The sequence below is a fragment of the Mycobacterium saskatchewanense genome (genome assembly GCF_010729105.1).
Taxonomy (GTDB): Bacteria; Actinomycetota; Actinomycetes; order Mycobacteriales; family Mycobacteriaceae; genus Mycobacterium; species Mycobacterium saskatchewanense.
In genome coordinates this window covers 4,392,157-4,448,745 of record NZ_AP022573.1, presented here as the reverse complement: position 1 = coordinate 4,448,745, position 56,589 = coordinate 4,392,157, and the positions used below count along the sequence as shown (strand labels likewise).

Sequence of the window (56,589 nt, the reverse complement as noted above, 5' to 3'; positions counted from 1 at the left end):
CGACGAAGGTCGCGTTGTCCACCGCGTCCGCGACCGGGGCGACCAACACCGAATAGGTGTCCGCCAGATACTTGGCGCGCTCGGGCACCCGCTCGGCCACGACCAGATCCTTGACCTGCCGGCCCGCGCGCAGCAGCCCCGACAGCAGTGCCTCCCCGATGCTGCCGCCACCGATGATCGCGATTCTTGCCATGCCGGACAGCATCGCAGACGACGACGGTCAGCGAGCCGCAGGGACTAGGGCCAGTTGACGCGCCTGCACGACGAGCCGACCCAGGCTGTCGACCACGATGTGGTCTTCGTCGAACCAGTCGTGGCCGATCTCCATGCAGGTGGCGAGGATCCGCAGCCAGCCGTCGGCCGGAACGGCACGCAGATAGGCGGTGAGCTGGACGGTGGGCGCCCAGCCGGTGCGGTCGACGGCGAAGGTCACCGGCGCCGACAGGTCGCCGCACATCAGCGCGAACAGCGGGTCCGGGGCCACGCCGCGGGGGCGTGCCCACATCTGGATCATCGGCGGGCGGCCGTCCGCGCTGGGCTGCATCGTCGACAGCAGCGGCCGCACGTCGCAGCCCTCCCCCAGGTGGACCAGGCCCGACAGCGGATGGCCGGGCCCGATCGGCTCGATGTCGTCGGGCGGTTCCGGCGCCATCAGGTCCACCACCGGGTTCGCCGACAGCAGGGGCCTGGCGCCCTCTCCGGAGTCGTCGGGCGGGAAATGCTCGGGCTCCCCCAGGTTCACCACGGCGTGCACCGCGGTGCGCCCGCCCTGGGTGAGCTCGACGTCGGCCACGCTGATGCGGCGCCCGCGTTTGCGGATCGACGTCACCACCCGCATCGGTCCGGGATCCGGCGCCCACAGGAAGTTCGCCGACAGGGCGACGGGTTCTACTCCGAGGGCCTGCCCGTCACCCGCGGCGCGGGCGGCGTTGGCACACAGCGCCAGCATGGCGCCGCCGTGAACCTTGGGCCCGATGGTCCAGTGCTCGTTCAGTTCCGCCTCGAACACGCCCGGCTCGGCCTCCCGCAATGCCATCGCGGTGGTGAATAACGCGTTCATGGTCTCCCGGTGGTGTCACCGCAGCAGGTGCGTGCGGGCGAACTGCAACGATTCGGTGAGCATGCTTTCACGCTCACTGGCCGACCGCGCGCTGGAGGTGGACACCTCGAGGATGACGTGCCCGGCGAACTGGCCGGCCGCCAGCAGCTGGCACACCTCGGCGGTCGGCTGGGTGCCGCGCCCCGGGATCAGGTGCTCGTCGGCGGGCAGGCCGCTCCCATCACACAGGTGCAGGTGGACCAGCCCGTCGCCCATCCGGCGGGCCATGTCCAGCGAGTCGCTGCCGGCCGTCGCGGTGTGTGACAGGTCCAGCGTGTAGTGCGCGTGGTTGCCGTCCAGCGGGTCGTAGGACGGCGCGAACGCGGAGATGGCCGGCCCGGGGCCGCCGCCGCGCCGGCGCATCCGTTCGCGCGACTGACCGGGAAAGAACCGGTCCGCGCGGAACGGGAACATGTTCTCCACCGCCACCAGCACCTCGCTCGATGCTTCGAGGTCTCGGACCTGTTCGCTGAACCCCTCCGCGTAGCGGCGCTGCCAGCGAAACGGAGGATGCACGACGACGGTCTGCGCGCCCAACTGTTCGGCGGCCCGCACGCTGCGCTCCAGCTTCGGAATCGGGTTGGCGCCCCACACCCGCTGCGAGATCAGCAGGCAGGGCGCGTGCACGGACAGCACCGGCACCCGGTAGCGCCGGGACAGCTTCTGCACGGCGTCGATGTCCTGGCTGACCGACTCGCTCCACACCATCAGCTCGACCCCGTCGTAGCCGAGCCGGGCCGCGTACTCGAACGCGGCCTCGGCCCGCAGGGGATACACCGAGGCCGTCGACAGTCCGACTTTGATCGCGGGGCGCAACGGTCTGGGAGGGTCGCCTAGCCCGACTGCAACGAGAGCGCCAGCGGGCCCAGGGTGATCAGCGCCCCCACCGCAACCGCGATCAGTGTGCTGGCGATGTCCTCGGTCTTGCGCACCACCCGGACCCCGACCACCAGGCCGAGGATCACCAGCACCGACAGCACCAGCGCGACGATGCTGTTCCAGCGCCACAGCTGGTCGAAGGCCACGAACAACCCGGCCCCGAACACGACGGCCAGCACCGACTGGAACACCACCACGCTGCCGCGCCACAGCGCCTCCAGCCGGCCCCCGACGCCCAGGGCGCGGTCATGGTCACCGTCGACGTCACGGCCCTCCTCGGCCGCCTCGTCGGTCACCGACCGCGCGCCGCCCCGCCGGGCCACCTCGTCCGCCAGGGTCTGGCCGCCGAACAGCGTGGAGTCCGAGTCGCGCAGATAGGAGCGCACGTACGCCGAATCGTCGTCGGTGCCGGGTTCCGCCTCGCGGATCTCGGCGTCCATGATGTCCACCGGGATGTCCGCGTAGTGGTCCACCGGGTCCGGGCTCATGTCCTCAGCGCCGGCCGGGCCGCCCTGCTCGGCGGGCACGGCATCGGCGCGGCGCGGGGGACGCGGGTACTCGCTGCGCTCGGGCCCGGAGGCGCGGTCGGGCTGCGGCGCCGACTTGGGCCAGCGGGGCTCGGGTTCCGACCAGTAGGCGGGCTTCGGGCGGTCCCTGGTGTCGAGAGTCTCGGGAGCGGGCGCGGGGGGTGGGGCCACCTCGGGAGCCGGCTCGGCGACCTGGACCGTCGCGGGGGACTCGATGTCGTCGTGTTGGTCGTCGCGAACGACCGGGATTTCGCCGGTGAGCTCGGCGACCGTGACCGCGTCGCTGTCGCCGCGGCGACGGCGGCGCCGCCGGGTGACCGCCGGGGCGCCGATGGTGCCGTTCCTGGCCAGCAACTCGGCCACCGAGATGGGCCGAGTGCTCGGGCTCTCGGTCTCGGAGTGTGGTCCGGTCATTTGTCGCCTTTCGATCGGTTCCCATCCCGATCCACTGCCTGTCCTCCAGCATCCCGCACAGAGGTTTCCATGAGGGCGGTTCCGTCGGCTTCGCTGTCGAGTTTGCGCAAGATGAGACCTTCCCGTAATGCCCACGGGCAGATGTCCACCATCTCGATCGACAGGGCTCGCATGCTCGCCTCGGCCACCAGGGCGCCCGCCACGATCTGGGGGGCCCGCTCGGCGCTCACTCCCTCCAGTTCCGCGCGGTCAGCGGTGGTCATCCTAGAGATGAAAGATATGAGTTGCCTGAGGCCGTTTGCCGTCAGCGTCCGCTTCACCCTTGGCCCGGCCGCGGACGGCGCCGCCCCGGTGAGCCGCGCCAGCGAGCGGAAGGTCTTCGACGTCGCGACCGCCAGGTCGGGCTGCCCGGCGTCGAGCACCTGCTCGCTGGCCTCGGCCAGCTCGGCATCCAGCCAGTCCCGCAGCATCGCCACCCGGCGCCGGCCCGGCGGGTCGTCGGGCAGCCATTCGCGGGTCAGCCGCCCGGCGCCCAGCGGCAGCGACAGCGCCACCTCGGGGTCCTCGTCGACGCCGCTGGACATCTCCAGGGAGCCACCACCGATGTCGAGATTGATGATGCGGCCCGCGCTCCAGCCGTACCAGCGGCGCACCGCCAGGAAGGTCAGCCGCGACTCGTCGACCCCGCTCAGCGCCTTAAGCTCGACACCGGTCTCCTTTCGGACGCGGCCCAGCACGTCGTCGGAGTTCACGGCGTCGCGCAGCGCGGAGGTCGCGAAGGCCATGAGCTCGGCGCAACCGGAGCTGTCCGCGATCTTGGCGAACTCGTCGATCGTGGAAATCAGCTTCTCGGCGCCGCGCTTGGTGATCTTTCCCGAGCTGTCGATCGACTCGGCCAGCCGCAGCGTGGCCTTCGTCGAACTCATAGGCGTGGGATGCCCGCCACGGTGCGCATCAACCACCAGGAGATGAACCGTGTTGCTGCCCACGTCGAGCACGCCCAATCGCACGGTAATCAAACTAGCTGGACGCCGGGATCGGCGTATCGCTGCCCGGCGCGGTTAGGCCGGGTGTCGACGTGCCGAGCAGCGGGAATCGTGGTCTAACGTTGACTCCGTGGCGGATTCGCAGGCTGGGCCGGGACACGAGGTCGAGCTCGACTTCGCCCGTGAGTGGGTGGAGTTCTACGACCCGGACAATCCCGAGCACCTGATCGCGGCCGACTTCACCTGGTTGCTGTCGCGGTGGACGTGCGTGTTCGGCACGCCCGCGTGCCACGGCACGGTGGCGGGCCGCCCGGATGACGGCTGCTGCTCGCACGGGGCGTTCCTGTCCGACGACGACGACCGCGCCCGCCTCGATGCCGCGGTGGAGCAGCTGACCGACGACGACTGGCAGTTCCGCGAGAAGGGATTGGGCCGCAAGGGGTACCTCGAACTCGACGAGCACGACGGCCAGCCCCAATACCGCACCCGCAAGCACAAGGAAGCGTGCATCTTCCTGAACCGGCCGGGGTTTGCCGCGGGCGCCGGATGCGCACTGCACATCAAGGCGCTCCAGCTGGGCGTGCCGCCCCTGACCATGAAGCCCGACGTGTGCTGGCAGCTGCCGATCCGGCGCAGCCAGGAGTGGGTGACCCGGCCGGACGGCACCGAGATCCTCAAGACGTGGGTCACCGAATACGACCGGCGCGGCTGGGGTTCCGGCGGCGCCGACCTGCACTGGTACTGCACCGGTGATCCGGGCGCCCACGTCGGCGCCAAGCAGGTGTGGGAGAGCATGGCCGACGAGCTCACCGAGCTGCTGGGCGCCAAGGCCTACGCGGAGCTGGCGGCAATGTGCAAGCGCCGCAGCAAGTTAGGCCTCGTCGCGGTGCACCCGGCGACGCGGATCGCCGACTAGCCGCGGCCCGGCTCAGCCCGGCTGAATGTTGGTGTACGCCAACACCATTCGTTGCGCGCTGGCGAGCAGGTACGCCTCGACGGCCGCGCCGGCCGCCGCCGCGTCGCCCGCCAGCACCGCCTCGGTGATCGCCGCCAGGTCGGCCACCACCGGGCCCGCGTCGTCGTAGGCAGCGGTGAGCTCGTGCTCGCGGCCGCCGAAGGCCTGCTCGACCCAGCGATACAGCAATCCCAACGCGCGGTTCCGGCTGCAGTGGATGAGCACCCGGAAGTAGTCGAGGTCGGCGGCCTGGCGCGCCGCGGCGCCGTCGGCGTCCTGCACCGCGGCCAACGCGGCGCGCAACGCATCGGCGTCTTCGGGACCGCCGCGCTGCGCGGCGAGCCGGCCGATCAGCGGGCCCAGCGCGGCGCGGATCTCCAGCAGCTCGACGAGGAACTCGGGGCCCAGTTTGCGGACCAGCGCCTCGACCACCGCGGGGTGGGTCAGCCCCTGCGGGTCGCGCACCACGTTCCCGCTGCCATGCCGGGCCTCGATCAGGCCCATCTGCTGCAGCCGGGCCAGCCCCTGCCGCAGCGACGTGCGGTTGACCTCCAGCCTTTCGGCCAGCTCCCGCTCCGGCGGCAGGGCCGAGCCGGGCGGGAAGACGCCGTCGAGGATGGCGTCGGCGATCGACGCGGCGATCTGTTCGTCGACGCGCTGCCGGTCGGGCGGTTGAAGGGGAGTTGACTGGTTCATTGGTTCAACCAATATAGTGGACCCGATCGACCGGAGGTGAGCAATGGACGACGAACTGCGATCGGCCGCGTCCCCGCGCTGGCGGGGCAAGCCCGGGCGGCTGGAGGTCTGGTACGCCACCCTGTCCGACCCGGTCACCCGTGCCGGCCTGTGGGTGCACTGCGAGACGGTGGCACCGCTGCAGGGCGACGCCTACGCCCACGGCTGGGCGACCTGGTTTCCGGCCGACGGGCCGCCGCGCACCGAGCGGTTCGGCCCGGAGCCCGTCCGCCCCGCCGCCGGGGCCCTGTGGTTCGACGCCGCGGGCGCGCGAGTCGCCCCCGAACACCTCGGCGGACGCGCCCGGTCGATCGCCTGGGACCTGTCCTGGAAGGACTCCGGCGCGCCGCTGTGGACCTTTCCCCGGGCCGCGTGGGAGCGCGAGTTGCTGCCCGGCGCCCAGGTCGTGCTCGCCCCCACCGCCGACTTCGCCGGCTCGGTGACCGTCGCCGGCGAGCCTCTCCGGCTCGACGGCTGGCGCGGCGCGGTCGCCCACATCTACGGGCACGGCAACGCCAAGCGCTGGGGATGGATCCACGCCGACCTCGGCGGCGGCGACATCGTGGAGGCCGTCACGGCCGTGTCACACAAGCCCGGGCTGCGGCGGCTGGCGCCGATAACATTCGTCCGTTTCCGCATCGACGGAAAGGATTGGCCCGCAAGCAATTTGCCCTCCCTGCGGATGCGGACCACGCTCGGCCTCCGGCACTGGCAGCTGGAGGGACGCATCGGCGGGCGCAGGGTGCTGATTCGGGTCGACCAGCGCCCGGAACGGTGCGTGAGTCTCGGTTACACCGATCCCGACGGCGGCAGGGCGGTGTGCACCAACACCGAACAGGCCGACATCCACCTCGACATCGACGACCGGCACTGGTCGGTGCTGGGCACCGGGCACGCCGAGGTGGGCCTGCGCGGTGCCGGGGCACCCGCCCTCAACGAAAGGATCCCGACATGAGCTTTCTCTTCGACCCGCCGTTGCTGCTCGCGGCCGGAGTGCTGATCGAGCGCCGTCTACCGGCCGAGCGCCGCGACGTAGCCGAGGCCGCCACCCTGGGGGTGTTCTTCGGCGGGTCGTTCGGGCTGTACAACAACGTGCCCGGGCTGGGTGCGCTGTGGCGCCCCTTCCGCGCCCGCAACGGCCGCGACTTCATGTGGAACAGCGGCGTTTTCGCCGTGCAGACCGAGCAGCTCGACTGGCCCATGCACGCCGCCGCGGGGGGTATCTTCGCGACCTATCCAATGTTCATCAAGCTGGGGCGCCGGCTCGGGCGCCGGGCATGAGCCGGCTCGCCGCCTCGTTCGGCGGCGCCCTGCTGCCCGAGGAACACGGCGGCCCCGCCCCGGACGAGCTCCAAGACCGCGTCGACCGCTACCTCACGCAGCTGCCGGCAAGCTCGCGAATGGCCTTGCGGGCCGGTCTTTTCGGCGTGTCCGCGGCCAGCTATCTCACCACCGGGCGGTCCTTGTCGCGGCTCGGCCCCGGCGAGCGCGACCGGGTGCTGCGCCGGGTCGCCGGCCTGAACCCCGACGTCGGCGCGGCCCTGGAAGCGATGAAGGCGATCGTGCTGCTCGCCAACGGCGCCGCCACCCACGCGCCGGAACTGCTGGCCCGCGCCCAGGAGCACGAGGTGGCGCGCCCCGACGCGGCCCTGACCGTCATCGAATCCGACGACAGCCCGTCGGTCGTCACTGCCGACGCGGTGATCGTCGGGTCGGGCGCCGGCGCCGCGATGGCGGCCCGCACCCTGGCGCGGCGCGGCCTCGACACCGTCCTGATCGAGGAGGGGCGGCGCTGGACGGTCGAGGAGTTCCGCACCACCCACCCGATGGATCGCTACGCCGGCTTGTACCGCGGGGCGGGGGCCACCGTCGCGCTCGGACGCCCGTCGGTGGTGCTGCCGATCGGCCGCGCCGTCGGGGGCACCACCGTGGTGAACTCCGGCACCTGTTACCGGCCTCCGGCGACCGTGCAGCGGCGCTGGCGCGACGAGTTCGGGCTCGGCCTGGCCGACCCGGACCGGCTGGCCGGCCACCTGGACGACGTCGAGGGGACCCTGCGGGTCGCGCCGGTGCCGCTGCAGATCATGGGGCGCAACGGGCGGCTGCTGCTCGACGCCGCCGAAACGCTCGGATGGCAGGCGGCACCCATCCCGCGCAACGCGCCGGGCTGTGAGGGCTGCTGCCAGTGCGCCATCGGCTGCCCGCGCAACGCCAAGTTCGGCGTGCACCTCAACGCCCTCCCCCAGGCCTGCGCGGCGGGCGCCCGGATCATCGCGCGGGCCCGCGCCGAACGGGTGCTGCACGGGAACGGGCGCGCCCGCGGCGTGCGCGCCCGGCGACCCGACGGCACGGCGCTCGACGTCCTGGCCGACACGGTGATCGTGGCCGCCGGCGCCACCGAGACGCCCGGGCTGTTGCGGCGCAGCGGACTTGGTGCGCACCCGCGGCTGGGTCGTAACCTCGCCGTGCATCCGGCGACGATGCTTGCCGGCCGCTTCGACGACGACGTCGTCGCCTGGCGCGGCGTCCTGCAGAGCGCCGCCGTGCACGAGTTCCACGAGTCGCACGGCGTGCTCATCGAAGCGACCTCGACGCCGCCGGGCATGGGGTCGATGGTCTTTCCCGGCTACGGCGCCGACCTGCTCGGCTGGTTGGACCGGGCGGCGCACGTCGCGACGTTCGGCGCCATGGTGGCCGACAAGGGCGTCGGCTCGGTGTCCTCAGTGCGGGGCGAGACGCTGCTGCGCTACAACATCGACCGGTCCGGCGTCGAGAAGCTGATGGTGGCGATCGAAGCCATGGGACGGTTGCTGTTCGCCGCCGGCGCGGTGGAGGTCCTCACCGGTCTGCCGGATGCGCCGACGGTGACGTCGCTGCCCGCGCTCCAGGATGCGCTGCGGCGCAGCGACCCCCGAGGCCTGCACCTGGCCGCCTTTCACCCCACGGGCACCGCGGCCGCGGGTGCCGACGGGCAGCGGTGCCCCGTCGACGAAACCGGCCGGCTGCGCGGCACGGACGGCGTGTGGGTGGCCGACGCGTCGATCCTGCCCAGCTGCCCCGAGGTGAACCCGCAGGTGTCGATCATGGCCTTGGCGCTGGCCGTCGCCGACGAGGTGGTCGCCGCCCGCTCCGGTTGAGTGTGCACGCAGGGTTTTAGTGTGCGTCACGGGTTTTCGGTGTGCGCCCAGCGTTTTCAGTGTGCGCCCAGCGTTTTCAGTGTGCGCCCGGGTCGGCCTCACGGCCGAAACCCCGCTCTCAGTTCACAATCGACGCCGTCGACGCACACTGAATCTGGTGGCAGTACTCTCGCATGGCCTACGGGACGCCATACATCGCCACTGCGACATGGCCTCGCGTGTGCCGCCCGTCTTCGAGGTCTCCGCGCGGCAACCGCGTGCGCGCGGCGCTACGTCTGCGTGTCGGCCGGGACCGCATGCCGCGGCTGGTACAGCAATGCGCGGACCAGCGGCCGCGGCCCGACGGACCGAAGCATCTGGCTCGCCGGGCGGACCCGTACCCGCTTCGGCCACCAGAACCACCGTCCCATCACCGTCATGATCGACGGCGTGATGAGCGATCGGACGACGAAGGTGTCGAACAGGAGGCCGAGTCCGATCGTCGTGCCGAATTGACCGATCGCCCGAAGGTCGCTGGTGATCATCGCGCCCATGGTGACGGCGAACACCACACCGGCGGCGGTCACCACCGGGCCGGTGACACCCATGCCGCGGATGAGTCCCGTTTTCAGGCCGGCTCCGATCTCTTCCTCGATCCGGGACACCAGCATCAGGTTGTAGTCAGACCCCACCGCCAAGAGCACGATCAGCGCGAATTCCGTTGCCACCCAATGCAGCTGGAAATTAAGCAGATGCTGCCAGATCAGCGTCGAGAACCCGAAGGCGGCCCCCAGCGACATCACGATCGTGCCGACGATGACCGCGGCCGCGACCAACGCCCGGGTGACGATCACCATGATGATGAAGATGAGCACGATCGAGGCGATCCCGGCGATCATAAGGTCGTACTTCGCGCCGTTGGCGATGTCGTAGAACGTCGCGGCCGTGCCGCCGAGGTAGATGTCGGCATTCTGCAGCGAGGTGAGTTTCAGCGCCTCCTTGGCCGCCTGGCGCTCCTGATCGACCGACGCGATTCCCTGCGTCGTCGCGGGGTCCACCGCGTGCGTGATGATGAAGCGAGCGGCCTTACCGTCCGGCGACACCATCAGGCTCAACCCCAGCAGGAAGTCGGGGTTCTGGAAGATTTCCGGCGGCAGGTAGAAGAGGCTCTCCACCTGAGAGTCGTTGAAGGACTTGCCCATCACGGCGTTCGTGTCGGTCAGCCGGTCGAACTGAATTATCAGGTTGTCGAACGTGCTGTAGATGGTCGACGTCGTATTCCGGATCGCCGTCGACGTGCCGATGATCTGGGGAATGATCTCCAGCAGCTGGTGTGTGGCCGCGGCCGTGTGGTTGAGGTCGTTGGTGAGACTGTGGAACTGCTCGGCGAGCTGATCGAACCCGTCCAGGGCGTCGAACAGGCTTCGCAGCGACCAGCAGATCGGGATGTCGTAGCAGTGCCTCTCCCAATAGAAGTAACTGCGAATGGGTCTCCAGAAGTCGTCGAAATCCGCGAAGTGGTCCCGGATTTCGTCCGTGATGGCCGCGGTGTTCCCCGCGGTTTTCGCGCTGTCGTCCGCGGCGTTCGCGAGCTCCTGGGTCACCGTGTACGTGCGCTGCAAGAGGGAGATGAGCGTGTCGAGATCACCGATGATCTTCTTGATGTCGGCGACCCGGTCCTTCAGGTAGCTCAGGTTGTCCCGGATCGGCGCGCTTTGGACGCTGAGCTGGAACGGGACGGATCCGTCTTGGATAGGTGGCCCAAGGGGTCTGGTGATGCTCTGCACCCGTTCGATGCCGGGCACCCGGAAGATGGCGCCCGCGATCTTGTCCAGGACCAGCATGTCGGTGGGATTGCGCAGATCGTGGTCCGATTCGATCATCAGGATGTCCGGGTTCAGACGGGCCTGGGTGAAGTGTTGATCGGCCGCGTCGTACGCCTGGACCGAGGAAGCGCTGTGCGGCAGGTAGTACAGGTCGTTGTAGCGCGGGTTGAAGCCCATCAATCCGATGGCGCCGACGATCGCCAGGATGACCGAGGTGGCGAGGATGGGTGCCGGCCACCGCACGATGGCCGTCGCCAGGCGTCGCCACCGGGTGTAGTTGAACTTTCGCTTCGGGTCGAACAAACCGAAGCGGCTTGCGACCACGATCAGCGCCGGCGTCAGGGTCACTCCCGCGGCCACCACCACCAACAGACCGACGGCGCACGGAAACGCCAGCGAACTGAAATAGGGCAGCCGCGTGAAATGCAGACAGGCCAGCGCCCCGACAATCGTCAAACCCGAGCCCAGCACCACCTTGGTGACACCGGCGAAGGTGTCGTAGTAGGCGGCTTCGCGGTCCAGCCTCCGTTCACGAGCCTCCTGGTAGCGGCCCACCATGAATATCGCGTAGTCGGTACCAGCCGCGATGGCCAGCGCCGTCAGCAAGTTGACGGCGAAGGTCGACAGCCCCATGATGCCGGTGTCGCCCAGCAGCGCCACGACGCCTCGCCCGGTGGCCAGCCCGACGAACAAGATCAGCATCGTCAACAGCACGGTGCCGATGGACCGATAGACGAACGTCAGCATGATCGCGATGATCACGATGGTGATGATCGTCATCTTGAACAGGCTCTCGTTGCCGACCACGATCGTGTCGGCGGTCAGGGCCCCCTGACCCGCGACGTAAGCCTTCACCCCCGGCGGCGGCTTCGACTCCGCAACGATCTTGCGAACCGAGGCAACCGACTTGTCGCCGACGGCTCCGCCCTGGTCCCCGCGCAGGTTGACCTGGACGTAGGCGGCCTTGTGGTCATAGCTCTCGACACCCGAGGACGTGAATCGCTGCCCCCAGAAATTGAGCGCATGCTCGACGTGGTCGGTGTCCTGCTGCAGCTTCTTGACCAGGTCGTCGTAAAACCGGTGCGCGTCCTCGCCGAGAGGCTTGTCACCGACCAGGGTGACCAGGACGAGGTTGTCGGAGTCGTATTCCTTGAATTTCTCCCCGATCCTCTTCATCCCGGTGACCGACGGCGCGTCGGCGGGCGACAGCGGCACCGAGACGTCCTCGGCAACCTGCTCCAACTGTGGGACGAACACGTTGACGCCGACCGCGATCAGCACCCAGAACACGACGATCGGCAGCGCCAGGATGCGGATGGTGCGGGCCACACGGGGTTTTCGCTCAGCGTCGGCGGGTTGTGCGACGGGGATTTCGTCCGTGTCGCCGGTGTCGCCGGTCACGCGGACTTGTCCAAGCAGGAAACCTGTGCATCGCGCGCGTCGACCTGTTGTTGATCGACCAATTTGCCGTCGACGGTGATCCGGCAGCCGATATAGGGGCTGTCACCTTGGGCGACAACGTAGGCGAAGATGCCGGGCATTTCGGCGACTATCGTCTGCGACCACGGCAACGTGGTGAAGTTGGCTTTCTGCGGTTGCGCGTCCGCATCCATCCAGTTGACGACGCCGGTCGTCCCGGGCGGCCCCAGGATTTCGTAAACGGCGGTCTTGGCCGCGTACGGGGGCGTGGCATCCCGCGGATCGGGCTTGGGTACGCCGGGTCCGGGGAAGACACTGCTGAGGCGGTCCACTGCAACGCCGCCGACGATCACCGCCACGATCACGACCAGCGGAACCCATGCCCGCTTGATTAGCGTCAACATGGCTCCCCCCGATCACGACTGCCCGACGGGCCGATGTTAAGAGATTTCATCTGTCGACACATTTCGTCGCGTGCGCCACGGCTAGGCGAACGCCATGGTCCCCGAGTTAATTCCTACGGTGCGCCGTCGGGTCGGAGCCACGTCGCCCGTGGGGGCCGTAACGGCGCGGCTTGTCGTGCCCGATCCCGATCCGTTTGCCCGGTGACAGCCCCGGTGACGACTTAACGCCGGGATGGGCTACTCGCATGCCGAGAGCACCAGCGACGCTCGGCAGCGGATACGCGCGTCCGGGTGATAGGCGAACGGCCTCGGGGACGGTTGTTTGAGTCTGCGACATACAGACGTCATGCGCTGCAGGGCAATTCCCTGCCGGCCGCCGAATTGCTACTTGGCCGAGTTGCTCCCGCCGGTCTCGATGAGATGCCGCGAGTGCTCTCACAAAGGCGGTAGTGAGAAGCGATGACAGCTGAGTTAGTTTCAAAAAGTAATTCGCTGATACAGAAGAAGTCACTTCCACTCACACGACATTCGTTTCGCGTGGAGTCAATTGTCGGCGTCGATCTGAAACCAGCACCGATCTGGGTCCACGGCGCGTACCCTGACCTGCATGGCGACCAAGACCAAGGTCAAGACCTGTCTGCATTGTGGCCACACGTTCGATCCGAACGACCGATGGCATGACCTGTCCGATCCGGAGTGGCTTCCGGCTGCCGCGAACTATTGTTCGCCGGAATGCGGTGACCGGTTCCATTGCGATATGACGCATTGTTGCTCGACCCACGTGAAAGATAAAGCTCGCAGCGAGGCCGCGAAGGCAGCGCGCTGATCCGCGTTATTGCAGACCAACGCCTCGCCACTTTCTGCTGCGAAATCGACTTCCTCGATGAAGTCGAGCCCTCGCGACAAATACCCGGGGGGCTAGCCCTCGAGCTTGTAGCCCAACCCCCGCACCGTGACCAGATGCACCGGGTTGGCCGGGTCCGCTTCGATCTTGGACCGCAGGCGCTTGACGTGGACGTCGAGCGTCTTGGTGTCGCCGACGTAGTCCGCGCCCCACACCCGATCGATCAGCTGACCCCGGGTGAGCACCCGGCCGCTGTTGCGCATCAGGTACTCGAGCAGATCGAACTCCTTGAGCGGCAAGGTGATCACGTCGCCGTTGACCGAGACGACGTGGCGCTCGACGTCCATCCGGACCGGCCCGGACTCCAGCACGCCATCACTGATCTCGGAGTCGTCGTCCCCGCCGCGGCGCAGCACGGCGCGGATCCGGGCGATGAGCTCCCGCGCCGAATACGGCTTGGTCACATAGTCGTCGGCGCCGAGCTCCAGACCGACGACCTTGTCGATCTCGCTGTCCCGCGCGGTCACCATGATCACCGGGACACCGGAACGGGCGCGCAGCTGCTTGCAGACGTCGGTGCCCGACATCCCCGGGAGCATCAGGTCCAGCAGCACGATGTCGGCACCGGTGCGGTCGAACTCGGCGAGCGCGGCCGGCCCGTCGGTCACCACCGTGGCCTCGAAGCCCTCCTTACGCAGGAGAAAGGCCAGCGGGTCGGCGAGCGACTCCTCGTCCTCCACGATCAACACACTGGTCATCAGCGCCACTCCTTCTCATCACGGCGTACTTCGGCGTCGTAGGCGCGGGTCATCGGCTTAGCTCTTCCTCTCTTTCGGACCTGCTGGGCCGCACCTCGCGGCCGCGCAGTTGCTCGGGTTCCTCATCGCTGTCCTGATAAGCCGGAATCGACAGCGTGAACGTCGACCCCGTCCCCGGCTTGCTCCACACCCCGATGCTGCCGTTGTGATTGGCGGCGACGTGCTTGACGATGGCCAGCCCCAGCCCGCTGCCGCCGGTGGCGCGCGAGCGCGCCTTGTCCCCCCGGAAGAAGCGCTCGAAGACGCGCTCCTGGTCCTCCAGGGCAATCCCGATGCCGCGGTCGGTGACGGCGATCTCCACGTTGTCGCCGCGGCGCCGACGGCTGATCGACACCAGCGATCCGCGCGGCGAATACGCGATCGCATTGGAGACCAGGTTGGCCAGGGCGGTCACCAGCAGCGTCTCGTCGCCGAGCACCTTCAAGCGGCTGGGCGCGTCGGTGCGGACCTCGATATCGGCATTGTCGGCGGCCACCTTGTGACGCGAAATCGCTTCGGAGACAACGGTATCGACCTCTACCTCGGTGACATTCGGCAGCTGCTCGGCGCCCTGCAACCGGGAGAGCTCGATCAGCTCGGCGACCATGTCGCCCAGCCGGTTGGCTTCGACGAGCACCTTCTCGGCGAACCGGCGCACGGTTTCGGAGTCGTCCGCCGACGCCAACAGCGCCTCGGCGAGCAGGGCCATCGCGCCCACCGGCGTCTTGAGCTCGTGGCTCACGTTGGCGACGAAGTCGCGCCGGGTGGCCTCCATGCGCGCGTAGTCAGACTGGTCATGGGCGAAGACCACGGCGAAGCGGCGGTCCTCCTCGCTCAGCAACCGGGCCTGCCCGTGCACCGCCAGCCCCGACCTGCCGCCCGAACGCTTGGTCGGCCGCAGGTCGAACTCGACGTCGTCCCCGCTGAGCGCCTGGTGCGCGGCCTGCCACGCCTGGTCGTCGAGCTGCCGGTCGCGCACCAGGCCCAGCTCCTTGGCCCGATCGTTGAGGTAGACCACGTCGCGGTGCGAATCCACCACGGCGACGCCCAGCGGCATGAGCGCGACGATCCGCTGCAGCATCTGCGCGACGGTGATCCCGGTCCACTGGTCGGGCGTCCGCTGATTGGACTGGCGCGACCGTGCCGACAGCCGGAACCCGGCCGCAACACCTACGGCCAGCGCCAGCACCGATAAGACCCCGGCCAGCAACAGCGCCGAGAACACAGTCACATGGAAAATCCTACAAATCTTCCTGAACACCGCCCTAGCGGAGCGAGGCCAAAATCGGACAAGTCACATTTTGCGCCACAGGTGTTCCGCTCTCGTTTACGCGAAGTTTGGCAAAGATGCCTTTTGGACACGATCGACGGCGACGACCGGCTCAGGCCCGCCCCTGGCTGGCAACCGCCGCGGCGCCCGCGGCGGCCGCTTCCGGGTCCAGATAGGTACCGCCCGGCACGACTGGCCGCAGCTCGGCGTCGAGGTCGTAGCGCAGCGGGATCCCCGTCGGGATGTTCAGCCCGACGACGTCGTCGTCGGACATCCGGTCGAGGTGCTTGACCAGGGCGCGCAGCGAGTTGCCGTGCGCGACGATCAGCACGGTCTTGCCGAACCGCAGATCCGGCACGATGACGTCGGTGTAGTACGGCAGGAAGCGGGCCACCACGTCCGCCAGGCATTCGGTCAGCGGACCGCCGCCGATGTCGACGTACCGGGGATCGGTGTCCTGGCTGAACTCGCTGCCCTTCTCGATCGGGGGTGGCGGCGTGTCGTAGCTGCGCCGCCAGGCCATGAACTGCTCCTCGCCGTAGCGTTCCTTGGTCTCGGCCTTGTTCAGGCCCTGCAGCGCGCCGTAGTGGCGTTCGTTGAGCCGCCAGCTGCGCCGCACCGGGATCCACAGCCGGTCGGCGGCGTCCAGCGCCAGGTGGGCGGTGGTGATGGCGCGTCGCAGCAGCGAGGTGTACAGCACGTCGGGCATCAGGCCCTGCTCGGCCAGCAGCTCCCCGCTGCGCACCGCTTCGGCGCGGCCCTTTTCGGTCAGCCCGACGTCCACCCAACCGGTGAACAGGTTGAGGGCGTTCCAGTCGCTCTCGCCGTGGCGGAGCAGCACCAGCGTGGCAGTTTCTCCCATGCCCGCTAGCTTATTCGCCGTCTTCGTCAATCAGATTGCCCGACTCCTCCTCAGGCCGCTGAGCGGCCTGCATCGTCGTCGGGCGCAGATGGGCGAACGCCTGCAGGTTCTTCAGCGACTCACCGCGCGACACCCGCCACTCCCACTCTTTCTGGATCGACGAGCGAAAGCCCAACTCCAGCAACGTGTTGAAGTCGGAATCCACCGCCTCGAGGACTTGGCCGAGCACCCGGTCGATCTCCTCGGCGTCCACCGACGCCAGCGACATGTGGCCGACCAGGTAGATGTCGCCGACGTTGTCCAGCGTGTAGGCCACCCCGTAGAGCCGCCGGTTGCGCTTGAGCAGGAACCGGTAGACGCCCTCGTGGTTCTCGTCGGGCTTGCGGCACACGAACGCCTCGACGCGCACCGAGTGCTCGCCGATGCTCAGGATCGTGTTGGTCTTGAGCTTGCGCTCGCCGGGCAACTCGACGACCAGGCCCGGCCCCCCGCCGTGCGCGCCGGCGAAGTCCGAATAGGTCAACCCGCTGGCGTCCAGCGCGTCGACGATGACGCGCTGCACCGACTCGGTGGAATGCGTCATGCGCCGACCCCGCGGCGCGACGCCCAGCGGCGCGGCTTGCGCATGGCTGCCCGGTCCGGTTTGACGCCGACGCGGCGCTGCCGCTCGCCCGGGAAGTCCCCGATCGCGCGGCGATAGCTGGCCAGCAAGGCGTCGGTGGTGTTGTCCCAGGAGAACGTGGCCGCGTGCGCGGCCGCCGCGCGGCCCAGCTCGCCGGCCTCCGTCGAATCGAGCCGCAGCAGCCGGTCCAGGGCGGCGGCCCACCGATCGACGTCGTGCCCCGGCACCAATGTGCCGGTGATCCCGTCGCGCACCGCCACCGGCAGGCCGCCCACCGCGGCCGCCACCACCGGCGTACCGCACGCCTGCGCCTCCACCGCCACCAAGCCGAACGACTCCGAATAGCTCGGCACGGCAACCAGATCCGCGGCCCGGAACAGGGTCGCCAGGTCCGGACGGGACTGTGGCGGCAGAAATGTCACGCGGTCGGTGATGCCGAGTTCGTCGGCCAGCCGGACCAGCCCGCCGGGGGAGGCCAGGCCGCTGCCCGACGGGCCGCCGGCGACGACGACCCGCACCCCGGGCAGCTTCGCCGCGGCCCGCAACACGATGTCGGGCGCCTTCAGCGGCTGGATGCGCCCGACGAACGCCACCACGGCCTCGTCGGGCGCGATGCCCAGCGCGGCCCGGGCCGCCGCCCGGTCGCCCGGGCGGAACACGGCCAGGTCCACTCCCGGGTGCACCACGTCGATCCGGGCCGGGTCGGCGCGATGGATCGAGATCAATTGCCTCGCTTCGTCCTCGGTGTTGACGATCAGCCGGTCCGCCTCGTCGACCACCTGCTGCTCGCCCACCGTGCGCAACGGCGGCTCGGGCGCGTCGCCCTCGGCCAGCGCCGCGTTCTTGACCGCCGCCAGCGTGTGGGCGGTGTGCACCAGCGGCACGGCCCACCGGTCGCGGGCCAGCCATCCGACCTGGCCGGACAGCCAATAGTGGGAGTGCACGATGTCGTAATAGCCCGGCTCGTGCGACGCCTCCGCGCGCAGCACTCCGGCCGTGAACGCACACAACTGGGTGGGCAGGTCGTACTTGTCCAGGCCCTCGAACGGCCCTGCCACCACGTTGCGCACCAGCACGCCCGGCGCCACCCGCTGCACCGGGGGGTCCGCCGACGCGGTGGCCCGGGTGAAGATCTCGACCTCGATGCCCCGCCGGGCCAGATGCAGCGCCGTCTGCAGCACGTAGACGTTCATGCCGCCGGCGTCGCCGGTGCCCGGCTGGGCCAGGGGCGACGTGTGCACCGCCAGCACCGCTACCCGGCGCGGGTCTGCCCGCCGGAGGACCTCATCGTGCCGCACACCTCATCTTTACAGGACGCCACTCCGGCAAGCCCAAGGGCGCGGCCGGTCGCTCGCGCTAGGCGGACGACTCGTCCGCCGCGACCTCGCGCAGCCGCGCGTTCAGGACCCCGGCGCGCCGCATCGCACCGAGTGGATCGGCGTACAGTCCGCCCAGCGACACCGTCCCGGCCCCAGCCTCCTGCACCCGATTGCCGAACACCGTCACCCGGATGTCACGCGGCGGCAGCACCGAGCGCGCGGCGAACGCCGCCTCGACGTGTTCCATCGCTTCCGGGTACTCCGTGAAGGCCTGGCCGCCGACGACGAGCTCGTCGGGATTGAGCATGTCGCGCAGCAGCGCGACCGCCTCGCCGAGCACCCGCGCCCGCTCGGCCAGCAAATCCTTGGCCTGCTGGTTGCCCGCCCGGGCGACCCGGACCAGATCGGTGATCGCGGCGGCCGGCCCACTGACGCGGCCGACGGGCGCGGCCGGCAGTAGCCGCAGGCGTCGCGCGGCGGCCAGCACCGCCTCGTCGCTCACCGTCGACTCCAACTCGCCTGTGCCACCGAGAAGTTCGGAGCGGGCCGGCAGGGCCGCGATCGTCCCGGGGCCGCTGGCCGGGCAGTGCACGCGGCCGCCGATCACCAGCGCGTAGCCGACGGTCTCACGGGCGTACACGTACAGGCTGGTGGGTGAGCTCGGGGCGAACCGCCGCATGCCCAGCAACAATTCCGCGCCGGCCATGGCGTCCACGTGGGAGGCGACCGACACCGGCAGGCCCAGCGCGTCTGCCAGCACCTGGCCGACCGGTGCCTGCCGCCAGCCCAGCCGCGGGTGGTCGACGTGGCCGGTGACGCCGTCGACGGTGCCACCGATCGCCACCCCGACCCATAGCGGGCGGCGCCGATGCCAGCGCCTGAGGTACCGGGAGGCGCTCTCGGCCAGCGACGCCAGCGCCGCGCCCGCCGGATTCAGGGGGGTCGGGGTCTCGACGGTGTCCAGAGTGCGGCCGAACAGGTCGGTGGCCACGATGCTGGTGGTTCGCGCGCCGATGTGGATCCCGAGCGTCACGAACGGTTCGTGGTTGATCTCCACCGGCACACGCGGGCGGCCGATGGCGCCGGACACGGCCAGGTCGGCGCGTTCGCGGAGCAGGCCGGCGTCGAGTAGGGCGATGACCTGGCGGTTCACCGTCGCGATGCTCAGCGAGGTGACGCCGGCGATGACGTCGCGGCCAACGGGGCCGCGCAGCCGGACGGCACGGAAGACCGCCGCCGCGGCCGAGTCGGGGATGTACAGTGCCGGCGGCAGGATCAGGCGGTGCTGACGCCGCTGGCCGTTACGGCCGGGGGAATGGGTATGGGTGAGGGTAGTCGAGCGCACGAGCGTCCTTTGTCTTGTGTTCCAATGGCCGGTCCTCGGCCACGCCTGATAGGGGTCAGGAGCGGCAAAGTGCGCGGCAACAACACGCACTCGCCGCGCAAAGACACGCGGCGGTGTTGTTGAACAGGGCGCTGTGGAGCACACCGAGAATTTAGCACGTTCATTAGAGTTGGACCGATGACTGCAACCGGCGGAACTCAACGGACAGCGGTGGTCACGGGGGCCAGCTCCGGAATCGGCGCGGCGACCGCGAAAACCCTTGCGGCGCAGGGTTTTCACGTGGTCGCAGTGGCGCGACGGGCGGACCGGGTGAACGCCCTGGCCGACGAGATCGGGGGCACCGCGATTGTGGCCGACGTCACAGACGACGCGGCCGTGCGAGCACTGGGCGACCAGGTGAGCCGGGTCGACGTGCTGGTCAACAACGCCGGCGGCGCCCGGGGGCTGGCGGCCGTCGCCGACGCCGACCTCGAGCACTGGCGGTGGATGTGGGAGACCAACGTGATGGGCACCCTGCGCGTCACGCGCGCGCTGCTGCCCAAGCTGGTCGAGTCCGGCGACGGCCTGATCGTCACCGTCACTTCCGTTGCGGCGCTTGAGGTTTACGACGGCGGGGCCGGTTACACGGCGGCCAAGCACGCCCAGGGAGCGCTGCACCGCACGCTGCGCGGCGAGCTGTTGGGAAAGCCGGTGCGGCTCACCGAGATCGCACCGGGAGCGGTCGAGACCGAGTTCTCACTGGTGCGCTTCGACGGGGACGAGCAGCGGGCGGACGCCGTCTATTCCGGCATCGCGCCGCTCGTGGCCGCCGACGTCGCGGAGGTGATCGGGTTCGTGGCCTCGCGGCCGCCGCACGTGAATCTCGACCTGGTCGTCATCCGGCCGCGCGATCAGGCCAGCGCGACCCGGTTCAACCGCCGGGGCCCGAACTAGGGGACGTCGACGTCGGCGAGGTCGAGGTTGGCGAGGTGGTCGTCGTCGTGGGCGTGCCCGACAAGCTGGGGGCCGTCGACGGGGTGACCGGCGCGGTGACCGGGATTTGCGTCGACGGCGGCCGCGCCGTCGGGGGCGGCAGCGCCGACATCGCCACCCAGGTGTCCCAGTCCACGGCCCAGTCCCAGATGTCGCCGTCGGAGTAGGACAGCTGGATTGTGCTGCCCGTCACCTCGACGGGGTCGCCGTACATGGCCGTGTGGTAGTACTGCTCGGCGTCGCCGGTCGACAGGTTGATGCAGCCGTTGGTGACGTTGCTGTTGCCCTGCGCGCCGGCGCTCGACGGGTTCGCGTGGATGAACTCCCCATTGTTGGAGATCCGCACCGCCCAGCGTTCGTGGGCGTTGGTGTAGCCGGCGGCCGGGTTGGACATATAGAAGTCGGCGTACTTCTCGGTGACGACGTGGATGCCGTTGCGGGTGACGTTGCGCGCCTTGTCTGCCTCCCCGTAGCTGCACGGGAAGTCCATGATCACGCCCTCGTCGGTGACGACCTGGATGCGGTGCGACGAGACCTCGGCCTTGACCACCTGCCGCCGGCCGATGTTGATGTTCAACGAGATGTCGTCGGCGCCGTACGCGCCGTCACCGAACGGCACGCCGTAGAGCTTGGCGTCGACGTTGACGGTGGTGCCCGCGGGGTAGTACTCGCGGGTGCGGTAGTGCACCCGCGAGCCCTGCCGCTCGTCGGGCAGCCACGCCCAGCTGCCCTCGACCGGCGGATTCGTGGTGACGGTCAGCGCCTTCTCCACCGCGGCCTTGTCGCTGATCGGCGCGTCGAACTGGATGATGATGGGTGCCGCGACCCCGACGGTCTGTCCGTCGGCCAACTGGAAGGCCCCGCTGATCTTCTTGTTCGGGGACACGGTGGTGAACTTGCCCGCGACCGGGATCGCCTTCCCGTTGTGCCCGACGGCCGACCCGCTCCAGGTGTAGGTCGCGTCGTAGCCCAGCGGCTCGGTCGTCGTGAAGACGGTCCGATCCTGGTTGAGCGTTCCGGCCACGGCCTTGCCCGACGAATTGGTCAGCGCGACGCGCTGGAACCAGCCGTCGTGGACTTCGACGCTGACCGGCGCGATCGGCACGACGTTCTCGCTGGCATCGGCCGGCTGGTACTTGAGGCTGGCCGCCGGCGGCTCTTTCTTTTCCGCGTGCTTGGCCACGGTGCCGGCGCAGCCGGCCAGCACGCTGGGAGCCAGCACACCCAGACCCAGAGCCGTCAAAGCCATGCGCCGGTTCATCGGCGGTGGGGCGCTGGACGTACTCACGACATCCAAAGATACCGGGAGATGGCGACCCACCCCGCCGCGACAATTCGAGGTCGGACCGCGGTTTGCGGAAATCCGGGCTACAGGGTGCAGCCGAGCAGGACAGGTTCCGGTTCCAGTGTGATAGCAAACACATCACGGACGCCGTCGCGCACGGTGCGCGCCAGTTCGATCACGTCGGCGGTCCCGGCGCCGCCGCGATTGGTCAGCGCCAGCGCGTGTTTGGTGGACAACCGGCAGCGCGCTTCGGGTCCGCCGGGCGCCGGGTCCGGGTAGCCCCTCCCGAAGCCCGCCCGCTCCACCAGCCAGCCGGCGGCCAGCTTTACGCCATCCGGCGCCGGGTAGTGCGGCACGGGACCCTCGACTGCGCCGGCCAACCGCTCGTAGGCTTCCGCCGACACCACGGGGTTGGTGAAGAAGGAGCCCACGCTCCAGGTGTCGTGGTCGGCCGCGTCGAGCACCATTCCCTTGCGGGCGCGCAAGCGCATCACCGCCTCCCGGACCGCGCCGGGGTCGGCGCGCCCACCAAGCGCGACGCCCAGCGCCCCCGTGAGTTCGCCGTAGCGCAACGGCGCGCTGAGGCCCGACCCGTCGAGCGCGAACTCCACTTCCAGCACCACCCACGGAACTTCGGGACCGGCCCGCTTCAGAGCGCTGGTCCGGTAACCGAAGCGCAGTTCGTCGCCGGGCACCCAGCGCACCTCGCCGCGCGCCCGGTCGAGCAGCCGCACCCGCGTGATGGTGTCGGAGACCTCCGCCCCGTAGGCGCCGACGTTCTGCACCGGCGTCGCCCCGGCCGAGCCGGGGATGCCCGACAGGCATTCCAGCCCGCCCAGGCGCCGTTCGATGGCCGCGACCACCACGTCGTCCCAGACCGCGCCCGCCTCGGCGCGCACCAGGTTGCCGTCGACGGTGATGCGGTCGTTGGCCAACCGCACCGCGGTCAGGTCGGTGAGGGTGTCGGCGATCACCAGGTTGGAGCCGCCGGCGAACACCAGCACCGGATGGGCCGCGGAGGCTCGTTCGGTGTCGAGTTCGCGCACGACGGCGACCACCTGCTCGGTGCTCGTGCAGGTGATCAGGCGCCGGGCGATCGGCCCGATGCGCAGCGTCGTCAACGGGGCCAGGGGTGCCGCCTCGGAGACCTCCGCACCGGCGAAGAGCGAACCGACACCGCTCCCTTTCATGGCCCGTAACGGTAGCCTGGCCAGCTATGCCGCGTTCATTCGACTTGTCGGCCGACTACTCCGAGAGCGTCGAAGAAGTGCACCGGGCCTTCCTCGAGGAGGACTACTGGCGGGCCAGGCTGGCCGATATCCCCGTCGACGAGGCGAAGCTGGAGCTGATGCGGGTCGGCGGCGAGGACGGCGAGGACGGCAGCGTCGAGGTGGTCACGCTGCAGGTGGTGCGCAGTCACAATCTGCACGCCCTCGTCAAGCAATTGCACCGCGGCGACCTCTGTGTCCGACGCCAGGAGAGCTGGGGGCCTGTCGTCGACGGCGCGGCGACGGCCTTGATCGCCGGCTCGATAGTCGACACCCCGGTCAAGGTGTCGGGCACGGCGGAGCTGACGCCGGTCACCGACTCCGACGGCTCCCGGCTGGCGTTCCAGATCGCCGTCCAGGTGCGGGTCCCGATCATCGGCGGCAAGGTGGAGAGGCTGATCGGCACCCACCTGGCCGACCTGGTCAGCCGGGAACAGCAGTTCACCGCCGACTGGATCGCCAACAACGCTTAGCGCCACGCATCGTCGGCGCGCCTAAGCTGGCGCTCATGCGAATCGCGTTGGCGCAGATCCTCAGCGGCACCGACCCGGCCGCCAACCTCGAGCTGGTGCGCGAGTACGCCGGCCGGGCCGCGGACGCGGGCGCGCGGCTGGTGGTTTTCCCCGAGGCGACCATGTGCCGCTTCGGCGTCCCGCTGCTGCCGATCGCCGAGCCGGTCGACGGGCCGTGGGCCGACGGGGTGCGGCGGATCGCCGCCGACGCGGGCGTCACCGTGATCGCCGGCATGTTCACGCCGTCAGGCGACGGGCGCGTGACCAACACGCTGATCGCGGCCGGACCGGGCGCGCCCAACGAGCCGGACGCGCACTACGACAAGATCCACCTCTACGACGCGTTCGGATTCAGCGAGTCGCGCACCGTCGCCCCGGGCCGCGAGCCGGTGGTGATCACGGTCGACGGTGTCCGGGTCGGGCTGACAGTTTGCTACGACGTCCGATTCCCCGCCCTCTACACCGAGCTGGCGCGGCGCGGCGCCCAGGTGATCGCCGTCTGCGCGTCGTGGGGTTCGGGTCCTGGCAAACTCGACCAGTGGACGCTGCTGGCGCGGGCCCGCGCGCTGGACTCGATGAGCTTCGTCGCCGCCGCCGGTCAAGCCGACCCCGGCCAGGCGTTGAGCAGCTCCGGCGCGCCTACCGGCGTGGGAGGCAGCCTGGTCGTTTCGCCGATCGGCGAAGTCCTGGCGTCGGCCGGCCCGCATCCGCAATTGGTGGTGGCCGACGTCGACATCGCCCGGGTGGCTGAGGCACGCGAGGCCATCGCGGTGCTCCGCAACCACTCAGACTTTGCTCAGGTCGATAGGGCACAATCGGTCGGGTGACGAACCCACAGGGCCCCCAGGGCCCCGCTAACGAGGGCCCGTCGACCTGGGCTCGTCCCGGCAGCCAGGGTCCCTTCGGCCGCCCGCCCACTGAACGGCCCACCGAGCGCATCAACACCGGCGGCCCGGCCCAGACGCCGCCGCTGTCCGCTCCCGGCCAGACCGAGCGGATCCACACCGCGCCCGCACAGGGTCCCGGCTACCCGCCTCCGCCGATTCCGCCCGCGGGACCGACCGAGAAGTTGCCGACCCCCGGCGACGAGCCAGCCCCGCCCAGGAAGAAGCGGCGTTTCCTGCGCGACCCGCTGTCCATCCTGCTGGTCTGCATCATCGTCGCCGCGCTCGTCATCGCCGGGCTCATCGGCGCCGAGCTGTACGTTCGGCACGTCGCCGACAGTAAGGTCGCCCAGGCCGTGGCCTGCGAGGTCAAGGACCAGGCCACCGCGTCGTTCGGGGTGACGCCGCTGATGCTGTGGCAGCAGGCGACGAAGCACTACACCAACATCTCGGTGACGACGGCCGGGAACAACATCCGCGACGCCAAGGGCATGAAGCTCGCCCTCACCATCAGGGACGTCCGGATCGGCTCGTCGTCCAACTCCAAGGGCACGATCGGCTCGCTGGACGCCACCATCACCTGGACCACGGATGGCATCAAGGACTCGGTGCAGAACGCGATCCCGGTGCTGGGGCCGTTCGTCACGAACTCGGTGACCACCCATCCCGCTGACGGCACCATCGAGCTGAAGGGCATGCTCGACAACATCACCGCCAAGCCGGTGGTGTCGGGCAACGGTCTGGAGCTGCAGATCGTCACGTTCAACGCGCTCGGGTTCACCCTTCCGAAGGAGTCGGTGCAGTCGACGCTGGACGACTTCACCTCGAACCTGACGAAGAACTACCCGCTGGGCATCCACGCGGACAGCGTGCAGGTGACCGATTCCGGCGTGACCAGCCACTTCTCCACGCAGAACGCCAGCATCCCGGCCGGCAACGACAACGACCCCTGCTTCGCGAACCTCTGACGGGCGCGAACCTCTGACCGGCTAAGCCAGCCCGTCGAGCACCGCGCGGGTACCCGAAAGGCCGAGCCGGGTGGCGCCGGCGCCGAGCATTGCGAGCGCGTCGGCCGCCGTGCGAATGCCGCCGCTGGCCTTGACGCCCAGCCGGCCTCCGACGGCCCCGGCCATCACCTCGACCGCGCGCACCGACGCGCCGCCCGCGGGATGGAACCCGGTCGACGTCTTGACGAAGTCGGCCCCGGCCCGCTCGGCGGCGTGACACACCGCCGTCAGCGTGCGCCCGCTGCCGTCCCCGTCGTGTGCCAAGAGCACCGCCGACTCCACGATCACCTTGAGCACGGCACCCTCGATTGCGGCGCGGACCGCCTCGATGTCGCAGCGCACGGCGCCGATGTCCCCGGACAGGGCGGCGCCCACGTCGATGACCATGTCGACCTCGCCGGCCCCGGATACCACGGCCTGGGCGGCCTCGTGCGCCTTGACCTCGGACAGGTGCTTGCCCGACGGAAAACCGGCCACGGTCGCCACGCGCACCGCGCCGCCGGCGGACCGCGCCGCGACGGGCACCATCGACGGCGAGACACAAACCGCGTACACGCCCAGTTCGGCCGCTTCGGCGACGAGGGCCTCCACGTCGGCCCGGGTGGCCTCGGGTTTGAGCAGGGTGTGGTCGACGAGTGCGGCGACCTCGGCCCGGGTGGGTCGAGTGGCCACTAGAACGCTTCCTCGGGGGCGCCGGGATTACAGCCCGTTGCGACCATCTCGGCGTCGTCGACGACGGGCCGCCACGGCTCCAGGTTCCAACTGGTCTTGCCCGGCTGCGCCAGTTCGGCGAACTGCCAGTGGCACACGAATTGCGCGCGCATGCCCGGGGTGTCGGCGTCCGGGGACAGGCCGAGCACTTCGGACCAGGCCTCGTCCGCGTAAGCTCCGGCGCCTGTCTGCCGTGACGCCGTCCGACCCGACGGGGTTGGAAACACCCGCAGGCTGGGCAGGTTATGCCACTGCGCCCACTCGGTGTGATCGACGAACGGCGGCGACACCGGTGCCGGGTTCGCCGCACCGGTTCCCGGCTCGGCCCGAACGGGAGCCGCTGCCGGCAGCGGGCCCAGCAGGGCGACCAGCGCCACGGCGGGCGCGGTCAGCAGGGCTTTCATCCCGCTAGCGTGACTTCCCCTGGATTTCGAGGAGCTTGGGCCGCACGTCGACCAGGTACACGCCGGCCGCGCAGGCGGCGATGGCCATGCCGAGCACCCCGAAAACGAAGCTCAGGATGGAGGTCAGCGCCACCGCACCGCCGAGGATCACCAGCCACACCGGCTTGGTCAGCTTCTCGGCGGCGGTATAGGCGTCGGGGCGCTGCATCGCCGCGTGCACGAACGCGTATACCGCGGTCACCAACACGGCGATCTGCAAGACCAACATCACGTCGGCCACGAGGTGGTTCACGCCCTTAAGCGTATGCGCGCCTCGTCCCAAACGTCGACTCGGAGTCGCCGTGGCGGCAGCCGCGAGTCGATGATCCCGAAATGGCGGGTGCCTACTTCTGGGTGACCTTCTTGGCCGAGGCCTTCTTCGCCGGAGCCTTCTTCGCCGGGGCCTTCTTCGCTGGGGCCTTCTTGGCCACCACCTGCTTCGGCTCCTCCGCCTTCTTGGGCAGCTCGATGCCGACCAGCTTGGCCGCACGCTCACCCACGGCGCGCGTCTGCGACGCGACGGTGCCGAGCGCCTCCTGCGTCAGCTCCACGGCCTGGTCCACGTAACCTTCGGCGCGCGCCGACGCGTCCTCGAGGGCCGGCTGGCTGCGCAGCCGCTCCAGGGCGGCCTCGCCGCGCTCGACCAGCTCGTTGTACCGGGTGGTCGCGGCCTCCAAATAGCCCTCGGCCGCCTTGCGCAGTTCCTCGGTGGTGAACCGCTCGCGCAGCTCGGAGAACTGCTCGGGGAGGTCCTCCTGCAGCTTCGTCAGGCGAGCGCGGCTCTCCTCGACGCGGCTGCGTGTGTCGGTGCGGGTGTCTTCGGCACGCTCTCGCAGGTTGGCGATCAAGTCGTTGACGGTCGCCAGGGCCAGGTCGGCAGCACCCAGGGCCGCCAGCAAGGGTGCCCGCAAATCATCGGTGTTGGAGTTTTCAGCCATGGTGTTCCTTTCAGGGATTGTGTTCGGTATCAGCGTTACTACGTGTTTGTTCTGGAAACTAGGGGAGTTTGGTCCCTTCCTTTCGGGTAACCGCAGCGGCCGGTGGGAGCCCTGTTCGGGCGCTCCTCACCCGTCGCTGTCGTGCGTCGGACGCTCCTCGTGGGTGACTTCGTTTTGTTGGATGAACGAGGCGTAGATGTCGAGCAGAACCTGCTTTTGGCGCTCGGTGATCGCCGTATCGGTGACGATGGCGTCACGCACCTGGCTCTGCTCGCTGGGCTCGAGGATTCCGGCGCGGACGTAGAGAACCTCGGCAGAGATCCGCAACGCCTTGGCGATCTGGTTCAGGACGTCGGCGGACGGTTTGCGCAATCCGCGTTCCACCTGGCTCAGGTACGGGTTGCTGACGCCTGAGCGTTCGGCGAGTTGCCGCACCGACACCTGGGCGTTCTCGCGTAGGTCCCGGATGAAACTGCCGATATCGGAGGCCACGGTCGAAGCCACGTCCGAGGCCACGGTCGACACCTTGGCGGAGAGCTTCTCCTCGGGTGGCATCTCGGGCTCCTGAGACTGATGGACGGTCACAACGCCATCAGACTACGAACAAGTGCTTGCAATTGCAAGCGCTTGTTAGCACCCCTAGAAAAGTAGCTGCGCGACGGCGTAGATGATCAGCCCCGCCAGGGAACCCACCACGGTGCCGTTGATCCGGATGAATTGAAGGTCGCGGCCCACGTGCAGCTCGATGCGCCGGCTGGCCTCGCCGGCGTCCCAGCGCTCGATCGTCTCGGTGATGATCGCGGTGATCTCGACGCCGTACTGGGAGACCAGGTGCTGGGCCGCGCGCACCAGCCAGTTGTCGACCTTGTCGCGCAGGTCGGCGTCGTCGCGCAGCGACTCGCCGATCCGGATCACCGTGTCGGTGATGCGGGTGCGCAGCGCGCTGGACGGGTCGTCCACCCCCTCGAGCACCAGGCGCTTGAGCGTCTTCCACGCCGTCGCGGCGGCGTTGGCGATCTCTTCGCGCGCCATCAGCTGCTCTTTGATCTCGTCGGCGCGGGTGACGGTCGCCGGGTCGTTCTGCAGATCGTCGGCGAACTCGAACAGGAAGCGGTTGGCCGAGCGGCGCAGTTCGTGGTCGGGGTTGCGTCGCACCTTGTCGGTGAAGTCCATCAATTCGCGGTGGATCCGGTCGCCGACGAGGTGGTCGATGAAGCGGGGCGACCAGCTGGGCGAATCGCGCTCCACGACTCGCTGGATGACCTCCCCCGCGTTCAGCGACCATTGGAACGCCCGGTCGGCCAGCAGCTGGATCAGGGCCTCCTGCCGGTTCTCCGCCAGCAGGCTGGCCAGCACCCGCCCGACAGGCGGACCCCACTGGGGCTCGGCGATGCGGCGCACGATCATCCGGTCGATCACGTGCTGCACGTCCTCGTCGCGCAGCAGCTCCACCAGCACCCGCAGCACCGTCGCCGTCTCGGCGGCCACCCGCTCGGCATGCGCCGTCTCCGACAGCCACTTGCCGAGCCGGCCGGGGACCTCGGCGTCGCGCAGTTTGGTCTCCACCACCGGGGGCGACAGGAAGTTCTCCCGGACGAAGGTGCCCAGCCCCTCACCCAGCTGGTCCTTCTTGCGCTTGATGATCGCGGTGTGCGGGATGGGTATCCCCAGGGGGTGCTTGAACAGTGCGGTGACGGCGAACCAGTCGGCGAGGGCGCCTACCATGCCGGCCTCCGCGGCGGCGCCCAGATAGCCGACCCAGCTCCCCGCCCAGCTACCCGTGGCATGCGCTTGGGCCCACCGACAGGCGAGGAAGATTCCGGTGGCGCCGACCAGGAAGCCCAGCGCCACCGTCTTCATGCGACGCAGCGCCGCGCGCCGCTGCGCGTCGGCTTCCGGGTCGGCCCCGGCGAAAGATTCCGCGAACGACGTGTGCGCCCGCGGGGCCTCGGCTCTGTGTGCCACAAGTCCATCATGTCCTGCCCGGACCGATCGGGGTGGCAACACCGTCGCGCGGCGCCGTTTCCACCCGCGGCCCATGCGCCGACCGGGCCTTCTGACCCGTAATATCGAGGACGTTCTAGTGAATGGGAATCGGCGACTGTGGCAGAGCAAATCCCGGCTGTGACCGTCAAGATGGATGGTCGCAAACGGCGCTGGCATCAACACAAGGTGGAGCGCCGCAACGAGCTGGTCGATGGCACGATCGTGGCGATCCGCCGACTCGGCCGCTTCCTCAGCATGGACGAGATCGCGGCCGAGATCGGTGTCTCCAAGACCGTGCTCTACCGCTACTTCGTCGACAAGAACGACCTGACGACCGCCGTGCTGATGCGCTTCGCGCAGTCGACGCTGATCCCCAACATGGCCGGGGCGCTGTCCTCTAACCTGGACGGCTTCGAGCTCACCCGCGAGATCATCCGCGTCTACGTCGAGACCGTGGCCGACGAGCCTGAGCCGTACCGATTCGTGATGGCCAACAGCTCACCGACCAAGAGCAAGGTGATCGCCGACTCCGAGCGGATCATCGCCCGCATGCTCTCGATGATGCTGCGCCGGCGCATGCAGGAGGCCGGCATGGACACCGGCGGCGTGGAGCCATGGGCCTACATGATCGTCGGCGGTGTGCAGCTGGCCACGCACTCCTGGATCTCCGATCCGCGGATGAGCGCCGACGAACTGATCGACTACCTGACCATGCTCAGCTGGAGCGCGCTGTGCGGGATCGTCGAGGCCGGCGGCTCGCTGGACAAGTTCCGCGAGCAGCCACACCCGTCTCCGATCGTGCCGCCGCGGGAGCATCGCGACCGGTCCGGCGAGTAGGCGCAGGCTTGTTGCCTGCGCGTTTTGCGAATTAGTCGGGTCACATGTGAACCTATTTCGCGGTCAGCAAGGCGACTTGGACCGCCCGACCCGCTAGCATGCAGGGGATGCATCGGGGGGAGATGGGGTTGCGCCGCTAGGCCGCCCGTCTGGCTTCCGCATAAAGAAAGGCCCGCTTACTGATGTCCGTGCAGCTCACGCCCCATTTCGGGAACGTACAGGCCCACTACGACCTGTCCGACGACTTCTTCCGGCTGTTCCTGGACCCCACCCAGACCTACAGCTGTGCGTACTTCGAGCGCGACGACATGACGCTCGAAGAGGCGCAGATCGCGAAGATCGACCTCGCGCTGGGCAAGCTGAGCCTGGAGCCGGGCATGACGTTGCTGGACATCGGCTGCGGCTGGGGCGCGACCATGCGACGCGCCATTGAGAAATACGACGTCAACGTCGTGGGCCTGACGCTGTCGGAAAATCAGGCCGCGCACGTCCAGGCGATGTTCGACGACCTCGACACCCCGCGGAGCACCCGAGTGCTGCTGGAGGGCTGGGAGAAGTTCGACGAGCCGGTGGACCGGATCGTTTCCATCGGCGCGTTCGAGCACTTCGGCCGCCAGCGCTGGGGCCACTTCTTCACCATGGCCCACAAGGTGCTGCCGGCCGACGGCGTCATGCTGCTCCACACGATCTCGCGGCCCACGTTCAAGGAGGCGAGGGCGCGGGGCGTCACGCTGACCCATGAGATCGTCCACTTCACGCAATTCATCCTGGCCGAGATCTTCCCGGGTGGCTGGCTCCCGACGGCGCCGCTGGTCGAAGAGCACGCGGAAGCCGCCGGGTTCAAGGTGACCCGCGTTCAGTCGCTGCAGCTGCATTACGCCCGGACGCTGGAGATTTGGGCCGCCGCGCTGGAAGCCAATAAAGACAAGGCCATCGCGATCCAGTCGGAGCAGGTCTACAACCGCTACATGAAATACCTGACGGGCTGCGCGAAGCTGTTCCGCGACGGCGCCACCGACGTCTGTCAGTTCACCTGCGAGAAGTGACCGCGCCGGTCGGCGCGCCTACACCGACCGGGGCGGCTCCTTGACGAGCGCGAATTGCCCCACATTGCAGATGCCTTTGCGGAAGAAATTCTCGCATCCGGTCAGGTAGTGCATGTAGCGGTCGTAAACCTGCTCCGGCTGGGTCGCGATGGCCTTTTCCCTGTTCGCCGCCAGATTGGCCGCCCACATGTTGAGCGTCCGTTCGTAGTGCGGTCGGAACAGCTGGACATTTTCCAACCCGAATTGGGCATTGCCCGCGAATTCCAGGATGTCTTCTATCGCGGGCAGCTGGCCGCCGGGAAAAATCTCCGTGTATATGAACTTGATGAATCGGATGTCATTCATTGTCAGCGGGACACCGCGGTCACGTAACTGCTTTTGCGGATACGCCAAGATTGTGTGCAGCAGCATGCGGCCGTCATCGGGGAGCATGTCGTGGGCGCGCTCGAAGAAGGCGGCGTAGCGATCCTTCTTGAAGGCTTCGAACGCGCCGATCGTGACAATCCGGTCGACCTTGTCCTCGAACTCTTCCCAGCCCTGCAGGCGCACCTCGACGTGGCGTTCGGTCGGGATCGTGGCCAGCTTGGCCTTGCTGTATTCGAATTGATTGCGGCTCAGAGTGATTCCGATGACGTTCACATCGTGCTTCTCGATGGCGCGCTTCAACGCTCCGCCCCAGCCACAACCAATGTCGAGCACTGTCATCCCGGGCTCGAGATTCAGTCTGCTGAGCGCCAGGTCGAACTTCGCGTTCTGTGCCTCTTCGAGCGTCATGTCGTCACGCTCGAAATACGCGCACGTATAGCCCATCGTCGAGTCTAGAAACAATGCGAAAAACTCATCGGAAACGTCATAAATTGATTGCGACTCTTCATAAAAAGGCCTCATTGTGGTCATGCTCGCAAATACCCTTCGCCTGTTGGACGCGAGTATACTAACCGGGAGACGCGCCGCCGTGCGCTGAAATGTCGGCTCGGCAAGATCGCACAACAGTCGGGCGTCAGTACTTGTAGAAGCCCTGGCCCGACTTTTTGCCCAGCCGGCCCGCTTCCACCATGCGCAGCAGCAGCGGCGGCGGGCCGTAGTGCGGCTCCTTGAACTCCTCGTACATCTTGTCCGCGATGAGTTTGAGGGTGTCCAGGCCGACGAGGTCGGACAACCGCAGCGGGCCCATGGGGTGCGATAGGCCCGCGACGACGGCCTTATCGACGTCTTCGATGGTTGCGAACCCGGCCTCGACCATGCGGATCGCCGACAGCAGGTAGGGCACGAGCAGCGCGTTGACCACGAAGCCCGACCGGTCGGAGCAGCGCACCACCTGCTTGCCGAGGACGGCGCTCGCGAACTCCTCGGTGCGTGCGGCCGCGGCCTCGTCGGTGATCAGCGTGCTGACCAGCTCGACCAGCGGCAGCACCGGCACCGGGTTGAAGAAGTGCAGGCCCAGCACTCGCTGCGGGTTCTTCGTGGCCGCGGCGATCTTCATGATCGGGATGCTCGAGGTGTTGGACGCCAGCACGGCGTCGGGGTCGGTGATGACGCGGTCGAGCTCGGCGAATATCTCCGCCTTGACCGCCTCGTCCTCGACGATCGCCTCGATGACCAACTGGCGGTCCGCGAGGTCCTTGATGTCGGTGGTGAAGGTCAGCTTGCTCAGCGCCCGGTCCCGCTCCCGCTCGGTCACCTTGCCGGCGCTGACGCCCCGCTCCAGGGACTTCACGACACGGTTGCGACCCGCCGTGATCAGGGCCTCGGTGGGCTCGAACACCGTCACGTCGACGTCGGCGCGGACCGAGACCTCGGCGATGCCGGATCCCATCTGTCCGGCCCCGACGACCCCTACCCGCTTTATCGCTGCGTCGCTCACTGTTCTGTCTCCCGAGTCGTATTGTCGTGCATCGCAATAGGCCCCGCCCGGGGTGGCCGGGCGGGGCCTATGCTACTTCCCTGTTATTGCGCCAAGCGTGCAGTCACTCAGTGGCTCACACCGATAGTTCCACTTCCTCGTCGCGGACTACGCCCGTTCCTCGTCAGTGGCTCACACCGATAGTTCCACTTCCTCGTCGCGGACTACGCCGCTCCTCGTCAGTGGAACTGCCCCTCTTCGGTCGAGCCGGTCAGAGCCGTCGTCGAGGAGGTCGGGTCGACCGTGGTCGCGATGCGGTCGAAGTACCCGGCGCCGACCTCGCGCTGGTGCTTGGTCGCGGTGTAGCCACGCTCCTCGGCGGCGAACTCGCGCTCCTGCAGCTCGACGTAGGCGCTCATCTGGTTGCGGGCGTAGCCGTAGGCCAGATCGAACATCGAGTAGTTGAGGGCGTGGAAGCCGGCCAGCGTGATGAACTGGAACTTGAAGCCCATCGCCGCGAGCTCCTTCTGGAACTTGGCGATGGTGCTGTCGTCCAGGTGCTTCTTCCAGTTGAACGACGGCGAGCAGTTGTACGCCAGCATCTGGTCGGGGTACGCGTCCTTGACCGCCTCGGAGAACTTGCGCGCCAGCTCGAGGTCGGGCGTGCCGGTCTCCATCCAGATCAGGTCGGAGAACGGAGCATAGGCCTTGGCCCGCGCGATGCACGGCTCGATGCCGTTCTTGGTGCGGTAGAAGCCCTCTTTGGTGCGCTCGCCGGTGATGAACGGCCGGTCGGCCTCGTCGACGTCCGAGGTGATCAGCGTGGCGGCCTCGGCGTCGGTGCGGGCGATGACCAGGGTGGGGACGTCGCAGACGTCGGCCGCCAGGCGGGCCGAGGTCAGGGTGCGGATGTGCTGCTGGGTCGGGATCAGCACCTTGCCGCCCAGGTGGCCGCACTTCTTCTCCGACGCGAGCTGGTCCTCCCAGTGCGTCCCGGCAGCACCGGCCGCGATCATGGCCTTCTGCAGCTCGTAGACGTTGAGCGCACCACCGAAACCGGCCTCACCGTCGGCGACGATCGGAGCCAGCCAGTTCTCCACCGAGGTGTCGCCCTCGAGCTTGGCGATCTGGTCGGCGCGCAGCAACGCGTTGTTGATGCGGCGGACCACCTGCGGCACCGAGTTGGCCGGGTACAGGCTCTGGTCGGGGTAGGTGTGGCCGGAGAGGTTGGCGTCACCGGCGACCTGCCAGCCCGACAGGTAGATGGCCTTCAGGCCCGCGCGCACCTGCTGGACGGCCTGGTTGCCGGTCAGCGCGCCCAGCGAGTTGACCCACTCCAGGTCGTGCAGCTGGTCCCACAGCACCTCGGCTCCGCGGCGGGCCAGCGTGAACTCCTCGACAACGTTGCCCTGCAGCGCGACGACGTCCTCGGCGGTGTAGTTCCGGGTGATGTCCTTCCAGCGGGGGTTGGTGTCCCAGTCCTGCTGGATCTGTTCGGCGCTCTTCGGTTGGCCAACGACAGACATGCGGCTTTGCTCCTTAACGATCTTCACTGCTGATTAGCTGAAAGCTTCACCGGCGCGTAGCTAGCGGCTCAACTTCGCTGGTGTGCTAACTCGACAATGACACAGCTGTTGATGCAGGTCCACCCGTTTCTCTTGCCAATTTCAGTAACGAGCGTGGGTGAATTTGCAAATCTTGCGAATCTGGCGTGTAACTTAACCGTTTCAGAAGCTACCCGCTGGTAACCCCAAATTCGCAGGTCATTCAGACATTTGACGCCCACGCGGCGGTCTCAGAGGGAGAAGAGCGCGGCGACCGCTTTCGTCTCGTCGCCGACCGCGTATGTGAGGGTCGTAACAGTGCGATCGGCCAGGTCGGGGCCGAATTGATCGGTAGAGCCGGCCGGGTAGACGTGCGAGATGATCTCCAGCTTGTCCCCGAGCGCGACCGGCGCCTCGTGCTCGATGGTGGTGCGCAGCGGCGCATCCAGCAAGCCGGGATGCGAAGCCAGGTAGTCCTCGATCACGCTCCAGTACACCGAGTTGTTCATGTGGTCGAACAGGTCGATGTCGGTCACGCGGACGGGGAACTCGTGAATCTCGGCCGCATCTTCGCGGCCCCCCGGCTTGAGGTAACCCTTCCAGCGCAACCGGTCGACGGACGTCGTCTTGTGCAGGCCTTCCAGGAAGTCGTCGGCGATGCGCGACGGCATCTGGGTGTCCCGGTTGATGTTGATCCAGAACGCCTCGGACTCGATGAGGCCGCCCTTGCGGCCGTCGATGCGCACCCGCATTTCGCACCACCGGTTCGACGTGCCCGAACACCATCTGCGCAGGCGGAGCATGTCCTGAAACTCGATCGGCCGGATGAGGTCGACCATCGTGCGCCGGACGATCCACAGCGGATGCGTCTCCTCGAAGCCCATCTCACGCAGCTGATCCTGGCCGATGTCCTGGATGTGCCGGGCGGCGGCGTCCAGGCGCAGCCGGCCCGTGCGGTCTATGTCGCCCACGCGCAGCGGCCATTCGCGCCCGAACACGTCCGGGTGGCCGTCCGGCACCGGCATCAGTGTCTTGTCCAGGCTCACGGCTTCGCTCTCCGCTCCCTTTCGTCCGCTCCCCCTGTTGTACCGGGGATCTGGGTGCGAATCATGCCAATCGCGTCTTTCAAACACCAATCCGGACCACACCCGGGCCGTGCCAAGTCTGCAAAGCGCGCCTTCGCAGTGCCGGGTACGCTGGCCTCAAATGGCCAAGACGTTCGTCGGCGCCCGCGTGCGCCAGTTGCGCAGCGAGCGCGGGTTCAGCCAGGCCGCGCTGGCCCAGATGCTGGACATCTCGCCGAGCTACCTCAACCAGATCGAGCACGACGTCCGTCCCCTGACCGTCGGGGTGCTGCTCCGGATCACCGAGGTGTTCGGGGTGGACGCGACGTTCTTCGCGTCCCAGGACGACACGCGGCTGGTCGCCGAGCTCCGCGAGGTGACGATGGACCGCGACCTGGACATCGACGTCGACCCGACCGAGGTCGCCGAGATGGTCAACGCCCACCCCGTCCTGGCCCGGGCGGTCGTCAACCTGCACCGCCGCTACCGGATCACCACCGCGCAGCTGGCCGCCGCCACCGAGGAGCGGTACTCCGACGGCAGTGGCAGCGGGTCGATCACCATGCCCCACGAGGAAGTGCGCGACTACTTCTACCAGCGCCAGAACTACCTGCACGAGTTGGACACCGCCGCCGAGGACCTCACGATCAAGATGCGCCTGCACCACGGCGATCTGGCCCGCGAGCTGACCCGTCGGCTCACCGAGGTGCACGGGGTGCACATCACCAGGCGGATCGACCTGGGCGATACCGTGCTGCACCGGTACGACCCCCGCACCAAGACACTGGAGATCAGCAATCACCTCGCCATGGGGCAGCAGGTGTTCAAGATGGCCGCCGAGCTCGCCTACCTGGAGTACGGCGGCCTGATCGACAACCTGGTCGAGGAGGGGAAGTTCACCAGCGACGAGTCGCACACGCTGGCCCGCCTGGGGCTGGCCAACTACTTCGCCGCCGCCGCGGTGCTGCCCTACCGCCAATTCCATGACGTGGCGGAGAATTTTCGCTACGACGTCGAGCGGCTGTCGTCGTTCTACGCGGTCAGCTACGAGACGATCGCGCACCGGCTTTCGACGCTGCAACGGCCATCGATGCGGGGCGTGCCGTTCTCGTTCATCCGGGTGGACCGCGCCGGCAACATGTCAAAGCGGCAGTCCGCCACGGGTTTTCACTTCTCTTCCAGCGGGGGCACCTGCCCACTGTGGAACGTCTACGAGACCTTTGCCAACCCGGGAAAGATCCTGGTGCAGATCGCGCAGATGCCCGACGGCCGCAACTACATGTGGGTGGCCCGCACTGTGGAGCGCCGCGCCGCGCGGTATGGTCAGCCCGGAAAAACCTTCGCGATCGGGCTGGGCTGCGAACTGCGCCACGCCCACCGGCTGGTCTACTCGGAAGGACTCGACTTGTCCGGCGAGAACATTGTTGCCACACCGATCGGCGCGGGCTGCCGCGTCTGCGAGCGCGACAACTGTCCCCAGCGCGCGTTCCCCGCGCTGGGGCGCGCCCTGGACCTGGACGAGCACCGCAGCACCGTCTCCCCCTACCTGGTCAAGCAACCATGACGGCCGAACTCAACGGTTCGGCCGCACCGGCCGGTCGCATCCCGTCCGGGCGGTTGCGCGAGCTGGGCCCGCTGAACTGGGTGATCGCGAAGCTCGGGGCGCGGGCGGTCCACGCACCCGAAATGCACCTGATGACCACGCTCGGCCAGCACCGCCTGCTGTTCGTGGTGTGGAGCATCTACAGCGGCCGACTGCTGCGCGGGCGGCTGCCCGCGGTCGACACGGAGCTGGTGATCCTGCGCGTCGCGCACCTGCGCGCCTGCGAATACGAACTGCAGCACCACCGCCGGATGGCGCGCAACCAGGGGCTGGACGCGGACAAGCAGGCCGCGATCTTCGGCTGGCCCGAGGCCGGCGACGGCGGCGCGACGCTGAGCGCCCGGCAGCGCGCGCTGCTGGCGGCCACCGACGAGCTCGTCCGGGACCGCACCGTCAGCCCCGCGACCTGGGGCGAGCTGGCGAGTCACCTCGACCGGCGCCAGCTCATCGAATTCTGCCTGCTGGCAACCCAATACGACGGGCTGGCCGCGACGATGTCGGCGCTCGACATCCCGCTGGACAATCCGCGCTACTAGAAGTACACGTCGGCCAGCACGGCCAGGGTCAGCACCAGGGGCAGTACCGGCAGCCCGAACCCAAACCCCGACCACACGTACTTGCGACGCCGGCGCTGCACCGAACCCCACACCAGCGCGCCGACCGCCAGCACCACCGATCCCAGCAGCACCGGCGGGGCCCAGTGGCCCACCGCCGCGTTGTCGTCGGCGATCGAAAAGGCCGCCAGCCACAGGACGTAACCCGCGGCGGCGCCCGCGATGGCGCCCACGGCGGTGTCGCTGCGAATCATCCTCAGAAGTTGATCATGTGGCCGACCAGGCCGTGGAAGCATTCCTGCAGCGCCTCGGACAGCGTCGGGTGGGTGTGCACGTTGCGGGCCAGCTCGTTGGCGGTCAGGTCCCACTTCTGCGCCAGGGTCAGCTCGGGCAGCAGCTCGGAGACGTCGTGGCCGATCAGGTGGCCGCCCAGCAGCTCGCCATACTTGGCGTCGGCCACCAGCTTGACGAACCCGCTCGGGTCACCCAGGCCGTGCGCCTTGGCGTTGGCGGTGAACGGGAACTTGGCGACGACGACGTCGTGGCCCTCGTCGCGGGCCTGCTGCTCGGTCAGCCCGAAGCTGGCGACCTGAGGCTGGCAGAACGTCGCGCGCGGCAGCATCCGGTAGTCGCCGAGCGGCATGGTCTCCGCGCCGGCGATGGTCTCGGCCGCCACCACACCCATGGCTTCGGCAACGTGGGCCAGCATCAGCTTGCCGGTGACGTCGCCGATGGCGTAGATGTGCGGGACGGACGTCTGCATGTATTCGCTGATGCCGATGGCCTTGCGGTCGGTCAGCGCGACGCCGGCCCGGTCCAGCCCGTAGCCCTCCACGTTGGGTGCAAAGCCGATGGCCTGCAACACCTTTGCGGCCTTGAGTTCCTCCGACTTCCCGTCCTTGCTGACGGTGACCGTGACCTGCGAGCCACTGGAGCCACCGTCGGCGATGGACTCGACCTTCGTGCCCGTGAGGATCCTGACGCCCAGCTTCTTGAACTGCTTCTCGATTTCCTTGGACACCTCGGCGTCCTCGTTGGGCAGCGCACGCGGCAGGAACTCCACGATGGTCACGTCGACGCCGTAGTTCTTCATCACGTAGCCGAACTCCATGCCGATGGCGCCGGCCCCCGCGATGACGATCGACTCGGGCAGCTCCCGGGACATGATCTGCTCTTCGTAGGTGACGACGTTCGCCGACAGGGACGTCCCCGGCACCAGCCGGGTGCTCGCACCGGTGGCGATGATCGCGTTGTCGAACGTGACCTCCTCGGTGCCCCCGTCGTTGAGCTCGACCGAGATCGTGTGGGGTTCGGTGAATCTGCCGTACCCGTGGATCTCGGTGATCTTGTTCTTCTTCATCAGGAAGTGAACACCTGCGACGCGGCCGTCGGCCACCTTGCGGCTGCGGTCGAAGGCGACCCCGTAGTCGAAGGTCGCATCCCCGCTCATGCCGAACGTCTTGGCCTCTTTGGTGAAGATGTGCACGAGTTCGGCGTTGCGCAGCAGCGCCTTGGACGGAATGCAGCCGACGTTCAGGCACACCCCGCCCCAGTACTTCGGTTCGATGATCGCGGTGTTCAGGCCGAGCTGTGCGGCACGAATGGCTGCGACATATCCGCCCGGACCGGCCCCGACGACGACGACGTCATAGTGAGTCACGCCCCCAACCCTAGTGGCCCGGGCGGACAGCGAAACCGCTAGTACGGAATGACGCCGATCAGGCAGTGGCCCACCTGGGCACAGCGGTAGTAGCCGTCCAGCGGAGCCGCGGCGGCGAGCGAGGCGAACGGCCCCGACAGCAGCGCCACCGACAGCGCCGCGACGAGCGGGCGGCCCTGGACCATCGCGAGCATGACGGCGCCGACCGTGCAGGCGACGACGTAGACGAGCACCACGTACACGGCCGCCGTCTTGTCCACCGCGTGGAACCACCAGTAGAAAAGGCCCAGCCCGACCTCGGCCGCCAGGAACCACACGCCGAGGATGACCAGCAGCAGCTTCCACCACTTGACGTAGAGGTAGCGGCCCGGAACGGTGACCGACTGCACGGGCACGCCGCCCGACTCGGCCGGCTCCTCATCGCCCGCCTCGGGTTGTTCCCTGCCGTCGGGGGGCGTGGATTGTCCAGCGGCGGGCTGCGGGCCGGTGTCGTCCGAAAAGTCCGGCACCCACGAGTGCGTCCCGGTGTCCTCGTCGTCCGAGAAATCCGGCACGAACGGCGCAGTCCCCGGGTTGGACTCCGGGTCCTGGTCAGCCACCGGACGCCACCTGCAGGGCCGCGAGCACACCCAACCAGCCGGGTGCCAGCGCCAGGACGAACGCCCCCAGCATCGTCACCCAGCGGCGCCCGGAGAACAGGATCGTCAGGACCCCGGTGACGCTGGGGACACCGACCACCAGCGCCAGGGCGAACTCCGGCCCAATTCCCGCGTGCGCCAACGTGAATCCCACCCCGGCGAGCAACCCGACCGCCGCGCCGACCAGCATGGCGCTGGCCAGCAGCCAGGGACGCGGAAGGGGCACCACGGTGACGACTGTACTGCGGGTTAGCGGGCGGGAGGGCAGGTTCTCAGCGCCGCCCCGCGGTCCGTATCCACCACCTGACCTCGCGTCGACGGGCGCGCGCCACGCTCGTAAGCGGCTCCCGTGATGACCGGGGCGGCCCGCAGCCCGGCTTGCTCGCCGTCGGAAAAGACGCGGCCGCGGGACAAGAACCGCACCCCTTCGGGCGCCTCCAGGCTGAACCCGCCGCCGCGCCCCGGGACGACATCGATTACCAGCTGGGTGTGCTTCCAGGCCTGATACTGCGGGCCCGAGATCCACACCGGAACACCGTCGGCGCCCACGTCGAGGACTCCGAGCAGGATGTCACGGTCCCCGACGAGGAAGTCGCCGCGCGGGTAGCACATCGGCGACGACCCGTCGCAGCAACCGCCGGACTGGTGGAACATCACCGGACCGTGGCGATCCTGCAGTAGCTTCAGCAGCTCGGCGGCCGCGGCGGTGACGACCACTGTCGCCGGAGCGCCACTATGGCGCCGTTCTCCCCCGCATGCCCCCACCTCATCGCTGCGCTCTGCGTCGTCGCCGGCGCGCATCAGAAGAAGCCCTGCGCCCTACCGGTGTAGGACACCAGCAGGTTCTTCGTCTGCTGGTAGTGGTCGAGCGCCATCTTGTGGGTCTCGCGGCCGAACCCGGACTGCTTGTAGCCGCCGAACGCCGAGTGCGGCGGGTACATGTGATAGCAGTTCACCCACACCCGGCCGGCCTTGATGTCGCGGCCGGCGCGGTAGGCGGTGTTGCCGTCGCGGGTCCACACGCCGGCGCCCAGGCCGTAGAGGGTGTCGTTGGCGATGCCGATCGCGTCGTCGTAATCGGTGAACGATGTCACCGTCACCACCGGCCCGAAGATCTCCTCCTGGAAGACACGCATCTTGTTGTTGCCGGAGAAGATCGTCGGCTGCACGTAGTAGCCGCCGGACAGGTCGCCGCCGAGCTCGGCACGCTCACCGCCGGTGATGACCTTGGCGCCCTCGCCCTTGCCGATCTCGATGTAGGACAGGATCTTTTCCAGCTGGTCGTTGGACGCCTGCGAGCCGATCATGGTTTCGCTGTCGAGCGGGTCGCCCTGCCGGACCGCCTTGGTCCGGATCGCGGCCAGCTCGAGGAACTCGTCGTGGATGTCGGACTGGATCAGGCTGCGCGACGGGCAGGTGCACACCTCGCCCTGGTTGAGCGCGAACATCGTGAACCCCTCCAGCGCCTTGTCCTGGAAGTTGTCGTTGGCCGCCATGACGTCGGAGAAGAAGATGTTGGGGCTCTTGCCGCCGAGCTCCAGGGTGACCGGGATCAGGTTCTGCGACGCGTACTGCATGATCAGCCGGCCCGTGGTGGTCTCCCCGGTGAACGAGATCTTGGCGATGCGGTCGCTGGACGCCAGCGGCTTGCCGGCCTCGACGCCGAACCCGCTGACGATGTTGACCACACCCGGCGGGATCACGTCGGCGATCAGCGACATCAGGTACAGGATCGACGCCGGCGTCTGCTCGGCGGGCTTGAGCACCACCGTGTTGCCGGCGGCCAGCGCCGGGGCGAGTTTCCACGCGCCCATCAGGATGGGGAAGTTCCACGGGATGATCTGTCCGACGACCCCCAGCGGCTCGTGGAAGTGGTAGGCCACGGTGTCGTCGTCGATCTGCGACAGGGAGCCCTCCTGGGCGCGGATCGCCGCGGCGAAATACCGGAAATGGTCGGCGGCCAGCGGGATGTCGGCGGCCAGCGTCTCGCGGATCGGCTTGCCGTTGTCCCAGACCTCGGCCACCGCCAGCGCGGCCGTGTTCGCCTCGATCCGGTCGGCGATCTTGTTCAGGATCGCGGCCCGCTCGGCGGGGGCGGTCTTGCCCCACGCTGGCGCCGCGGCGTGGGCGGCGTCGAGCGCCTTGTCGACGTCGGCCTCGTCGGAGCGGGCGACCTCGCAGAACGGCTGACCGGTCACCGGTGTCGGGTTCTCGAAATAGCGGCCGGCCGCGGGCGCCACCCATTGCCCCCCGATGAAGTTCTCGTACCTGGATTCGTACGACATCAGCGCCCCTGCGGTTCCGGGACGGGCGAAGACAGTCATCTTCTCGGCTCCTCGTTCGTCTGCGTAATACGGCTCACACTACCGCCGGAGGACAGAATGGCTCCCATGACGTCGCAACCCCCCGCCTCCGCCGACGACCCCTACCTGTGGCTGGAAGAGGTCACCGGCGACGAGCCGCTGGACTGGGTGCGGGCGCACAACGAACCGACGCTCGCCGAATTCGGCGGCCCGGACTTCGAGCGCATGCGCGCCGAAGCGCTCGAGGTGCTCAACACCGACGCCCGGATCCCGTACGTGACCCGACGCGGCGAGTACCTCTACAACTTCTGGCGCGACGCCGAGAACCCGCGCGGGCTGTGGCGGCGCACGACGCTGGACAGCTACCGGACCGACTCACCCGATTGGGACGTGCTGATCGACGTCGACGAGCTCGGCCGGGCCGACGACGAGAAGTGGGTGTGGGGAGGCGCGCGGGTGATCGAACCCGACCACACCCGCGCACTGATCGGGCTGTCCCGGGGCGGCTCGGATGCGGCCATAATGCGGGAATTCGACATGACGACAAGGCAATTCGTCGCCGACGGGTTCCAGCTCCCGGAGGCCAAATCCTACATCTCCTGGGCCGACCGGGACACCACCATGGTCGGCACCGACTTCGGGCCCGGCACGCTCACCGATTCCGGCTACCCGCGGGTGATCAAGCGGTGGCGCCGGGGCACCCCGCTGAGCGCTGCCGAGACGGTGTTCGAGGGCGCCCCCAACGACGTCATGGTGACGGTCGCGGTGGACCGGACGCCCGGGTTCGAGCGCACCCTGCTGTCCCGCGCCGTCGACTTCTGGAATGAAGAGGTTTACGAACTCCGCGGGCCGGAGCTCATCCGCATCGACACACCGACCGACTCCAGCGTGTCGATCCACCGCGAGTGGTTGCTCGTCGAGCTGCGCACCGACTGGTACGTCGGGGAGGAGAGCTACCCGGCGGGTTCGTTGCTGGCGGCGGATTACGAAGAGTTCCTCTCCGGCACAGCGCAATTGCGGGTGGTCTTCGAGCCCGACGAGCACACCGCCCTGTATCAGTACGCCTGGACCAGGGACCGCCTGCTGATCGTCACCCTGGCCGACGTCGCCAGCCGGGTCGAGGTCGCCACGCCCGGAGACTGGAAGCGTGAGACCCTTCCCGGCGTTCCGGCCGCGACCAACACCGTCATCGCCGCGGCCGACGACCTGGGCGACGAATTCTTCCTCGATTCCAGCGGATTCGTCACGCCGTCGCGGCTGATGCGAGGCGCCGGTGACCTCCCGCTCGAGCAGGTCAAATCCGCGCCATCCTTCTTCGACGGCGAAAGGTTCTCGGTCACACAGAATTTCGTGGCTTCGGAGGACGGCACGCCGATCCCCTACTTCGTGGTACGCCCCAACGACGCGGATGGACCGGGCCCCACCCTGCTGTACGGCTACGGGGGATTCGAATCCGCCAACACGCCCGGATACAGCGGGGTGCTGGGCCGGTTGTGGCTGGCCCGCGGGGGCACGTACGCGCTGGCCAACATCCGCGGCGGCGGCGAGTACGGCCCCGGCTGGCACACCCAGGCGATGCGCGAGGACAGGCACAAGGTGGCCGAGGACTTCGCCGCCGTGGCCACCGATTTGGTCGACCGCGGCGTCACCACCGTCGCGCAACTCGGCGCCCAGGGCGGCAGCAACGGCGGCCTGCTGATGGGCATCATGCTGACGAAGTACCCCGAGAAGTTCGGTGCGCTGGTGTGCAGCGTGCCGCTGCTCGACATGAAGCGTTATCACCTGTTGCTGGCCGGCGCCTCGTGGATGGCCGAATACGGTGACCCCGACAACCCCGACGACTGGGCGTTCATCTCCGAATACTCGCCCTACCACAACATTTCGGCGACCCGCGAGTATCCGCCGGTGCTGTTCACCACGTCGACCCGCGACGACCGGGTTCATCCGGGCCACGCCCGGAAGATGGCCGCCGCCCTCGAGGCCGCCGGTCACCGGGTCTTCTACTACGAGAACATCGAGGGCGGCCACGCCGGCGCGGCCGACAACGAACAAGTCGCCTTCAAGTCGGCGCTGACCTATGCGTTCCTGTGGCGGGTGCTGGGCGCAGCGCGATGAACCGGGTCAGGGTCGCGGCCCCGCGGGAGTGCCGCAGGGCCGCGAACCCGATGTCCAGAACCTAAGATCGTCGACGTGTCCGCGACCGAACGCATCGAACTCACCTTGTTGGTGACCGGATTGATCTGCATCGCGGCCGGGGCAACCCAGGCGCGCTTCCGCTACATCTCCCACCGCCGCGCCGGCCGACGGTACTACTGGACGACGTCGGCACTCGGCATCGTCTGCTTCGCCATCGGGGTGGGCAAGATCTGGCCCAACGCCATCCTCGCCGCGGCATTCTTCACCGCCATCATCGTCGGCTCGGCCTACCTGATGACGCCCTACCTCAAGATCAACGGTCGCATCTACGCCTCGAACCCCGACGACCGTCAGCCCGACCCGTAGGCTGCCGGGCTATGCCCGACTTCGAGACCCTGCTCTACACGACGGCCGAAACGGTCGCCACCATCACGCTGAACCGCCCCGAACACCTCAACACCATCGTCCCGCCCATGCCCGACGAGATCGAGGCGGCCGTCGGTCTGGCCGAGCGGGACCCCGAGATCAAGGTCATCGTGCTGCGCGGCGCCGGGCGGGCGTTCTCGGGCGGGTACGACTTCGGCGGTGGGTTCCAGCACTGGGGCGAGGCCATGATGACCGACGGGCGGTGGGATCCCGGCAAGGACTTTGCGATGGTGACCGCCCGCGAAACCGGGCCGACAAGCAAGTTCATGGCGATCTGGCGGGCGTCCAAGCCGGTGATCGCCCAGGTGCACGGCTGGTGCGTCGGCGGCGCGAGTGACTACGCGCTCTGCGCGGATCTCGTCATCGCGAGCGAGGACGCGGTGATCGGCACGCCGTACAGCAGGATGTGGGGTGCGTACCTGTCCGGGATGTGGCTGTACCGGCTCAGCCTGGCGAAGGTCAAGTGGCACTCGCTGACCGGGCGGCCGCTGACCGGCGTCCAGGCCGCCGAGGTCGAGCTGATCAACGAGGCGGTGCCCTTCGAACGCTTGGCGGCCCGCGTCGCCGAGATCGCCGCCGAGCTGTCACGAATCCCCCTGTCGCAGTTGCGGGCTCAGAAGCTGATCGTCAACCAGGCCTACGAGAACATGGGCCTGGCGAGCACCCAGACACTGGGCGGGATCCTCGACGGCCTGATGCGCAACACCCCGGACGCCCTCGACTTCATCAAGCTGGCCGAGGCCCGCGGCGTGCGGGCGGCGGTCGAGCAACGCGACGGCCCGTTCGGGGACTACAGCCAGGCCCCGCCTGAGCTGCGGCCCGACCCCAGCCACGTCATCGTCCCTGATCAGGATGGATAGTGAGCTGGGCTACGAAATGGCGCTGAGGCTCTACTTTGGGGCCTGAAGGTGCTACGGTAACAACTATGTCTCGGCTGAGCTCTAGCCTGCGTGCAGGCGCCCTTTTCCTCGCTCTCGGTGTCGCCGCCACGGCCCTCCCCAGCACCGCGCGGGCCGACTCGACGGAAGACTTCCCGATCCCGCGGCGAATGATCAACACCGACTGCGATGCCGAGCAGATCCTGGCCGCCACCCGGGACACCAGCCCGGTGTACTACCAGCGGTACATGATCGACTTCAACAACCACCCGAACGTCCAGCAGGCGACGATCGACAAGGCGCATTGGTTCTACTCGCTGTCCGCCGCGGACCGCCGGAACTACTCGGAGAACTTCTACCCACCCCTGGGTTCCGGCGGAGACCCGCTGTGGTTCGCGTGGCCGAACCACATGAAGATCTTCTTCAACAACAAGGGCGTCGTCGCCAAGTCCACCGACGTCTGCGACCAGTACCCCAAGGGCGACATGTCCGTCTGGAACTGGTCCTAGGCGACCAGCGGCAATTCCCCGACGCTTGAGTGTGCACTCAGGCCGTCGAGCGTGCGCTTAGAGCGGAAATATCGCCCGATCCCCGTCCTGGCTGCACGGCCGAGTACCTGAACGCACGGTCGAAGCGCCCGCCCCCGTCAGCAATGCGGTGTGGCCGCGCGGAACCAGTTGGTGGCCGCGGGCGGCGACTGGCCGAGCGTAATGAACACAGCGTGATTTGCACAACGCACACATCGTGATTTGTGAAGGGATAATTGCGCGCGTTAACCCCTCCGTTACGCACGTGATATGCGTTACACTTCTGGGTGCGCAACGGAAGCGTCGACGGTCCGGTCCGAGCGGCCATTACGGACGTGGTTTACTTAGGCAAGCCTTGGCTGCTTTGGGGTCCGTGTCGCGAGCGCCGCGAGGCGGCGCCGCCCTCCGTAGCCGACACATTCGAGCGGCCGGCCGGACCGTCCGCCGGCGTACTGCCAAGCGGTGAGGGGACGGGAGATTTTCAGGTTTCTGTCGCGGTTCTGGATCCCGCTGGTGGTCCTGGCGGTGATCGCCGTCGGGGGTTTCATCGTGGACCGCGTGCACGGCTACTTCGGTTCCGGCAAGCGGGAGTCGTACGCCGACAGCAACCTGCAGAACCCCAAGCCCTTCAACCCCAAACGGATCACCTACGAGGTGTTCGGGCCCGCGGGTACGGTCGCCGACATCAGCTACTTCGACGTCAACGCCGATCCGCAGCGGGTGGACCAGGCCCCGTTGCCGTGGACCCTGCGCATCACCACGGACAAGGCCGCAGTGATGGGAAACCTTGTGGCACAAGGGAATAGCGACAGCATCGGGTGCCGCATCACGGTGGACGACGTGGTGAAGGCCGAGCGGATCTCCAACGAGGTCAACGCATACACCTTCTGCCTGGTGAAGTCCGCGTGAGCGCCCCGGCTCCGCACACCGAGCGGCCGCTGTTCGCGCGTCTCATCCATAGCTTCGCGGTGCCGATCATCCTGTTCTGGGTCGGCGTCGCCGTCGCGATCAGCGTGCTCGTCCCGTCGCTGGAGGAGGTCGGCCAGGAGCGCTCGGTGTCACTGAGCCCGACCGACGCGCCGTCGTTCGTGGCGATGAAGCGCATCGGGCACGCGTTCAAGGAGGGGGAAACCGACAGTTCGGCGGTGGTCGTGCTGGAGAGCGACCAGCTCCTCGGCGACGACGCCCACAAGTTCTACGACGTCCTGATCCGCAAGCTGCGCGCCGACAAGACGCACGTGCTCAGCATCCAGGACTTCTGGGGCGATCCGCTGACGGCGGCGGGCGCGCAGAGCAACGACGGCAAGGCCGTGACGGTCCAGGTCAATCTGGCCGGCAACCAGGGTGAGCCGCTCGCCAACGATTCCGTCGAGGCGGTCCGCAAGATCGTGGACGGCACGCCGGCGCCACCGGGGGTCAAGGCCTACGTGACCGGGGTGTCGGCGCTCGCCGCGGACCTGCACCACAGCGGCGACAAGTCCATGGTCCGGATCACCCTGACGACCGTCGCGGTCATCCTGATCATGCTGCTGTTCGTCTACCGCTCGATCGTCACGGTCTTCCTGCTGCTGGTCACGGTCGGCTTCGAACTGACCGCGGCGCGCGGAGCCGTCGCGCTGATGGGACACAGCGGCCTGATCGGGCTGTCGACCTTCGCGGTGTCGCTCCTCACGTCGCTGGCGATCGCCGCCGGCACCGACTACGGCATCTTTATCATCGGGCGCTACCAGGAAGCCCGGCAGGCCGGCGAGGACAAGGAAACCGCCTTCTACACGATGTATCGGGGGACGGCCCACGTCATCCTGGGTTCGGGCCTGACCATTGCGGGTGCGACGTTCTGCCTGAGCTTTGCGCGCATGCCCTACTTCCAGACCCTGGGCATCCCGTGCGCGGTGGGGATGCTGGTCGCGGTGGCGGTCGCGCTGACGCTGGGACCCGCGGTATTGACCGTCGGCAGCCGCTTCGGCCTGTTCGACCCGAAGCGGGTACTCAAGGTGCGCGGCTGGCGCCGCGTGGGAACCGCGGTGGTGCGCTGGCCGCTGCCCATCCTGGCCGTGACCTGCGCGGTCGCGCTCGTGGGGCTGCTCACCCTGCCCGGCTACAAGGCCAACTACAACGACCGCGAGTACCTGCCCAGCTTCATCCCCGCCAACGAGGGATTCATGGCCGCCGACCGGCACTTCTCGCAGGCCCGGATGAAGCCGGAGCTGCTGATGATCGAAGCCGATCACGACATGCGCAACCCCGCCGACTTTCTGGTGCTGGACAAGCTGGCCAAGGGAGTCTTCCGGGTGCCGGGGATCTCGCGGGTGCAGGCGATCACCCGGCCCGACGGGACGACGATGGACCACACATCGATCCCGTTTCAGATCAGCATGCAAAACGCGGGTCAGCTGCAGAACATGAAATACCAGCGCGACCGGATGAACGACATGCTCAAGCAGGCCGACGAGATGACCACGACCATCAACACCATGCAGCGCATGTACGACTTGATGACGCGGCTGGTCGGGGTCACCCACAAGATGGTCGGCGACACCGAGGAGATGCAGCAGATCACCAACCAGCTGCGCGACGAGATCTCCAACTTCGACGACTTCTTCCGGCCGATCCGCAGCTACTTCTACTGGGAGCGGCACTGTTATGACATCCCGGTCTGCTGGTCGATTCGGTCGATCTTCGACGCGCTGGACGGCGTGGACGAGATCGACGAGCGGCTAAACGTCCTCGTCGGCGACATCAAGGAGCTGGACCGGCTGATGCCGCAGATGGTGGCGCAGTTCCCGACCATGATCGAGACCATGGTCAACATGCGGACCATGATGCTGACGATGCACAGCACCATGTCCGGCATCTTCGACCAGATGGACGAGATGAGCGACAACGCGACGGCCATGGGTCACGCGTTCGACGCCGCCAAGAACGACGACTCGTTCTACCTGCCGCCGGAGGTGTTCAAGAACGCCGACTTCAAGCGGGCGATGAACAACTTCCTGTCCGCCGACGGGCACGCCGCACGGTTCATCATCCTGCACCGGGGTGACCCCGCGTCGGCCGAGGGGATCGCCAGCATCGACAAGATCCACACCGCGGCCGAGGAATCGCTCAAGGGCACGCCGCTGGAGGACGCCAAGATCTACCTGGCCGGGACCGGGGCCGTCTTCAAGGACATCTCCGAGGGCGCCAAGTGGGACCTGATGATCGCCGGCATCTCCTCGCTCTGCCTGATCTTCATCATCATGCTGCTCCTCACCCGGGCGCTGGTGGCCGCCGCGGTGATCGTGGGCACGGTGGCGGTCTCGCTGGGCTCCTCGTTCGGGCTGTCGGTGCTGTTCTGGCAGCACATTCTCGGCATCCAACTGCACTGGCTGGTGCTGGCCATGTCGGTGATCGTGCTGCTGGCCGTGGGCTCGGACTACAACTTGTTGCTGGTGTCCCGGTTCAAGCAGGAGATCCACGCGGGCCTCAAGACGGGCATCATCCGGTCGATGGGTGGCACCGGCAAGGTCGTCACGAATGCGGGCCTGGTGTTCGCGTTCACCATGGCGTCCATGGTCGTCAGCGACGTCCGGGTGATCGGGCAGGTGGGCACCACCATCGGGCTGGGCCTGCTGTTCGACACGCTGATCGTGCGCGCGTTCATGACGCCGTCCATCGCCGCACTGCTGGGCCGCTGGTTCTGGTGGCCGATGCGGGTGCGGTCGCGGCCGCTGCGGGTCCTCGCGCGGCCGGTCGAGCCGCAGCCGCGGGACTCGTCCTTCGCGCTGAGCGACTAGACCGGTAGTCATGCACACTGTCGCTTTGATCGGGTTCCTCGGCGGCCTGATCACCGGGATCTCGCCGTGCATCCTGCCGGTGCTGCCGGTGGTGTTCTTCTCGGGTGTCGGCGGCGGACAGGAGCCTACCCCCGCCGCCCGCCCGTACCTGGTGATCGCCGGGCTGGTCTGCAGCTTCAGCGTGGTGACCCTGGCCGGCTCGACCCTGCTCTCGGCGCTGCACCTGCCGCAGGACGGGATCCGCTGGGCCGCGCTCGTGGCGCTCACCGTGATCGGCCTGGGCCTCATCTTCCCGCCGCTGCAGCGGCTGGTCGAGCGGCCCTTCGCCCGCATCCCGCTACATGAAACGAAAAGCGGCCGAAGCGGATTCGGGCTCGGGCTGACCCTGGGCGCGCTGTACGTGCCCTGCGCGGGCCCCGTGCTGGCCGCCATCGTGGTCGCCGGCGGCACCGCCTCCATCGGAATGCCGATCCTCATCCTCACCGCGACGTTCGCCGTCGGCACCGCCCTGCCGCTGCTGGCGTTCGCGCTGGCCGGGCGGGGCGTCACCGAACGCGTCGCGGCGTTCCGCCGCCGGCAGCGCGCGATCCAGGTCGCCGGCGGCGCGGCGATGATCGTGCTGGCCGTGGCGCTCGTCTTCAACCTGCCGGCGGTGCTGCAGCGCGCCGTCCCCGACTACACGACCGCCATGCAAGCGCGAATCGGCGCGAACAACATCCGGCAGGAGCTCAACCCCGGGCCCAAGGGCCAACTGGCCGACTGCACCGACGGCGCCGACCAGCTGCAGCGGTGCGGCCAGGCTCCCCCGGTCACCGGGATCTCCCAGTGGCTCAACACCCCGGGCGGCGCGCCGATCGACCTGGCGTCGCTGCGCGGCAAGGTCATCCTCATCGATTTCTGGGCGTACTCGTGCATCAACTGCCAGCGCGCCATCCCGCACGTCGTCGACTGGTACAACCGCTACCGCGACGACGGACTCGTCGTCGTCGGCGTGCACACCCCCGAGTACGCCTTCGAGCGGGTCCCAGCCAACGTCGCCAGCGGCGCCGCGGCGCTCCACATCACCTACCCCGTCGCGCTGGACAACGACTACGCGACCTGGAACAGCTTCCAGAACCTGTACTGGCCGGCCGAGTACCTCATCGACGCCAACGGAACGGTCCGCCACACCAAGTTCGGCGAGGGCGACTACGAGGTCACCGAGAAGCTGATCCGCCAGTTGCTCATGGACGCCAACCCGAACGCACGCCTGCCGGGCTCGGCGCACACCGAGGACACCACCCCGCACACCCGGCTCACCCCGGAGACCTATCTGGGCGTCGACCGGGCCGTCAACTACGGCGGCGGCGCCGACTACAAGAAGGGCACCGCCACGTTCGGCTATCCCGCGACGGTGCCCGACGACCGGTTCGCTCTGACCGGCCGGTGGACCCTGGACGACCAGGGCGCCACCGCCGACGGGCCCGGCGCCGCGATCCGGCTCAACTACACGGCGAAGGACGTCTACGTTGTCGTCGGCGGCACCGGAACGATCGCGGTGACCCGCGGCGGGAAGACCACCACGACGGCCATCGGCGGCCCGCCCACCCTGCACCAGATCGTCGCCGACCCGGCGGCGGGGCGCGACCAACTCGACCTGCAGGTCAGCCCCGGCCTGCAGGTCTTCTCGTTCACGTTCGGCTAGGGCCCGGCTTCCGGCTTTCGGCGTAGGCCGCCCGCGACCGCGACGAGGACGCCCACTCCCACCAACGCGCCGCCCGCGAGCAGGGTCAGGTTCAGCCAGTGGTGCAACCCGGCCACGGCGTGGCCGACCAGCACGTCGGCCATGTCGCGCAGGTCGCCGGTGGTGGCGTTGAGCGCGCCGTTGAGGTAACCGCGACCCACCTCGATGCCGGCCCAGCCCACCGCGCCGACGAGCAACGCGGAGACACCCAGGCTGCTGAGCGCCTTGCCACGGCTGCGCGCGGCGGTCAGCGTCAGCAGCGCGCAGCAACCGGCGAGCGCGGCGGCGCCCGCGCTCGCCCACGGACCCCAGGCGACCAACCGCCTCAGCCGGCCCTGCCGCCAAGAACTCGGCAGGGAGTCGGCGACCGGGACCGTCAGCGTGTCGGGGACGGTCACGTGGTGGCGGCTCAGCAGCACCGCGACGGCGCCGTCCTTGAGCATCGGCGCCACGTCGATGACCCACGGGTCGCCATCCTGGCCGGAACCCGGATCGGTGAACAGCCAGCTGTGCACCGCCCGGTTGGCCTGGGCGAACAGCGGGGGGAATGCGCGGCCGGCGGTGAAGGCGCTGGCCGCGGCGTGCACCTCCGACACATCGAGCGGGTAGCGGCCGCCCCGTTGGTTGGCGAGCGCCATCACCCGGGTGGTCAGTTCCGAGGCCATCGCCGACTGCAGGGCGGGGTCGCCCGCCGCCTCGCGGGCCAGCGCGGCGTAGCCGTCGGCGTCGACGACGTGCAGCTGGGTCCACGCCGCCGGGATCGCCGCGGCCAGGGCGACGGTGGTGGCGAGCCACAGCACCACCGTGACCGCGAACCGCACCGTGCGAACCTAGCGAATTCCTCGCACGTACGCGGCCTGCCCGAGGTGCTGGGCGCAGTCGTCGATGATGCTGACCAGCCGGGCGCTGGCCGTCACCGGCGGGTCCCAGTTGTCGTCGACGACACGGGCCAGCTCGTCGGCGGTCACGCTCGCGACGTATTCGAGGGTGAGCTTGTGCACGGCGTGGTAGTAGCCGGACAGTAGGTCGGCGGGCGCGTGCACCTTCGCCACCTCGTCGGGTCCGTGCCCGTAGCCGGTGTCGTTGCGGGGCAGGTCCAGGCCGAACCGATCGACCCATCCGTCGCGGGTCCACACCTGTTCCACGCCGGCGACCTGCGCCAGCTGGATGTCCTGGACCCGCGCACTGTGCCACAACAGCCAGGCGATGCTGTTGGCGCCCGGGGCGGGCCGGTAGTCGGACACCTCGTCGGTCAAGCCGTCGGTGAGGTCGTCGACGTGCTCGATCAACCGGGTGAACGCGTCGCGGAGCAGTTCCTGAACGGTCTGGTCGGGGCTGGCCATATCTGCGACAGTACGGGCAGCCGACGAGCCTGGCACGACCCACCATCCGGCCGTAGATTATTTAGATGGCCTACGACCTCATCATCCGCAATGGCACCATCATCGACGGGTTGGGAGGCGAGCCGTACGTCGGCGACGTCGCCGTGAGCGACGGCATCATCGCGACGGTGGGGCCCTCCGTCGACGCCGACGGCGCCGCGCGGGAGATCGACGCGACCGGGCTCCTCGTCACCCCCGGATTCGTCGACCTCCACACGCACTACGACGGTCAGGCGATCTGGTCCGAGCGCCTCACGCCGTCGTCCGCGCACGGCGTGACCACGGTGGTGATGGGCAACTGCGGGGTCGGCTTCGCCCCGTGCCGCCAGTCCGACCACGACGTACTGGTCGACGTGATGGCCGGGGTGGAGGACATCCCCGGCGTCGTGATGACCGACGGCCTGCCGTGGACGTGGGAAACGTTCCCGGAATACCTGGACGCGCTCGAGGCGGGCAAGCGCGACATCGACGTGGCCGCCTACCTGCCGCACTCCCCGCTGCGGGTCTATGTGATGGGCCAGCGCGGGGCCGACCGGGAGCCGGCCACCGCCGAGGACCTCGCGCAGATGCGGACGCTGGCCAAGGAGGCGATGGAGGTCGGCGCGCTGGGCTTCGCGTCGTCGCGGCTCACCATCCACAAGACCGAGAGCGGCTCGCCGATCCCCAGCTACGACGCCGCCCGCGAGGAGATCGAGGAGATCGCCAGGGGCGTGGTCGACGGCGGCGGCGGCCTGCTGCAGTTCGTGCCCGACATCCCGGCCGGCGGCTACCAGCCGGTGCTGCAGACGGTGTTCGACGTGGCCGAGGACGTGGGGCTGCCGGTGACGTTCACGCTGGTCGTGGCCAATTCCGGCGACCCGACCTGGGAAGACGCCATCACCATGATCGAGAAGGCCAACACCAACGCCGGCGGCGAGCCGAGGGTCACCGCGCAGCTGCTGCCCCGCCCCATCGGGCTCATCATCGGGCTGGAGCTGAGCGCCAACCCGTTCGTGCTCTACCCCAGCTACCGCGAGATCGCGCACCTGCCGCTGGCCGAGCGGGTCGCCGAGATGCGCAAGCCCGAGGTGCGCGCCCGCATCCTGGCCGACAAGCCCGGGCATGGGCACCCGATCCTGTACGTGGCGCAGGCCTGGGATTGGATCTACCCGCTGGGTGACACGCCCGACTACGAGCCCGACCCGTCGACGTCCATCGCCGCCCGGGCGCGTGCGCGCGGCGTCAGCCCGATGGAGGAGGCCTACGACCGGCTGCTCGACGACGATGGCCACGCCACCCTGCTGGTCGCGACCAGCAACCTGCCGAACAACTCGCTGGACACGGTCGGCCAACTCCTGCACCGCGACGACGTGGTCCTGGGCCTCGGCGACGGCGGTGCCCACTACGGGATGATCTGCGACGCCAGCTACTCGACGTACTTCCTGGCGCACTGGGCCCGCGACCGCAAGGCGGGCCGCTTCACGGTGCCCGAGGCCGTCCGCGAGCTGACGTCCGTGCCGGCCCGCGTCGCCGGGCTGGGCGACCGCGGCCGCATCGCCGTCGGCTTCAAGGCCGACCTGAACGTGATCGACCACGCCGCCCTGCGACTGCACAAGCCGGTGATCTCCTACGATCTGCCCGCCGGGGGGCGCCGCTTAGACCAAACGGCCGACGGATACGTGACAACGGTCGTTTCCGGGGAGATAATCGCCGAAAGGGGTATTCCCACCGACGCCCGTCCGGGCAAGTTGGTCCGGGGACGTCGAGCCACTCCGGTACCTGCCCGATAACGCCACGAAGGGCCGCCCATCCCGGTTAAGTTGGGTCCGTGACGAGCCCGCATTTCGCGTGGTTGCCGCCAGAAATCAACTCGGCACTAATTTTCGCCGGTCCGGGGGCGGCGCCGCTGCTTGCCGCGGCCGAAGCCTGGGATGGGCTGGCCGAGAATCTGGCGTCGTCGGCATCGTCGTTTTTCTCGGTGACTTCGGATCTCGTCAATGGCTCGTGGCAGGGCGCGTCGGCGACCGCCATGATGTCCGTCGCCACCCAGTACGTCAGCTGGCTCACCGCGGCAGCGGCCCAGGCCGAGGCGGCGTCCACCCAGGCCGCGGCCATCGCGGGGGCCTTCGAGGCCGCCGTGGCGGCCACCGTGCAGCCGGCGGTGGTCGCGGCCAACCGCGCGCTGGTGCAGGCCCTGGCCGCCACGAACTGGTTCGGATTCAACGTCCCGGCGATCATGGACACCGAGGCCGCGTACGAGGCGATGTGGGCGGCCGACGTGGCGGCGATGTTCGGTTATCACGCCGACGCGTCGTCGGCCGCCGCGCAGCTGGCGCCGTGGCAGCAGGCTCTGCAAAAGCTTGGCTTCTCGTTCAGCAACGGGCAGATAAATTGGGGGCCGGTACCGCTGACGTCCGGTAACAGTTCGAACATCGGGATGGGCAACAGCGGCACCCAGAACGTCGGCTCCGGAAACTCGGGAAACAACAACTTCGGCTTCGGCAACTTCGGCAACAACAACTTCGGCTTCGGCAACACCGGCAACAACGATTTCGGCATCGGATTGACCGGCAATAACCAGATTGGTTTCGGCGGCTTCAATTCCGGTACCGGCAACATCGGCTTGTTCAACTCGGGCAACAACAACATCGGCTTTTTCAACTCCGGTACCGGAAACTTCGGCATCGGCAACGCGGGTTTGTCCAACACCGGCGTGCTGAATTCGGGATCGGTCAACACCGGCTTCTTCAACGCCGGCACGGCCAACACCGGGTTCTTCCAGGACAACGGCCTGGGCGCCTCCGGTGCCGCGGAGTCCACCCAGTTGAGCGCGTCCCACTACGTCACCGGCGGCGCGGGGGCGGCCAATCTCAGCTCGGGCCTGCTCAACTCGGTCGCGGCCAACACCGGCGGCGTCAACGCCAGCCTCTCGTCGCAGGCGCTCCTCAACCCGCCGCCGGCCCCGGCCATCGGCGGCCCGGGTGACGGAGGCGCCATCGCGGGCCTCGAATCGCGGGGCGCGTCGGCGAGTGCGGCGGCGGCGGCCAGCGGGCCCACCCCGATCCCGCCCGCCCTGCGCACGACGACGTCGGCCCCGTCGAGTGTCGTCCCCACGACGAACGACGCCGCCTTCCGCAACACCACCGTGACCCGGGAGCCCGGCATTCCCAGCTCAGGTTTCTTCCCGAAGGACCGCACCCCGGACGCACCGAACCCGGGCACCAGGGAGCCGTTCCTCCCCGAGT

Annotated in this window: 56 protein-coding genes (2 of these 56 cut by a window edge); 22 read left to right on the top strand and 34 right to left on the bottom strand. The window is 68.5% G+C overall.

Annotated elements, in window-relative coordinates; all coding sequences use genetic code 11:
- The 5 genes in view from proC to G6N56_RS20915 are tightly spaced (at most 27 nt apart) and all read right to left on the bottom strand, a layout consistent with a single transcriptional unit that may run on beyond the window.
- On the bottom strand, positions 1-193 hold the beginning of the coding sequence (gene proC / locus G6N56_RS20935; RefSeq protein WP_180150381.1) for a pyrroline-5-carboxylate reductase. 683 nt of this gene lie to the left of the window's left edge; the window shows 193 of its 876 coding nt (coding positions 1-193); the start codon lies at positions 191-193; its stop codon lies beyond the left edge, outside the window.
- Positions 194-220: 27 nt separating this feature from the next.
- On the bottom strand, positions 221-1,060 hold the full coding sequence (locus G6N56_RS20930) for a thioesterase family protein (RefSeq protein ID WP_085258699.1): 840 nt from the start codon (positions 1,058-1,060) through the stop codon (positions 221-223).
- A 15-nt stretch (positions 1,061-1,075) separates the two neighbouring features.
- Positions 1,076-1,915 carry a sugar phosphate isomerase/epimerase family protein gene (locus tag G6N56_RS20925; RefSeq protein WP_085258700.1) on the bottom strand — a complete coding sequence of 280 codons (840 nt, stop codon included), beginning with the start codon at positions 1,913-1,915 and terminating at the stop codon, positions 1,076-1,078.
- A gap of 17 nt (positions 1,916-1,932) precedes the next feature.
- Positions 1,933-2,919: an Rv0497 family membrane protein gene (locus tag G6N56_RS20920; RefSeq protein WP_085258701.1), complete on the bottom strand. Its 987-nt coding sequence runs from the start codon at positions 2,917-2,919 to the stop codon at positions 1,933-1,935.
- Complete coding sequence (locus G6N56_RS20915; RefSeq protein ID WP_085258702.1) at positions 2,916-3,929, bottom strand: Ppx/GppA family phosphatase; 1,014 nt, start codon at positions 3,927-3,929, stop codon at positions 2,916-2,918. The genes G6N56_RS20920 and G6N56_RS20915 overlap by 4 nt, the downstream gene beginning before the upstream one ends.
- A gap of 106 nt (positions 3,930-4,035) precedes the next feature.
- Between G6N56_RS20915 and G6N56_RS20910 the strand changes: the two genes are divergently transcribed.
- A complete protein-coding gene (locus tag G6N56_RS20910; protein WP_085258703.1) occupies positions 4,036-4,821 on the top strand; it encodes a DUF3109 family protein in 786 nt (261 codons plus the stop codon).
- Positions 4,822-4,833: 12 nt separating this feature from the next.
- Here G6N56_RS20910 and G6N56_RS20905 read toward each other — a convergent pair whose 3' ends face one another.
- Positions 4,834-5,556 (bottom strand): FadR/GntR family transcriptional regulator, encoded by a 723-nt coding sequence (locus G6N56_RS20905; RefSeq protein WP_085258704.1) that lies wholly within the window; start codon positions 5,554-5,556, stop codon positions 4,834-4,836.
- 43 nt (positions 5,557-5,599) lie between these two features.
- On the opposite strand from G6N56_RS20905, the gene G6N56_RS20900 reads away from it, so the two are divergent.
- Genes G6N56_RS20900 through G6N56_RS20890 form a run of 3 tightly spaced genes read left to right on the top strand, consistent with a single transcriptional unit; the run spans position 5,600 to position 8,732 of the window.
- A complete protein-coding gene (locus G6N56_RS20900) occupies positions 5,600-6,550 on the top strand; it encodes a tocopherol cyclase family protein (protein ID WP_085258705.1) in 951 nt (316 codons plus the stop codon).
- On the top strand, positions 6,547-6,876 hold the full coding sequence (locus tag G6N56_RS20895; protein ID WP_085258706.1) for a hypothetical protein: 330 nt from the start codon (positions 6,547-6,549) through the stop codon (positions 6,874-6,876). Before G6N56_RS20900 ends, G6N56_RS20895 begins: the two co-directional genes overlap by 4 nt.
- Positions 6,873-8,732 carry a GMC family oxidoreductase gene (locus tag G6N56_RS20890; protein ID WP_085258707.1) on the top strand — a complete coding sequence of 620 codons (1,860 nt, stop codon included), beginning with the start codon at positions 6,873-6,875 and terminating at the stop codon, positions 8,730-8,732. The genes G6N56_RS20895 and G6N56_RS20890 overlap by 4 nt, the downstream gene beginning before the upstream one ends.
- A gap of 269 nt (positions 8,733-9,001) precedes the next feature.
- On the opposite strand, the gene G6N56_RS20885 is transcribed toward G6N56_RS20890, so the two are convergent.
- Together G6N56_RS20885 and G6N56_RS20880 are read right to left on the bottom strand one after the other, a co-directional pair.
- Positions 9,002-11,938, bottom strand: a complete 2,937-nt coding sequence (locus G6N56_RS20885) for an MMPL/RND family transporter (protein ID WP_085258708.1) — start codon at positions 11,936-11,938, stop codon at positions 9,002-9,004.
- On the bottom strand, positions 11,935-12,357 hold the full coding sequence (locus tag G6N56_RS20880; RefSeq protein ID WP_180150379.1) for an MmpS family transport accessory protein: 423 nt from the start codon (positions 12,355-12,357) through the stop codon (positions 11,935-11,937). Before G6N56_RS20880 ends, G6N56_RS20885 begins: the two co-directional genes overlap by 4 nt.
- A gap of 610 nt (positions 12,358-12,967) precedes the next feature.
- Between G6N56_RS20880 and G6N56_RS20875 the strand changes: the two genes are divergently transcribed.
- On the top strand, positions 12,968-13,186 hold the full coding sequence (locus G6N56_RS20875; protein WP_085258710.1) for a ferric uptake regulation protein: 219 nt from the start codon (positions 12,968-12,970) through the stop codon (positions 13,184-13,186).
- A 92-nt stretch (positions 13,187-13,278) separates the two neighbouring features.
- Here G6N56_RS20875 and regX read toward each other — a convergent pair whose 3' ends face one another.
- The 6 genes from regX to G6N56_RS20845 all read right to left on the bottom strand — a co-directional run bounded on the left by regX (position 13,279) and on the right by G6N56_RS20845 (position 19,419).
- Complete coding sequence (gene regX / locus G6N56_RS20870) at positions 13,279-13,962, bottom strand: two-component sensory transduction protein RegX (RefSeq protein ID WP_085258800.1); 684 nt, start codon at positions 13,960-13,962, stop codon at positions 13,279-13,281.
- A 49-nt stretch (positions 13,963-14,011) separates the two neighbouring features.
- Positions 14,012-15,232, bottom strand: a complete 1,221-nt coding sequence (locus G6N56_RS20865; protein WP_142280873.1) for a sensor histidine kinase — start codon at positions 15,230-15,232, stop codon at positions 14,012-14,014.
- Positions 15,233-15,383: 151 nt separating this feature from the next.
- Positions 15,384-16,133 (bottom strand): phosphoglyceromutase, encoded by a 750-nt coding sequence (locus G6N56_RS20860; protein WP_085258712.1) that lies wholly within the window; start codon positions 16,131-16,133, stop codon positions 15,384-15,386.
- Between the two features lie 10 nt (positions 16,134-16,143).
- Positions 16,144-16,716 carry a type III secretion system chaperone family protein gene (locus G6N56_RS20855; protein WP_142280874.1) on the bottom strand — a complete coding sequence of 191 codons (573 nt, stop codon included), beginning with the start codon at positions 16,714-16,716 and terminating at the stop codon, positions 16,144-16,146.
- Positions 16,713-18,053, bottom strand: a complete 1,341-nt coding sequence (mshA, locus tag G6N56_RS20850; RefSeq protein ID WP_085258713.1) for a D-inositol-3-phosphate glycosyltransferase — start codon at positions 18,051-18,053, stop codon at positions 16,713-16,715. Before mshA ends, G6N56_RS20855 begins: the two co-directional genes overlap by 4 nt.
- 58 nt (positions 18,054-18,111) lie before the next feature.
- Positions 18,112-19,419: an ROK family protein gene (locus tag G6N56_RS20845; protein ID WP_085258714.1), complete on the bottom strand. Its 1,308-nt coding sequence runs from the start codon at positions 19,417-19,419 to the stop codon at positions 18,112-18,114.
- A 177-nt stretch (positions 19,420-19,596) separates the two neighbouring features.
- On the opposite strand from G6N56_RS20845, the gene G6N56_RS20840 reads away from it, so the two are divergent.
- Positions 19,597-20,352, top strand: coding sequence for an SDR family NAD(P)-dependent oxidoreductase (locus G6N56_RS20840; RefSeq protein ID WP_085258715.1), 756 nt, complete (start codon positions 19,597-19,599; stop codon positions 20,350-20,352).
- Here G6N56_RS20840 and G6N56_RS20835 read toward each other — a convergent pair.
- On the bottom strand, positions 20,330-21,652 hold the full coding sequence (locus tag G6N56_RS20835; protein WP_085258716.1) for a L,D-transpeptidase: 1,323 nt from the start codon (positions 21,650-21,652) through the stop codon (positions 20,330-20,332). The genes G6N56_RS20840 and G6N56_RS20835 overlap by 23 nt on opposite strands.
- A 107-nt stretch (positions 21,653-21,759) precedes the next feature.
- Positions 21,760-22,866 carry a UDP-N-acetylmuramate dehydrogenase gene (locus G6N56_RS20830; protein ID WP_085258717.1) on the bottom strand — a complete coding sequence of 369 codons (1,107 nt, stop codon included), beginning with the start codon at positions 22,864-22,866 and terminating at the stop codon, positions 21,760-21,762.
- Positions 22,867-22,892: 26 nt separating this feature from the next.
- On the opposite strand from G6N56_RS20830, the gene G6N56_RS20825 reads away from it, so the two are divergent.
- Genes G6N56_RS20825 through G6N56_RS20815 form a run of 3 tightly spaced genes read left to right on the top strand, consistent with a single transcriptional unit; the run spans position 22,893 to position 25,308 of the window.
- Positions 22,893-23,417 (top strand): DUF2505 domain-containing protein, encoded by a 525-nt coding sequence (locus tag G6N56_RS20825; RefSeq protein ID WP_085258718.1) that lies wholly within the window; start codon positions 22,893-22,895, stop codon positions 23,415-23,417.
- Positions 23,418-23,452: 35 nt separating this feature from the next.
- Positions 23,453-24,283: a carbon-nitrogen hydrolase family protein gene (locus G6N56_RS20820; protein ID WP_085258719.1), complete on the top strand. Its 831-nt coding sequence runs from the start codon at positions 23,453-23,455 to the stop codon at positions 24,281-24,283.
- A complete protein-coding gene (locus tag G6N56_RS20815; RefSeq protein WP_085258720.1) occupies positions 24,280-25,308 on the top strand; it encodes an LmeA family phospholipid-binding protein in 1,029 nt (342 codons plus the stop codon). Before G6N56_RS20820 ends, G6N56_RS20815 begins: the two co-directional genes overlap by 4 nt.
- 21 nt (positions 25,309-25,329) lie before the next feature.
- Here the strand turns inward: G6N56_RS20815 and deoC are convergent, their stop codons facing one another.
- The 6 genes from deoC to G6N56_RS20785 form a co-directional block, all read right to left on the bottom strand.
- A complete protein-coding gene (gene deoC, locus G6N56_RS20810) occupies positions 25,330-26,019 on the bottom strand; it encodes a deoxyribose-phosphate aldolase (RefSeq protein WP_085258721.1) in 690 nt (229 codons plus the stop codon).
- Positions 26,019-26,462, bottom strand: a complete 444-nt coding sequence (locus tag G6N56_RS20805; RefSeq protein WP_085258722.1) for a DUF2599 domain-containing protein — start codon at positions 26,460-26,462, stop codon at positions 26,019-26,021. The genes deoC and G6N56_RS20805 overlap by 1 nt, the downstream gene beginning before the upstream one ends.
- 4 nt (positions 26,463-26,466) lie before the next feature.
- Positions 26,467-26,754 (bottom strand): DUF2516 family protein, encoded by a 288-nt coding sequence (locus tag G6N56_RS20800; RefSeq protein ID WP_085258723.1) that lies wholly within the window; start codon positions 26,752-26,754, stop codon positions 26,467-26,469.
- Between the two features lie 91 nt (positions 26,755-26,845).
- On the bottom strand, positions 26,846-27,439 hold the full coding sequence (gene hbhA / locus G6N56_RS20795) for a heparin-binding hemagglutinin HbhA (protein ID WP_085258724.1): 594 nt from the start codon (positions 27,437-27,439) through the stop codon (positions 26,846-26,848).
- A gap of 126 nt (positions 27,440-27,565) precedes the next feature.
- Entirely contained in the window at positions 27,566-27,994 is a 429-nt protein-coding gene (locus G6N56_RS20790; protein ID WP_085258801.1) for a helix-turn-helix domain-containing protein, read from the bottom strand.
- Between the two features lie 84 nt (positions 27,995-28,078).
- The gene (locus G6N56_RS20785; RefSeq protein ID WP_085258725.1) at positions 28,079-29,404 is read right to left on the bottom strand and encodes a DUF445 domain-containing protein; all 1,326 of its coding nucleotides are present in this window, start codon (positions 29,402-29,404) and stop codon (positions 28,079-28,081) included.
- Between the two features lie 138 nt (positions 29,405-29,542).
- Here G6N56_RS20785 and G6N56_RS20780 point away from each other — a divergent pair, with 138 nt between their 5' ends.
- Together G6N56_RS20780 and pcaA are read left to right on the top strand one after the other, a co-directional pair.
- Positions 29,543-30,262, top strand: coding sequence for a TetR/AcrR family transcriptional regulator (locus tag G6N56_RS20780; RefSeq protein WP_085258726.1), 720 nt, complete (start codon positions 29,543-29,545; stop codon positions 30,260-30,262).
- Between the two features lie 182 nt (positions 30,263-30,444).
- Positions 30,445-31,308 carry a cyclopropane mycolic acid synthase PcaA gene (pcaA, locus tag G6N56_RS20775; RefSeq protein ID WP_085258727.1) on the top strand — a complete coding sequence of 288 codons (864 nt, stop codon included), beginning with the start codon at positions 30,445-30,447 and terminating at the stop codon, positions 31,306-31,308.
- Positions 31,309-31,326: 18 nt separating this feature from the next.
- Here pcaA and G6N56_RS20770 read toward each other — a convergent pair whose 3' ends face one another.
- The 4 genes from G6N56_RS20770 to G6N56_RS20755 all read right to left on the bottom strand — a co-directional run bounded on the left by G6N56_RS20770 (position 31,327) and on the right by G6N56_RS20755 (position 35,741).
- On the bottom strand, positions 31,327-32,205 hold the full coding sequence (locus tag G6N56_RS20770; protein ID WP_085258728.1) for a cyclopropane mycolic acid synthase family methyltransferase: 879 nt from the start codon (positions 32,203-32,205) through the stop codon (positions 31,327-31,329).
- Positions 32,206-32,308: 103 nt separating this feature from the next.
- Complete coding sequence (locus G6N56_RS20765; protein WP_085258729.1) at positions 32,309-33,172, bottom strand: 3-hydroxybutyryl-CoA dehydrogenase; 864 nt, start codon at positions 33,170-33,172, stop codon at positions 32,309-32,311.
- 218 nt (positions 33,173-33,390) lie between these two features.
- On the bottom strand, positions 33,391-34,677 hold the full coding sequence (gene aceA, locus G6N56_RS20760; protein ID WP_085258730.1) for an isocitrate lyase: 1,287 nt from the start codon (positions 34,675-34,677) through the stop codon (positions 33,391-33,393).
- A 269-nt stretch (positions 34,678-34,946) separates the two neighbouring features.
- A complete protein-coding gene (locus G6N56_RS20755; RefSeq protein WP_085258731.1) occupies positions 34,947-35,741 on the bottom strand; it encodes an acyl-[acyl-carrier-protein] thioesterase in 795 nt (264 codons plus the stop codon).
- 160 nt (positions 35,742-35,901) lie between these two features.
- On the opposite strand from G6N56_RS20755, the gene ramB reads away from it, so the two are divergent.
- Together ramB and G6N56_RS20745 are read left to right on the top strand one after the other, a co-directional pair.
- The gene (ramB, locus tag G6N56_RS20750; protein WP_085258732.1) at positions 35,902-37,323 is read left to right on the top strand and encodes an acetate metabolism transcriptional regulator RamB; all 1,422 of its coding nucleotides are present in this window, start codon (positions 35,902-35,904) and stop codon (positions 37,321-37,323) included.
- The gene (locus G6N56_RS20745) at positions 37,320-37,898 is read left to right on the top strand and encodes a carboxymuconolactone decarboxylase family protein (RefSeq protein ID WP_085258733.1); all 579 of its coding nucleotides are present in this window, start codon (positions 37,320-37,322) and stop codon (positions 37,896-37,898) included. Before ramB ends, G6N56_RS20745 begins: the two co-directional genes overlap by 4 nt.
- Here the strand turns inward: G6N56_RS20745 and G6N56_RS20740 are convergent.
- The 6 genes from G6N56_RS20740 to exaC form a co-directional block, all read right to left on the bottom strand.
- On the bottom strand, positions 37,895-38,170 hold the full coding sequence (locus G6N56_RS20740; RefSeq protein WP_085258734.1) for a hypothetical protein: 276 nt from the start codon (positions 38,168-38,170) through the stop codon (positions 37,895-37,897). The two genes, G6N56_RS20745 and G6N56_RS20740, sit on opposite strands and share 4 nt — an antisense overlap.
- A 2-nt stretch (positions 38,171-38,172) precedes the next feature.
- Positions 38,173-39,576 (bottom strand): dihydrolipoyl dehydrogenase, encoded by a 1,404-nt coding sequence (gene lpdA, locus G6N56_RS20735; RefSeq protein WP_085258735.1) that lies wholly within the window; start codon positions 39,574-39,576, stop codon positions 38,173-38,175.
- A 38-nt stretch (positions 39,577-39,614) separates the two neighbouring features.
- Positions 39,615-40,175 (bottom strand): hypothetical protein, encoded by a 561-nt coding sequence (locus G6N56_RS20730; protein WP_085258736.1) that lies wholly within the window; start codon positions 40,173-40,175, stop codon positions 39,615-39,617.
- Positions 40,168-40,443: a putative holin gene (locus tag G6N56_RS20725; RefSeq protein WP_085258737.1), complete on the bottom strand. Its 276-nt coding sequence runs from the start codon at positions 40,441-40,443 to the stop codon at positions 40,168-40,170. The genes G6N56_RS20730 and G6N56_RS20725 overlap by 8 nt, the downstream gene beginning before the upstream one ends.
- 20 nt (positions 40,444-40,463) lie before the next feature.
- Positions 40,464-40,931 carry a DUF779 domain-containing protein gene (locus G6N56_RS20720; RefSeq protein WP_232069369.1) on the bottom strand — a complete coding sequence of 156 codons (468 nt, stop codon included), beginning with the start codon at positions 40,929-40,931 and terminating at the stop codon, positions 40,464-40,466.
- Positions 40,932-41,014: 83 nt separating this feature from the next.
- The gene (gene exaC, locus G6N56_RS20715; RefSeq protein WP_085258739.1) at positions 41,015-42,538 is read right to left on the bottom strand and encodes an acetaldehyde dehydrogenase ExaC; all 1,524 of its coding nucleotides are present in this window, start codon (positions 42,536-42,538) and stop codon (positions 41,015-41,017) included.
- Positions 42,539-42,604: 66 nt separating this feature from the next.
- On the opposite strand from exaC, the gene G6N56_RS20710 reads away from it, so the two are divergent.
- The 7 genes from G6N56_RS20710 to G6N56_RS20680 all read left to right on the top strand — a co-directional run bounded on the left by G6N56_RS20710 (position 42,605) and on the right by G6N56_RS20680 (position 51,944).
- Positions 42,605-44,632: a prolyl oligopeptidase family serine peptidase gene (locus G6N56_RS20710; protein WP_085258740.1), complete on the top strand. Its 2,028-nt coding sequence runs from the start codon at positions 42,605-42,607 to the stop codon at positions 44,630-44,632.
- A 75-nt stretch (positions 44,633-44,707) separates the two neighbouring features.
- On the top strand, positions 44,708-45,019 hold the full coding sequence (locus G6N56_RS20705) for a hypothetical protein (protein ID WP_085258741.1): 312 nt from the start codon (positions 44,708-44,710) through the stop codon (positions 45,017-45,019).
- Positions 45,020-45,030: 11 nt separating this feature from the next.
- A complete protein-coding gene (locus G6N56_RS20700; protein ID WP_085258742.1) occupies positions 45,031-45,939 on the top strand; it encodes a crotonase/enoyl-CoA hydratase family protein in 909 nt (302 codons plus the stop codon).
- Between the two features lie 65 nt (positions 45,940-46,004).
- Positions 46,005-46,466 carry a DUF5078 domain-containing protein gene (locus G6N56_RS20695; RefSeq protein WP_085258743.1) on the top strand — a complete coding sequence of 154 codons (462 nt, stop codon included), beginning with the start codon at positions 46,005-46,007 and terminating at the stop codon, positions 46,464-46,466.
- A gap of 480 nt (positions 46,467-46,946) precedes the next feature.
- Positions 46,947-47,393, top strand: a complete 447-nt coding sequence (locus tag G6N56_RS20690) for an MmpS family transport accessory protein (RefSeq protein ID WP_085258744.1) — start codon at positions 46,947-46,949, stop codon at positions 47,391-47,393.
- Positions 47,390-50,260, top strand: a complete 2,871-nt coding sequence (locus tag G6N56_RS20685; protein WP_180150376.1) for an MMPL/RND family transporter — start codon at positions 47,390-47,392, stop codon at positions 50,258-50,260. The genes G6N56_RS20690 and G6N56_RS20685 overlap by 4 nt, the downstream gene beginning before the upstream one ends.
- A gap of 10 nt (positions 50,261-50,270) precedes the next feature.
- Positions 50,271-51,944: a cytochrome c biogenesis protein DipZ gene (locus tag G6N56_RS20680; RefSeq protein WP_085258745.1), complete on the top strand. Its 1,674-nt coding sequence runs from the start codon at positions 50,271-50,273 to the stop codon at positions 51,942-51,944.
- Here the strand turns inward: G6N56_RS20680 and G6N56_RS20675 are convergent.
- Both G6N56_RS20675 and G6N56_RS20670 read right to left on the bottom strand, forming a co-directional pair.
- On the bottom strand, positions 51,941-52,804 hold the full coding sequence (locus tag G6N56_RS20675; RefSeq protein ID WP_085258746.1) for a hypothetical protein: 864 nt from the start codon (positions 52,802-52,804) through the stop codon (positions 51,941-51,943). The genes G6N56_RS20680 and G6N56_RS20675 overlap by 4 nt on opposite strands.
- Positions 52,805-52,813: 9 nt before the next feature.
- The gene (locus G6N56_RS20670) at positions 52,814-53,326 is read right to left on the bottom strand and encodes a mycothiol transferase (RefSeq protein ID WP_085258747.1); all 513 of its coding nucleotides are present in this window, start codon (positions 53,324-53,326) and stop codon (positions 52,814-52,816) included.
- Between the two features lie 65 nt (positions 53,327-53,391).
- On the opposite strand from G6N56_RS20670, the gene G6N56_RS20665 reads away from it, so the two are divergent.
- Positions 53,392-55,134, top strand: a complete 1,743-nt coding sequence (locus tag G6N56_RS20665) for an N-acyl-D-amino-acid deacylase family protein (RefSeq protein ID WP_085258748.1) — start codon at positions 53,392-53,394, stop codon at positions 55,132-55,134.
- A gap of 38 nt (positions 55,135-55,172) precedes the next feature.
- Positions 55,173-56,589, top strand: the 5' portion of a protein-coding gene (locus G6N56_RS20660; RefSeq protein ID WP_085258749.1) for a PPE family protein. 2 nt of this gene lie beyond the right edge of the window; only the first 1,417 of its 1,419 coding nucleotides appear in the window; it begins with the start codon at positions 55,173-55,175; the stop codon is cut by the window's right edge — 1 of its three bases falls inside, at position 56,589.

What these genes read in the sequence shown, in the direction of transcription:
- G6N56_RS20745 (WP_085258733.1), top strand. Translation starts at nt 37,320, where the DNA reads ATGACGGCCGAACTCAACGGTTCGGCCGCACCGGCCGGTCGCATCCCG.
- G6N56_RS20670 (WP_085258747.1), bottom strand. Translation starts at nt 53,326, where the DNA reads ATGGCCAGCCCCGACCAGACCGTTCAGGAACTGCTCCGCGACGCGTTC.
- G6N56_RS20860 (WP_085258712.1), bottom strand. Translation starts at nt 16,133, where the DNA reads ATGGGAGAAACTGCCACGCTGGTGCTGCTCCGCCACGGCGAGAGCGAC.
- G6N56_RS20740 (WP_085258734.1), bottom strand. Translation starts at nt 38,170, where the DNA reads ATGATTCGCAGCGACACCGCCGTGGGCGCCATCGCGGGCGCCGCCGCG.
- G6N56_RS20890 (WP_085258707.1), top strand. Translation starts at nt 6,873, where the DNA reads ATGAGCCGGCTCGCCGCCTCGTTCGGCGGCGCCCTGCTGCCCGAGGAA.
- G6N56_RS20930 (WP_085258699.1), bottom strand. Translation starts at nt 1,060, where the DNA reads ATGAACGCGTTATTCACCACCGCGATGGCATTGCGGGAGGCCGAGCCG.
- G6N56_RS20875 (WP_085258710.1), top strand. Translation starts at nt 12,968, where the DNA reads ATGGCGACCAAGACCAAGGTCAAGACCTGTCTGCATTGTGGCCACACG.
- G6N56_RS20825 (WP_085258718.1), top strand. Translation starts at nt 22,893, where the DNA reads ATGCCGCGTTCATTCGACTTGTCGGCCGACTACTCCGAGAGCGTCGAA.
- hbhA (WP_085258724.1), bottom strand. Translation starts at nt 27,439, where the DNA reads ATGGCTGAAAACTCCAACACCGATGATTTGCGGGCACCCTTGCTGGCG.
- exaC (WP_085258739.1), bottom strand. Translation starts at nt 42,538, where the DNA reads ATGACTGTCTTCGCCCGTCCCGGAACCGCAGGGGCGCTGATGTCGTAC.
- G6N56_RS20680 (WP_085258745.1), top strand. Translation starts at nt 50,271, where the DNA reads ATGCACACTGTCGCTTTGATCGGGTTCCTCGGCGGCCTGATCACCGGG.
- G6N56_RS20665 (WP_085258748.1), top strand. Translation starts at nt 53,392, where the DNA reads ATGGCCTACGACCTCATCATCCGCAATGGCACCATCATCGACGGGTTG.
- G6N56_RS20835 (WP_085258716.1), bottom strand. Translation starts at nt 21,652, where the DNA reads ATGAACCGGCGCATGGCTTTGACGGCTCTGGGTCTGGGTGTGCTGGCT.
- aceA (WP_085258730.1), bottom strand. Translation starts at nt 34,677, where the DNA reads ATGTCTGTCGTTGGCCAACCGAAGAGCGCCGAACAGATCCAGCAGGAC.
- G6N56_RS20700 (WP_085258742.1), top strand. Translation starts at nt 45,031, where the DNA reads ATGCCCGACTTCGAGACCCTGCTCTACACGACGGCCGAAACGGTCGCC.
- pcaA (WP_085258727.1), top strand. Translation starts at nt 30,445, where the DNA reads ATGTCCGTGCAGCTCACGCCCCATTTCGGGAACGTACAGGCCCACTAC.
- G6N56_RS20695 (WP_085258743.1), top strand. Translation starts at nt 46,005, where the DNA reads ATGTCTCGGCTGAGCTCTAGCCTGCGTGCAGGCGCCCTTTTCCTCGCT.
- G6N56_RS20710 (WP_085258740.1), top strand. Translation starts at nt 42,605, where the DNA reads ATGACGTCGCAACCCCCCGCCTCCGCCGACGACCCCTACCTGTGGCTG.
- G6N56_RS20770 (WP_085258728.1), bottom strand. Translation starts at nt 32,205, where the DNA reads ATGACCACAATGAGGCCTTTTTATGAAGAGTCGCAATCAATTTATGAC.
- G6N56_RS20920 (WP_085258701.1), bottom strand. Translation starts at nt 2,919, where the DNA reads ATGACCGGACCACACTCCGAGACCGAGAGCCCGAGCACTCGGCCCATC.
- ramB (WP_085258732.1), top strand. Translation starts at nt 35,902, where the DNA reads ATGGCCAAGACGTTCGTCGGCGCCCGCGTGCGCCAGTTGCGCAGCGAG.
- G6N56_RS20820 (WP_085258719.1), top strand. Translation starts at nt 23,453, where the DNA reads ATGCGAATCGCGTTGGCGCAGATCCTCAGCGGCACCGACCCGGCCGCC.
- G6N56_RS20895 (WP_085258706.1), top strand. Translation starts at nt 6,547, where the DNA reads ATGAGCTTTCTCTTCGACCCGCCGTTGCTGCTCGCGGCCGGAGTGCTG.
- G6N56_RS20905 (WP_085258704.1), bottom strand. Translation starts at nt 5,556, where the DNA reads ATGAACCAGTCAACTCCCCTTCAACCGCCCGACCGGCAGCGCGTCGAC.
- regX (WP_085258800.1), bottom strand. Translation starts at nt 13,962, where the DNA reads ATGACCAGTGTGTTGATCGTGGAGGACGAGGAGTCGCTCGCCGACCCG.
- G6N56_RS20805 (WP_085258722.1), bottom strand. Translation starts at nt 26,462, where the DNA reads ATGAAAGCCCTGCTGACCGCGCCCGCCGTGGCGCTGGTCGCCCTGCTG.
- G6N56_RS20830 (WP_085258717.1), bottom strand. Translation starts at nt 22,866, where the DNA reads ATGAAAGGGAGCGGTGTCGGTTCGCTCTTCGCCGGTGCGGAGGTCTCC.
- G6N56_RS20900 (WP_085258705.1), top strand. Translation starts at nt 5,600, where the DNA reads ATGGACGACGAACTGCGATCGGCCGCGTCCCCGCGCTGGCGGGGCAAG.
- G6N56_RS20790 (WP_085258801.1), bottom strand. Translation starts at nt 27,994, where the DNA reads ATGCCACCCGAGGAGAAGCTCTCCGCCAAGGTGTCGACCGTGGCCTCG.
- G6N56_RS20855 (WP_142280874.1), bottom strand. Translation starts at nt 16,716, where the DNA reads ATGACGCATTCCACCGAGTCGGTGCAGCGCGTCATCGTCGACGCGCTG.
- G6N56_RS20840 (WP_085258715.1), top strand. Translation starts at nt 19,597, where the DNA reads ATGACTGCAACCGGCGGAACTCAACGGACAGCGGTGGTCACGGGGGCC.